We start from the raw sequence: 57,671 nt of genomic DNA, 5'->3' as shown, positions 1-57,671 counted from the left end.
GGCGACGTGGCACGGATCGGGGCCGGTCTGCGCGCGGGCCTCGCCCCGCTCGAGGGGGCGCCCGGGGTGCGGGAGGTGCGGGTGCTCGGCGCGATCGGGGTGGTGGAGCTGGAGGCCCCCGTGCGGGTGCGCGAGGCCACGCGCGCCGCGCTGGAGGCGGGGGTGTGGCTCCGGCCCTTCCGCGAGCTCGTGTACGCCATGCCCCCCTACACCTGTACCGCCGGGGACGTGGCCGTGGTCGCCGCGGGGATGGTCGCCGCCGCGGAGGCCTCCGCGGCCGCCGCCGACGGCGGGGCGTGAGCGGGGGCCGGGGCGCCCCTCACCGGTGCGCGTCCCAGGGGCCGTGCTTGGGCTCCCCCTCTCGGGGAAGAGTGCGGGTTCAGGATGATCGGGGACGGGAGGACGGGTGAGGAGTCGCGTGGGCCGTGACGGGGAGAGAGCGTGGTGCCGGTGACCGTCCTGATGGTGACAGGAACCGGGACCGAGGTCGGCAAGACCGTGGTCACGGCCGCCGTGGCCGCTCTGGCGCGGGCCGCCGGGCGCCGGGTGGCGGTGCTCAAGCCCGCCCAGACCGGGGTGGGACCGGCCGAGCGGGGTGACGTGGACGTGGTCGCCGGGCTCGTGCCCGGGGTGACCGCCGTCGAGCTGGCCCGCTACCCCGACCCCCTGGCGCCCGCCACGGCCGCCGCGCGCTGCGGGGCGCCCGCGGTCCGGGCCGAACACGTGGCGGACGCGGTGTGGGAGCTGCTCGGTGACCACGAACTGGTGCTGGTGGAGGGGGCCGGCGGGCTCCTGGTCCGGTTGAACGCCGAGGGACAGACCCTCGCCGACGCGGCCGTGCTGCTGTCCGCGCCCGTGCTCGTGGTCGCCCGGCCGGACCTGGGAACGCTGAACGAGACCGCGCTGACCGGCGAGGCGCTGCGCACACGGGGGCTGCATCCGGCGGGCGTCGTGGTGGGGTCCTGGCCGGAGCGGCCGGATCTGGCGATGCGCTGCAACCTCACCGACCTGCCCGGGATGGGGGCGGGGCCGCTGGAGGGGGCGGTGCCGGAGAGCACCGGCGGCCTGGACCCGGCCGGGTTCGCCGAGGTGGCGAGCCGCTCCCTGGCGCCCGGGCTGGGCGGGACCTGGACGGTGGAGGGGGTGCGCTGACCGCGCCGGACCGGCCCGCCGCTGGCTCTCGGCGATCCGTACGGCGCGGGCCGTCAGGCCGGGGCGGGGACCGGGGAGGCGAGCGTGAACGCGTGCGGACGCGGACCGTGCTCGCGCAGGTGCTCCGCGCGGGCCGCGGCCTCCTCCGGGGTCACCGAGGCGCCGTCCGCCGCCCACCACAGCACGCGTCCGACCCGGGGGAAGGCGCCGGTCAGCGCACGGAAGTCCAGGAGGTCGCCGTGGGACGCCTCCACGAACTCCCGCAGGTCCGTCGGTGAGCGCCACAGCGCGATGACGTGTATGCGGTCCCCTTCGTCGGAGAAGTGGACCTCTTCCGGGGCTCCGCCTCCCCCGGCGGCCCGCTTCCGCAGTGCGGCGGCGAGCGGGGCGAGGTACCGGCGGTCGCCCCGGACCGTGCGGGACTCGGCCAGGAGCGGCCGTCCCTCCCGGGAGCCCTGTGCCGTCGGGGTTCGGTGCGGTGTGCGCGGGTGGTCGGCGACGGTGCGGGGGTGCTGGGCGAGGAGGTTCACGACGACTCCGATCGAGAAGTGGACCTCGATGAAGCGGTCCACTTTGGCTCTGGTGGTGCTCTGTTCTCCAATGCCATTATGGAAGCCCCGGGGGCCTCCCCACAGATCCAATGGAGCGGAAAATGGACTCTTCGCGGAAGCCCGCCGACCTCGCCGACGTCCTCGGCGCCTGGTCCCGGGGGGAGGGCCCCCTCTACCGGCGCCTGGCTGACTCCCTGCGCGATCTCGTGGCCCAGGGCACCCTGGTGCCGAACGAGCGCCTTCCCTCGGAGCGGGTACTCGCCGCCTCGCTCAGGGTCAGCCGCACGACGGTGGTCTCCGCCTACGACTCCCTGCGCTCGGAGGGCCTGCTCGAGAGCAGGCAGGGCAGCGGCACCCGGATCAGCGGCAGGGTCGCGCCCGTGCGCCCGGACGGCTGGAGCCGCACCGGCAGCGTCAACGCCATGTACCGCAACCTCTTCCAGAACGACGAGGGGCTCATCTCGGCCGCCTGCCTCCACACCCCCGCCCTGGGCGGGGTGGAGGAGGCCATCCGCCGGGTCGTCGCCGAGGACCTGCCGTCGCTCATGGCCGAGAGCACGTACCACCCGCGCGGGCTGCCCGCGCTGCGCCGGGCCATCGCCGACCACTACTGCCGGCTGGACCTGCCGACGACCCCGGACCAGATCGTGGTCACCACCGGTGCCCACCAGGCGGTCAACCTGGTCTCGCAGCTCTACCTCCGCGAGGGGTCGCCCGTGGTGGTGGAGGACCCCGGCTTCGCGGGCTGTCTGGACCTGATGGCGGACCGGGGCGCCGAGTTCCTGCCGGTGCCCCTGGACGACCAGGGCATCGACGGGGTGGGCGTGCGCCGGGCCGTGGCCGAGCACGCGCCCCACCTGGTCTACGTCATGCCCTCGTACCACAACCCCACGGGCACGATGATGTCCGCGGCGCGCCGCCGGGAGCTGGGCGAGCTGTCCGCCCGCCACGGTGTGCCGATCCTGGAGGACGCCGCCTACACCGGACTGCGCTCCCCCGACGAGCCCGCCCCCCTGGCCGCGTACGCTCCGCGGGGGGCCGAGATCATCAGCGTCGACTCCCTGTCCAAGGTCTCCTGGGCGGGGCTCCGGGTGGGGTGGCTGCGCGCCCCGGCCGAGATGGCGCTGCGGCTCAGCCGCCGCAAGGTCCTCGCCGACCTCGCCGGCCCCCTCCTGGACCAGGCGGTGACCGTGCGCCTGCTGGAGGACTACGCCGGTCTCGCCCACGAGCGCTCGGAGATGATGCGCGGGGCCCTCGACCACATGGAGGGGCTGCTCCGCGAGGCCCTGCCCGACTGGGAGTGGAGGCGTCCGGACGGGGGCGCCGCCCTGTGGGTGCGCATGCCCGGAGCGGACTCCCGCGCCTACGCCCAGGTCGCGCTCTGCCACGACGTGGAGCTGGTGCCGGGCCCCACCATGTCGGCCTCCCCCGACGGCCGGCACGCGGAGTACTTCCGGCTGCCCGTGGCCTTCGACGCCGCGACCCGGGAGGAGCTGGTCTGGCGGCTCTCCCGGGCCTGGCGGGAGTTCCGCCGGCACGGCCCGGTGGCGAAGGACCCCGTGCGGCTCGTGGTCTGACCGCGGCGCGGCCCGGACGCACGCGGGGGCGGCACCGCCGGTGCGGTGCCGCCCCTCGCACTGCCCGGACCGCGCCGCGGAGGGCGGTCCGGGGCGTCTTCCGCGGATGCCTTCGGCGGGACCCGGCGCTCGCGCCGATCACCGGCCCGGAACGGTCCGCGGAGGACGGTCTAGCCCAGCCGGACCTTGCGGGCGGCGTCGAAGCGCTCCTGGACGTCGGCCCAGTTGACCACGTTCCAGAACGCCTTGACGTACTCCGCCTTCACGTTCTTGTACTGGAGGTAGAAGGCGTGCTCCCACATGTCCAGCATCAGCAGCGGCTGGGTGGTGACCGGGCTGTTCGCCTGCTGGTCGTACAGCTGCTCGACGATCAGCCGCTGGCCCAGGGTGTCCCAGGCCAGGATCGCCCAGCCCGAGCCCTGGAGGCCGGAGGCCGCGGCGCCGAAGTGCGCGCGGAAGGCGTCGAACGAACCGAACTGATCGGCGATGGCCGCGCCCAGCTCGCCCTCGGGCTTGTCGCCGCCGTCGGCGGACAGGTTCTTCCAGAAGATGCTGTGGTTGACGTGGCCGCCCAGGTGGAACGCCAGGTTCTTCTCGTGCAGGTTCACGGTGGCGTAGTCACCGGACTCGCGAACCTCCGCCAGCTTCTCCAGAGCGGTGTTGGCACCGGTGACGTAGGCAGCGTGGTGCTTGTCGTGGTGCAGCTCCATGATCTGGCCGGAGATCCACGGCTCCAGGGCCGCGTAGTCGTAGGGCAGTTCGGGAAGCGTGTATGGCGCAGACATCTCTGACGCACCTTTCCAGGAACGGGGCTCGTCGTGTTCAGCAGCGATGGGATCGCCTAGGCAGCAAGCTATCAGCCGGACGGCGGGACACCGGGTGTCAGGCTCTTTACACCCCGGTCGGGGAATAAACCGTGCTCCGCGCCCCCGGCGCGACGCCGCCGCGCCGCGGCCCGCCGGCGCTGCCCGCGGCGGACCCCCCACCGCCCTTCCCCGCGCGGCTCGCCCGCAATCATCGCCTTCATGGTGGAAACGCCCGCCTGGTCCGACGCGGCCGACGGAGAGGGGATTTCTCCTAGAGTTCCGGGCATACGGCCGGGAGCCGCCACGAGTGTCGGTGGACCGTTGGCCGCGCGTTCTCCGGCCATTCACCGGAGGGGTGTCGAAATCGGCGATGATTCAGCGCCGAATTCGAGGGACCGAACCCGCTCCGCGCCCCGTTCGGTGAAAACCTTCCTATTCTTCGAGGCCGTTCACCACTCATGTCCGTCTCAGCGGCTGGGGCCTCCGCGCCCGCCACCACGAACACACTCTCCCGCGAGCCGTCGGGCACGCGGAAGGGCGGAGGATTCCGCCCCGAGATCGAGGGACTGCGCGCCGTCGCGGTACTCCTCGTGGCCTTCTACCACGTCTGGTTCGGCCGGGTCTCCGGCGGTGTGGACGTGTTCCTGCTCCTCACGGGCTTCCTCGTCACGGGGTCGCTGGTCAGGGCGCTGGAACGCGACGGCCGCATCGGGCTCGCCGCCTTCTGGACCAAACTGGCCCGCAGACTCACCCCGGCGGCGGCCGTCGTGCTCGCCGCGACCCTCGCCGCCACCTGCCTGTGGCTGCCGAGCTCGCGGTGGGCCGACGTGATCGCGCAGGTCAGAGCAGCCGCGCTCTACCACGAGAACTGGGCCCTGGCGCGGGCCGCGGTGGACTACCTCGCCCGGGAGGCCGCGGCCAGCCCGGTCCAGCACTTCTGGTCGCTGTCGATCCAGGGCCAGTTCTACCTGCTCTGGCCGCTCCTGCTGGGACTGACCGCCCTGGTCGCGGCCCGGCTCCGCGTACGGTCGGACCTGGCCTTCCCCGCGGTCGTGGGCCTGGTGTTCGCCGCGTCCCTGGCCTACTCCGTGTGGATCACCGGGACCAACCAGGCCTGGGCGTACTTCGACACCGGCGCCCGCCTGTGGGAGCCCGCGCTGGGCGGGCTGCTCGCCCTCGTCGTCCACCGGATCGACCTGCCCCTGCGCCTGCGGGTCGTCCTGGGGTGGGCGGGCCTGCTCGCGCTGGTCTCCTGCGGGATCCTCCTCCAGGTCTCCACGCTCTTCCCCGGCTACGTCGCCCTGTGGCCGACCGGCGCCGCGGTCATGGTGGTCCTGGCCGGTTCCGGGACCCGGTTCGGCGCCGACCGGCTGCTCACCTGGAAGCCGCTCATGGCCCTGGGCGCGCTCTCCTACCCCTTCTACCTCTGGCACTGGCCGGTCCTGGTCTGCTACCTGGCCGTGACCGACCGCTCCCTGGCGTCCCCCCTCGGAGGGGTGTTCGTGCTCGCGCTGTCCCTGCTCCTGGCCCTGGTCACCTCCAAGGCCGTCGAGGGCGGGGTCGAACGCCTGACCAGGGCGCCCGGGCGGCGCTCCCCGGCCTGGTCGCTGGGGGTGGCCGCGGCCCTGCTCGCCCCCGTGCTGGCCGCGACGGCACTGTGGTCGGGCCGGATCGAGGAGGAGCAGCAGGCCCGCGCGGAGGAGGTGCGCACGCCCGCCTACTACCCCGGGGCGCGGCTGGCGGTCGACCCGTCCCTGCTGCTCCAGGAGATGCCGGTGCGCCCCGACCCCGCGGACGCGAGCCAGGACCTGTCCCCCCACCACGCCCGGGGCTGCCACGTGCCGCTCACGCAGAGCGAGGTCACGGTGTGCGACGCCGGGCCGGCCGACGCCGAGCACACCCTGGCCCTGGTGGGCGCGTCCCGGGTCGCGCACTGGTACCCGTCGGTCCTGGAGGCGGCCGAGGACAACGGGTGGAGGCTGCTGTCCTTCACCAAGAGCGGCTGCCAGTTCGGCACGGGCCCCCACACCCGGGGCGGGGAGCCCTTTCCCGAGTGCGAGGCGTGGAACGCCGAGGCCATGGAGATCCTGGAACGGGAGCGGCCCGACGCCGTGTTCACCTCCTCCACCCGGGCCAGCCCGGCCGGGGAGCGGGTCCACGAGGGTTTCGTGGAGCGCTGGCGGCAGCTGGACGCGCTGGGCATCGACGTCATCGGCATGCGCGACCTGCCCCGCCGCGACACCGCGGGGGCCGAGTGCGTGGAGAGCCGCCCCCTGGAGGAGTGCGTGTCCCCGGCCGGCTACAGCCAGGCCGCCGCCGACCCGGCCGCGGCCGCGGACCTGCCCGGCAACGTCACGACCGTGGACCTCACCGAGTACGTGTGCCCGGAAGGGCGGTGTGAGGCCGTCATCGGGAACGTCCTGGTGTTCTGGGACCACTCCCACATGACCGCCACCTACTCCGCGACCCTCGCCCCGGTGATGGACGAGGCCCTGCGCGGCGCCACGGGATGGTGACCGCCCTTCCGGTGAGAAGGGTGCAGATACGCAGAAATGAGTAAATGGTGATGGAAGGGTGAACAGAAGGAGAATTGAGCGTCCTGCGGGTTTCGATTCGACTCACGCGCATCTCGCCGTCGACGTGAAGGGCTAGTCTCGAAAACGCTTGATCCGTTTGTCGCTCCTCCTCCCGGAACAGCGTTCGGAACCGGCCGTTCCGTGCGGAGAAAGCCGATCGTCCCCCTCTGTGTCCCCCTCGGTTCACCCTTGCGGTGCCGGGCCGCCAACTCCCGTGGAGGTACCCGCCCATGCGGTCGCTTCGCAGACGTCTCCGTCCGATCCTGGCCGTCGGCGCGGTCGGCGGTGCCGCCGTCCTCGCCGTCCCCGTGGTCCTGGGGTTCCTCGGCCTGATCCGGTGGGTGGACGCGGCCGTCCTCGTGCTCCTCGGCGCGCTCGGCGGCGCGGTCGCGCTCACGGCCCTGCTCCTCCTCCTGCTGCGCCGCACCGTCAAGGGCCTGTCCGGTTCCGTGTCCACGGCGATGGACACCCACAGCCGCAGGGTCGCGGAGGCGCTGGGCCGCGACCGGCTGGAGGCCGCGCACTCGATGGACGGGGTCAAGGAGCGGCTCACGCACCTGCGAGACCACTCCCTCCCCAAGCTGGCGCGCGAGGTCACCCACGCGGTCACCGTGCAGGGGCGCAACGACTACGAGCAGCAGGTCGCCTGGACCGAGCTGCGCGAACACCTCGACACCCCGACGTTCATGCCGCCCCTGCGCGGCTGGGCGGCCTCGCCCGACGTCATGCGGCTCCTCGTCCGCGACATCGACCGGCGCCGTCCCGGACTCGTGGTCGAGTGCGGCAGCGGATCGTCCAGCGTGTGGATCGGGTACGCGCTGCGGCGCGCGGGCGCGGGCCGCCTCGTGGCCATCGAGCACGACGCCCGCTACGCGGAGCTCAGCCGCGCCCTCGTGGCCTCGCACGGCCTGGAGGACGTGGTGGAGATCCGCACCGCCCCGCTCACCGGGTTCGGTCCCGGTGACGGGGAGGCCGGAGAGGGCCCGGACGGCGGCGCCCGCCTGTGGTACGACACCTCCGTCCTCGCCGACCTGGAGGACATCGGCCTGCTGTTCGTCGACGGACCGCCGGAGGCCACGGGCTCCCAGGCCCGCTACCCGGCCGTTCCCGTCCTGCTGCCGCGCTGCGCCGAGGACGCCGTGATCGTCCTGGACGACGCCTCCCGCCCCGACGAGCGGGCGCTGGGCGACCGCTGGCTCGCGGAGAACCCCGGCCTGCGCCGCACCGAGGAGGCGGCGGAGAAGGGCGCCCACGTGTTCACCCGCGCCTGAGCCCCGCCCCGGCACCAGACCCACGTCCCCCGAACCGAGGTCGCCAGATGATCACCACCGCCCTCCGCGAGGCCCTGCGTGCCCGCGGGGACGAAACCGCCGTGCTGTGCCACACGGGCGCCGGCGCCCGGGCCGGGCTGGCCGGCCTGCCCACGCGCCCCTCCGACCTCGTCCTCGACCTGGACGCCCACCCCCTGGGCGCGCCGGTGGACCTTCCGGGCGGGGAGCGGCCGGAGGCCGGCCTGGTCGCGGTCGTCGCGGCCACCACCACGGACCTGCGCCGCGCGCTGACCACGGCCGTGCACCTGCCCCGGGCCGCCCACGTCCTCGTGGCGCTCGTCGCGGTCCCCGGACACCAGGACCCGCCGCTGCCCGCCTCCCCGGGCATGGGGCAGTGGCGGGACCTGGAGGAGGTCCGGGTGCGCAGGGCCGACCGGCAGGGCTGGCTGTGCGAGCTGTTCTTCCCCAACGGGGTGGACACCGCCGAGGTCCTCGACGCGGTCCTGCACGGGACCCGGGGACGCCGCCGCGGCCCCGCGGTCGCCCCCCTGGCCGCGCTCTCCGGACCGGAGGGGGCCCTGTGGAGGCCGGGCGACACCGCCGCCACCGGGGTCCCCGCGACCGGGCCGGTCCCGCTGCGCCGCGTCACCCCCGTCGCCGACCTCGCCCTGCGGGTGGCCGCCCGAGGCGGGCGCGCCGCCTGGGAGGACGCGGCCGTGCCCGCCCTGGACCGCGCCACCACCGGCGCGGACGCCTGGGCGGGCCTGGCGGGAGAGGACGGCCACGCCCGCCTGCGCGCGGCGCGCTCGGCGGCCGGTCCGGACCCCGTGTCCGCGATCGCCCCCGTGGACGAGCTGTCCGTCAACCCCGTCGGCTTCACCAAGGCGGAGAAGGGCCCCCTCGGGGACCTCACCGCCCACGGCGACCGCGCGGTCGTCCGCGCCGGGGACAAGGTCCTGGTCGAGGTCGCGCCGGACGGCACCGTCACCGACGTCGACCTGGCCCGCCTGCGCCACCTGCGCGGGGTCCGGGTGGACTGGTCCGGGCACACCGGCCCCTCGGCGGCCGTGCGGGCCGTCGCCTCGCTGGCGGCCGGAGGGGTCCCCCTGCTCAGCGGGCCCGTGCCCGCGTGGGCGGCCGGGCTGGGCCGACCGCTCGGCGACCTCCTGGAGGGAGCCGCCGACGCCGACCTCACCGACCGGCTCCGGCGGGAGGAGCACAGCGTCCGGCTGCGCCGCGCCGCACTGCGCGCCCACGGCCTGCGCACACGCTGGAGGTCGCTGGCGGCCGAGGCGGGGGTGCCCGTCCCGCCCGCCCCCCGGATCTCGGTCATCCTGTGCACCCGCAGGCCCGAGATGGTCGGCTTCGCCCTCGCCCAGATCGCCCGGCAGCGCGGTGTGGACCTGGAGGTGGTCCTGACCCTGCACGGCTTCCCCGCCGACCTGCCGGGGGTGGCCGCCGCCGTCGCCGGGGCCGCCGCGACCGGCCTGCGGATCGTGGTGCACGAGGCCGCCGCCGACCAGGTGTTCGGCTCGGTGCTCAACGACTCCGCCGCGCGCGCCTCGGGCGACCTGCTCGCCAAGTGGGACGACGACGACTGGTACGGACCCGACCACCTGGCCGACCTGGCCCTGGCCCGCGCCTACTCCGGCGCGGAACTGGTCGGGACCGGCCAGGACTTCGTCTACCTCCAGGAGGTGGACGTCACCGTGTGGCGCAGCCGCGAGTCGGAGACGGCGACCAGGTTCATCGCCGGGGGCACCATCCTCACCGACCGGGTGGTGCTGGAGGAGACGGGCGGCTTCCGACCGCTGCCCCGGGCGATCGACACCCAGCTCCTCCTCGCCGTCACCCGGGGCGGCGGCCGCATCCACCGCACCCACGGACTGGGCTACGTGCTGCGCCGCACGGGCGGCGGACACACCTGGTCCGAGGACATGGCCTACTTCCTGCACAACTACGCCCGGCAGTGGGCCGGATGGCGGCCCAGCTCCCTTCTGGAGGGCGAGCCCGCGGAGTTCGGCCGGTCCATCACCGAGAACACAGGGGGACAGCGTTGACCACCACAGAGACCGGACACGAACCCGCGGCCGCGGACACCCGCGTGCCACCGCGGTGGGAGGCCGACTTCACGCGGCAGCCCCGGGTCCTGCGCAACGACCACGGCGTCCTCGTGCCGCCGGTTCTGGGGGGGTGGGAGCCGACGCTGTCGGTGTCGGTGGTGGTTCCGGCGCACGGTCATCCGGAGAAGTTGGCGATGGTGCTGGCGTCGTTGTCGGCGCAGAGTTATCCGTCGCGTCTGATGGAGGTGGTGGTGGTGGACGACGGTTCTCCGGAGCCGTTGGAGCTGCCGCGGGTGCGTCCGGAGAACACGCGGCTGCTGGTGTCGGCTCCGGGGGGGTGGGGGTCGGGGCACGCCTTCAACACCGGCGTCGCCGCCTCGTCCGGCCAGGTGATCCTCAGACTCGACGCCGACATGCTGGTGTACCGCGAGCACGTCGAGTCGCAGATGCGGTGGCACCACCTCCTCGACTACGGGGTCGCGATGGGCCACAAGCTGTTCGTGGACTTCGACCCGGAGGCGCTGAGCCCGGAGTACGTGGCCGAGCAGGTGCGGGCGGGGCGGGCGGCCGATCTGTTCGACCGGGAGACCGCCGACACGCACTGGGTCGAGCGCCTGATCAACAAGCACGACCGGCTGCGCACCGCCGACCGCCTCTCGTACAAGGTGTTCATCGGGGCCACGGGTTCGCTGCACCGCACCCTCTTCGAGGCGGCGGGCGGGATGGACGCCGACCTGATCCTGGGCGGAGACAGCGAGTTCGCCTACCGGGTGTCGCAGCAGGGCGCCGTGTTCGTCCCCGACCTGGACACCAGCAGCTGGCACCTGGGCCGCTCCCAGATGCAGACCCGCCGCGACGCGGGCACCCGCTACCGCATGCCCTTCGTGGCCAACCGGGTCCCGGACTTCCACCTGCGTCGCAAGCGGCCGGACCGGCAGTGGGAGGTGCCCTTCGCGGACGTCCTCCTGGACGTCGGGGCGCACACGCTGGAGGACGTCGACACCACCGTCTCGGCCCTGCTCGACGGCACGACGCCGGACGTGCGGCTGTGGCTGCGCGGTCCGTGGGGCGTGTTGGACGAGGGGCGGAGGTCCCCGCTGGACGACGAGCGGTTGGACCTGAGGCTGGTGCGGGAGACCTTCCGGGGCGATCCCCGGGTGCGTTTCACCGAGGGGGACCCGGAGGAGGACCCGCGGGTGCCCTTCCGCCTCCACGTCCCCGTGGGCGCCGCCCCCACGCCCACGATGGTGGCGGACCTGGTGCGGACCGTGAACGACAAGAAGGCCGGCCTGCTCTGCGCGCCCCTGCCGGGCGCCACGCGGGCGGGGGACGGGGTGCTGCGCCTGGAGCGCACGTCCGCGTTCGCCCGCGCCCGCCACCTGGAGCCCGGAGCGACCGGCGGCGACCTCGACCGGGTGGTCGAGGAGGTCCACACCACCCACTGGATGCCGGGGGAGCCGTTCGTCGTACGGGAGGCGGAGGAGGAGGCCGGGGCGTCCGACGCCGGGGCCGACGCGCTGCGCCGCAAGCTCGCGGAGGCCCGTGCCGAGGTCGAGCGCCAGACGGCCCGGGCCAAGCGCGCGGAGCGCAGGCTCCGCTGGTCGAAGCCGGGGACGGTGGAGAGGGTGCTGCGCAGGTTCGCGCGCTGACGCCGGGGCGGCCCGCGGGGCCGGGAGCCAATCAGTGACGACACGCAGTCATGTTTGCACCCAGAGTGATCATATTGGTTAGTCTGGGACGCAGTGACCGACACGCGTCCGACGGGCTCCCGCCCCGCGCACCCAACTCACCGAGGTCGTCCGATGATCACCTCCGCCATCAGCCAGGCCCTGCGCACACGCGGCGACGAGCGCGCCGTACTGTGCCGGATCGGAGCCGGGGGCGGTGTCCTCGACGAACTCGCCTCCCTGCGGTTGCGACCCGACGACCTCCTCCTCGACCTGGGGACCCACCCGGTGGGGGAGCCGGTGCTCCCCGGCGGAGGGACCGGCGGGGACGGGGGCCGGCCCGCGGTCGGCCTGGTCGCCGTCGTCGCCGCCAGCCTCACCGACCTGCGCAGGGCCGTGACCCTCGCCGCACACCTGCCCCGGGCCGTCCACCTCCTCGTGGCCGTGGCGCACATCCCCGGCCACCACGGGGGCCTGGCCCCCTCACCGCCCGGCATCGAGGAGTGGAACGACCTCCACGAGCTGCGGGTGCGCAGGGCGGAGAAGGGCGGATGGGTGTGCGAGCTCTTCTTCCCCAGCGGGACCGACGTCGCGCCGGCGCTCGCGGCGGTCTTCCACGGCGGGCGGGGACGCCGGAGAGGCCCCGGGAGCGGGATCCGGGCCGGGCTCCACGGACCGCAGGCGCACCTGTGGAGCCCGGGCGACCCGGAGGCCACGCCGGTCGGCCCGGCGGGGCCGGTTCCGCTGATCCGGGTCACACCCGCCGCCGACCTGGTCCTGCGCACGGAGGAGGGCTCCTCCCTGCCGCTGTGGGAGGATGTGGCCGTCCCCGCGCTGGACCGCTCCACCACCGGGGCGGACTCGTGGGAGTCCAGGGTCGACACCGACGGCCCGGCCGCGGCGCTCAGGGTCCGGGGCCCCGACCCGGTGAGCGCCGTCGCCCCGATCGACGAGCGCCTCGTCAACCCCATGGGTTTCAACAAGAGGACCAAGGGCCCCGTCGCGGACCTGACCGTCGACGGGTCGCGTGCCGTCATCCGCACCGACGGGGACGTCCTGGTGACCGTGCCCGCCGACGGCGGCCTCACCGACGTCGACCTGGACCGGATCCGCGACCTGCGCGTCGTCCGGGTGGACTGGTCCGGGCACACCGGGCCGGCGGCGGCGGTGAGGGCGGTCGCCTCCCTCGCCGCGGGCGGGGTCCCGCTGGTGAGCGGCCCCGTGCCCGCGTGGGCCGCCGGACTCGGACAGCCCCTCACCGACCTCCTCACCTCCGTGGAGGAGGAGGACATGCTCGACGGCCTGGCGCGGGAGGAGCACAGCATCCGGCTGCGCCGCGCCGCGCTGCGCGCCCACGGGCGGCGGACCAGGTGGCGCGCCCTGGCCGAGGAGGCGGGCATCCCCGTCGTCCCGGACCCGCTGGTCTCCGTGGTCCTGTGCACCCGGCGCCCCGACCTGGTGGGGTTCGCCCTCGCCCAGGTGGCCCGGCAGCGCCACGTCAGGTTCGAGGTGGTCCTCGCCCTGCACGGGTTCTCGGCCTCGCTGCCCCCGGTGGAGGAGGCCGTACGCGGGTTCTCCGCCCTCGGCCACGCCATCACCGTGCACGAGGCGGACGGGGACAAGGTCTTCGGCGCGGTGATGAACGAGGCGGTGGACCGGGCCTCCGGCACGGTCATCGCCAAGTGGGACGACGACGACTGGTACGGCCCCGAACACCTCTCCGACCTGATGCTGTCCAGGTCCTACTCCGGGGCCGACGTCGTGGGCATCAGCCAGAACTTCGCCTACCTCCAGGAGCTCGACCTGACCGTGTGGCGCAGCTACCGGTCGGAGTTCCCCAACGCCCAGGTGGTCGGCAGCACGATCCTCACCGACCGCGTGGTGCTGGAGGACGTCGGGGGCTTCCGCCCGCTGCCCCGGGCGATCGACAGCCAGTTCCTGCTCGCCGTACGGCAGGCCGGCGGCCGCATCTACCGCACCCACGGTCTCGGATACCTCCTGCGCAGGGCGGGAGCCGGGCACACGTGGGAGGTGGACCTGGGCTACTTCCTGCGCAACCACACCAAGCAGTGGTCGGGCTGGCGGCCCAACTCCCTCATGGAGGGGGAAGCGGAGCCGCTCGGCCGGGCCGCCCCGCACACCGAGCACTCGGGGGGACACAGTTGACCACCTCAGACAGCGCCTCCAGCAAGGAGGTACCCGCCGGGCGCGGCGCCGGCGGGCCGGAGGGCCAGGGGTCGGCGCCGACCGACCCGGCGCCCGCGGCGCAGCCCAGGCTGTACCGCAACGACTACTCACCGCTCGTGCCGCCGGTTCTGGGGGGGTGGGAGCCGACGCTGTCGGTGTCGGTGGTGGTTCCGGCGCACGGTCATCCGGAGAAGTTGGCGATGGTGCTGGCGTCGTTGTCGGCGCAGAGTTATCCGTCGCGTCTGATGGAGGTGGTGGTGGTGGACGACGGTTCTCCGGAGCCGTTGGAGCTGCCGCGGGTGCGTCCGGAGAACACGCGGCTGCTGGTGTCGGCTCCGGGGGGGTGGGGGTCGGGGCACGCCTTCAACACCGGCGCCGCGGCGTCCGAGGGCGCGGTCGTGCTGCGCCTGGACTCGGACATGCTGGTGTACCGGGAGCACGTCGAGTCGCAGATGCGGTGGCACCACCTCCTCGACTACGCCGTGGTCCTGGGGCACAAGCTGTTCGTGGACTTCGACCCGGAGGCACTGGATCCGGAGTACGCGGCCGAGCAGGTGCGGGCGGGGCGGGCGGCCGACCTGTTCGACCGGGAGACCGCCGACACGCACTGGATCGAGGAGGTCGTCGAGCGCACCGACGGCCTGCGCACGGCGCACCACGGGGCCTTCAAGGTGTTCGTCGGGGCCACGGGTTCGCTGCACCGCACCCTGTTCGAGGCGGCGGGCGGGATGGACGCCGACCTGATCCTGGGCAGCGACAGCGAGCTGGGGCACCGCCTGGCCCAGCGGGGCGCCGTGTTCGTCCCCGACCTGGACACCAGCAGCTGGCACCTGGGCCGCTCCCAGATGCAGCAGGAGAAGGAGAGGGGCACGCGGTACCGGGGGCCCTACGTCTCCAACCGGGTCCCGGACTTCCACCTGCGCAACAAGCGCCCCGACCGGCAGTGGGAGGTGCCCCGGGTCGACATCGTCCTCGACGTGGCCGAGGCCACCCTGGAGGAGGCGGACACCACCGCCTCCGGCCTGTTGCGGGGCACGACGCCGGACGTGCGGCTGTGGCTGCGCGGTCCGTGGGGCGTGTTGGACGAGGGGCGGAGGTCCCCGCTGGACGACGAGCGGCTGGACCTGAGGCTGGTGCGGGAGACCTTCCGGGGCGATCCCCGGGTGCGTTTCACCGAGGGCGACCCGGAGGAGGACCCGCGGGTGCCCTTCCGCCTCCACGTCCCCGCCGGGGCGGAACCGCGCGACAACGCCGTCGCGAACCTGGTGGCTCTGCTGGACCGGCGGGGCGACGGCCTGTTCTGCGCGCCCCTGCCGGGAGCCACGCGGGCGGGGGACGGGGTGCTGCGCCTGGAGCGCACGTCCGCGTTCGCCCGCGCCCGCCACCTGGAGCCCGAGGCGGGGCCGAAGGAGCTGGACCAGCTGGTCGAGGAGCTCTTCGGCGTCCAGTGGGCGTCCGCGCAGGCCTTCGTGGTGGCGGACGGGACCGGGCCCGCGGACGAGGACCGGGCCGAGGACTCCGCCGAGGCGCTCCGCCACCAGCTGAACCAGGCGCGTGCCGAGGCGCAGAGGCTCCGCAGGCGCGCGGAGCGGGCCGAGCGCAAGCTGCGCTGGTTCACCCCCGGCCTGGGGCGCCGCCTCCTGCGCAGGATCGTCCGCTGAGGGCGGGCCGCCGCGCACCGCGCCGGACGCGCCCCGGGCACCGTGCCCCGGGGCGCGTCCGGTCCGGACCCCGGGGGTCCCGGGGTCCGCGCGGTCAGGGCACCCAGAGGCCGAGGGACTCGGCGACGAGCGCCGGGCGCTCGGAGCCCTCGATCTCCACGGTGTGCCGGGTGCAGACCAGGTAGCCCTTGGGCGTCTCCCTGACGGAGACGATCTCCACGCCGTCGCGGACGCGGGAGCCGGACGCGACGGGCTGGAGGAACCGCACCTTGTTCAGCCCGTAGTTGACGGACATGCTCGGCTTCTCGGTGACCGAGATGATCGACTGGGAGAAGTGGGCCAGCAACGACAGGGTCAGGAACCCGTGCGCGATGGTGGTGCCGAAGGGGCCGTCGGCCGCCCTCTCCCGGTCGACGTGGATCCACTGGTGGTCCTCGGTCGCGTCGGCGAAGAGGGAGATCCGGTCCTGGCCGATGGTCACCCAGTCGGTGTGGCCCAGGTGCTCGCCCTCGGCTGAGAGCACCTCGTTGATGTCGGCGAATACGCGCACCGCGCCTCCACTGTCACGTCGGGTCCGGGGGTCGGGGCCGGACGGTGCCGCAACTCTACCTAACGGTGTTCGGTTATAGGTGGGCGCCCTCCGCCGCAGCGCCCCGCCGCGTGCGCAGCGGCGCTGCGGGAACCGCGGGCACGCCCGCCGGGCGCGGGGTCAGCGGCGTCGGCCGCGGGCCTCGCGCCCGCGCTCGGCGCGGACCTCGCGAGGCCCGTCCGCGTCCACCACCAGAGACCGCGCGGTCCGGTCGGCCACCGCGGCCCGGTCCACCCCGTGTCCCAGTCCGCTCTCCGCCAAGGGGATCGGCACCACACCGTCATGGGCGCGCACCGGCGGTACCACCAGGTCGCGGCTGCGGTTCCCGGCGCCGGGCATCTCCACCGGGAGGGCCGCCCCGGTCAGGGACGCCAGCGCGACCACGGCCGCACGGCCGATCCCGGTCGTCGCCGACGAGCCGCACCACACCTGCCAGCCCGCGTCCACGGCGCGGTCCACCGCGCGCCGGGCGGAGGTCAGCCCGCCCAGCCGGGTCGGGTCCACGTTGACGGCTCCGCCCGCCTCGGCGCGGATCGCGTCGTCCAGGTCCTCCACCGACGACAGCGACCGGCCCAGGGCGACAGGGGTGCGCAGCTCCGAGGCCAGGCGCGCGTGGGCGGCCAGGTCGCCCGGCGCGAAGGGGTCCTCGACGGCCAGGAGGCCCAGCCCGTCCATGGCGCGCAGCGAGTCCAGGTCGGCGGGCGACTCCGTGTAGCGGCCGCCGCAGTCCACCTGGAGGACCAGGAACGGGAAACTGGTCTGCACGGCCCGGACCACGTCGGCGTCCCACCCCGGCTCCACCTCCAGCCTGATGCGCCGGAAACCCGAACCGACCTGCCGGTTCACCTCCGTGACCACCGACTCCAGGGTGACCTGGCGGGCCAGGGTCACCCCCGCGGTGAGCGCGGTGCGCTCACCGCCGAGGGCGTGCGACAGCGGCGTCCCGCGCTGCCGGCTCCACAGGTCCCAGCAGGCGGTGTCCAGGGCGTTCGCCACAGCGGGGTCCCGTGGGAGGTCGGCCCAGGCGTCGCCCGCCTCGGTGGGGCGCCTCCACGTGTGCCGGAGCAGGGCCGGGGCGAACTCGGCGGTCAGGGCCTCCCACTGGGCCCCGGTGGCGGCGGGGAGCTCGCCCCAGCCGCCGACCCCCTCGCCGTCGGCCACTCTGACGAGGACGGGACCGTCGGTGTCGGCGCCCCGCCCGCCGGGCGCGGGCCGCAGTCGGATCAGCTCGAGTTCGACGATCCGTGTCGCGGTCGCCGAGCCGGTGTGTGCCACGCTGTCCCCACCTCGGTGTTCGTCCTCCCGCAGGTCGTCCGTCCCAGGCGGGCGGACGCGGGCCTTCCTCCCGACCGTACCCGCGCCCGACCTGCCCGACCACCCCGAACCGCGTGGTCCTTCCCATCGGGCGGGCCCGGCCGGAGGCCCGCCCCGGTCCCCGGAACGCGGTGCGCGTCCGCTCCGTCCACAGGCGGACGGACGGCCTGGCGCCGCGGCGGATTTCCGGGTTTCCTTGGATACAGGGGGTCCCCGGGGGCCGCCGACACCGGTGTGCCCCCCCGCGGCGGCGCCCGGGGACGGGCGCCTGCCGGTCCCGCGCTCGCCCGCGGTCCCGCCTCCGCGCTCGCTCCCGCTTCCCCCGCGTACGGATCCGCCCCCGTGGCCTGCCCCCGTGTACGGGTCCGCCCCAGCGCACGGGCCCGGTCCGCCCCCGCGTCCGCCCCCGCGCACGGGTCCGGTCCACCCCCGCGTCCGCCCCCGCGCACGGGTCCGGGCCGCCCCCGGCCGGACGGGCTCGGACGGGGACGGCCCGGAAGGGCGCGGGGAGGGGCGAGAGCGCTCAGCCGGCGGCGAGGACCTCGTCCAGCCTCCGGTGCTTGAGGCCGTGCGCCTCCGCGACCGGCGCGTACACCACCTCGCCGCCGAAGGTGTTGAGCCCCCCGGCGAGCGCGTCGTCCTCGCGCAGGGCCCGGCGCCAGCCCTTGTCCGCCAGCGCCGCCGCGTACCGCAGGGTGTCCTTGGTCAGCGCGTGGGTGGAGGTGTTGGGCACCGCGCCCGGCATGTTCGCCACGCAGTAGAACACCGTGTCGTGCACCCGGAACGTCGGGTCGTCGTGCGTGGTCGGCCGGGAGTCCTCGAAGCAGCCGCCCTGGTCGATCGCGATGTCCACCAGCACCGCCCCGGGCCGCATCCGCGACACCAGTTCGTTGGACACCAGCTTGGGCGCCCGGGCGCCCGGCACCAGCACCGCGCCGATCACCATGTCGGACTCCAGGACGGAGTGCTCCAGCTCGAACGCGTTCGAGACCACGGTCCTGATCCGGCCCCGGTACAGCGCGTCCACGTGGCGCAGCCGGTTCACGTTCAGGTCCAGCACGGTGACGTCGGCGCCCATGCCCACCGCGATCTGCGCCGCGTTGAGGCCGGAGACGCCCCCGCCGATCACGGTCACCCGCGCCGGTCGCACGCCCGGGACCCCGCCCATCAGGACCCCGCGGCCGCCGTTGGGCCGCTGGAGCGTCACCGCCCCCATCTGGGGCGCCAGCCGCCCCGCCACCTCGGACATCGGGGCCAGCAGCGGCAGGGCCCCGTCCGGCAGCTGCACGGTCTCGTACGCGATGCCCGTCACCCCCCGCTCCAGAAGGGCCTCGGTGCACTCCCGGGACGCGGCCAGGTGGAGGTAGGTGAAGAGGACCTGCCCCTCGCGCATCCGGTGGTACTCCTCCCGGACCGGCTCCTTGACCTTCAGGACGAGGTCGCCCGCCGCCCACACCTCGTCGGCGGTGTCCAGGATGCGGGCCCCCGCCGCGGAGTACTCCTCGTCGGAGATGGAGGAGCCCAGGCCGGCGCCGCGTTCGACGACCACCTCGTGGCCCCGGCCGGCCAGCTCGTGGACTCCCGCGGGAGTGATGGCCACCCGGTACTCGTGGTTCTTGATCTCACGGGGCACGCCGATGCGCACGGTTCCTCCACTGGTATCTCCGTTGATAGCCCCACTGTGAACTGCGAAGGCGTTCCGGCGCTATCGCCAACATGCATGTCTCTCGGCGTTCTTGTTGACACCGTGTAAGGGCGGTGTGTGGGGTGTGACACGAGTGTGCGCCGGTGCCGTCCAGGACCCGCGGCGGCCTCCCCGGGGGAGGGCTACCGGTCGTCCCCGGTCGCCGCCTCGCGTCCCGACACCCACACCCGCCCTACCCGGCCGGTCAGCTCCCTACCCGCGTACGGGCTCGGATCGGCCGGGGGGACCGCCACCCCGCGGGAGTGGTCGAAGGCGACCAGGTCCGCGTCGAACCCCACCGCGATCCGGCCCTTGCCGTCCAGCCCCAGCAGTTCCGCCGGGGCCCGCGACGTCCAGCGGGCCAGGTCCGCCAGGCCCAGCCCGCGCCGGTGCGCCGCCGTCCACAGCGCCGACAGGCTCCACTCCAGCGTGTACAGGCCGTGGGAGGGCAGGTGCCCCGAACCGATCGTGGAGATCGCCGAGCCCTGCGAGAGCAGGGCGCTCCACAGCGCCCTGCGGTTGGCGTCGGAGCGCAGCGGTGGGCGGCAGCCGTGCGCGGGCGAGGACGGGGCCAGCCCCTCCGAGGGCAGGCAGAGGTAGTGCGGGCAGGTGTGCGCCGTCATCGCCACGCCGATCGACTCCGCCGCCGCCAGCAGGGCCGCGCAGTCCGCCGCCGTGAACGGGCACACGTGCGTGCGCGCCCCCACCACGCGCGCCGCCGCGATCACCCGCTCCATCCCCCGGCGCTCCGCCCGCGGCGGCCGCTGCTCCGCGGACACCGGCGGTGAACCCAGCTCGCGGGCGTCCTCGGTGTGCACGAGCAGCACCGCGTCCGACGCGGTGAGCTCGGCCATCGTCTTGCGCAGCAGGGCGTCGCTCATCGCCGCCATGTCCGGGGACCCCCCGTCGGACAGGGAGCAGTGGAACGCCACCGCGCCCGCCGCCTGGAGGTCGGCCAGGTCCAGCGGACTGGTGCCGCTCGTCACCCCGCCCAGGAAGCGCACGGACACAGCGGAGCCCGCGGCCGCCAGCTGGTGGGCGTGCAGCGCCTCGGCGCACGTGATCGCCGGGCGCGCGGGCGCCGGTGCGGCGACCACACAGGTCACGCCGCCCCGCAGCGCCGCCTGCCCCACCAGGCGGTAGGACTCGGCCAGCCCCCGGCCCGGCACGTGTACGCCGGTGCCGATGTCCACGGCTCCGGGCAGCAGGGCCACGTCACCGAGATCGGCCACCTGACGCGCGCGCAGGCGCGCGCCGTGGTCCGCGACGGCCTCGATGCGGCCGTCGCGGACGGCGACGGAGGCGGGCACGACCCCCTCGGGGGTGACCACCCGCCTGGAGCGGACCACACTGTCGAACTCGGTCATCGCCGTCTCCTTCGTACGCTCGCGACGAGAGAGTGCTGCTGGGACACGGGATCCGCGGGGGGATCGTGGGAGCGGGGGACGAACGCGAGGAGGAGTGAGACCGTCGTCACGACTGGTTCACGAGCGTAGCGCGAAGAGCCCGGCCGGAAGGGGAGAACCCGACAACAGGGGCCCGGGCGCAGCGGGGGCCGGCCCGGGGGCGGCGCCCCGCGGCGCGGGAGGGCCGCGCGGTCGCGGGGACCGTCCGGGCGAACCCCAGTCCGACGCCTTGTAGTAGACCGTTTAACCTTGGGCGAGGTGCTCCTCCGCGCACAGCCCCTGCCGGAGCCGACCGTGCGGCGGCGAGGCGGCCACAGCCGAGGGCTCCGACCAGCCAACCGAACGACATCGACGACGGAGTGCCGCGTGGCTCCACTCGCACACAATGCGACATCCTCCTCCCCGGAGCACCATGACGACGCTCCGGGCACAGGGCGGGCGCCCCTGTTCGCCGTGGCCGCCGCGGTCCTGGGACTCACGGGGCTGAGCCTCACCCTGGTCCTCGGCGGCGCCGCCTTCCCCGAGGTCATCCCGGGCCTCCCCGACGCGGGCGAGGCCGTGCGGTGGGGCATGCCGCTGGCCAAGGTCGCCATGGACGGCTCGGCCGTGGTCGCGATCGGGCTCCTCCTGCTCGCCGCGGTCCTGCTGCCCTCGCGCCAGGGCAGGCTCACCCCGCAAGCGGCCTCCTACGTGCGCGGAGCCACCTGGGCGGCCCTCGTCTGGGCCGTCGCGGCCGTGGCCACCCTCTACTTCCAGGCCTCCGAGTTCCTGGCCAGGACCATCGGCGAGGTCAGCGTCGACGAGGTCACCGCGTACGCCGGGGCGGTCTCGGGCGGCATCGCGCTCATGTTCGTCATCCTTCTGACGACCGGCATCGCCCTCTTCGGCCGCACGGCGACCACGGCGACCGGGGGCCTGTGGCTTCTGGTCCTCGCCCTGGTCGCCACCACGCCGCCCGCCCTGACCGGCCACTCCGCCTCCTCCGGCGCCCATGAACTCGCCGTGACCGGGCTCGCCATGCACGTCGTCGCCATCAGCGTGTGGGTGGGCGGACTGGCGGCCGTCACCTACCACGCGGTGCGCCGGGACGCCCAGGAGCCGGCGGTCGCCGCCCACCGGTTCAGCCGCCTGGCCCTGTGGGCCTACATCGGTGTCGCCGTCAGCGGCGCGGCCAGCGCCCTGGCCCGGCTCTCCTCGCCGGCCGAACTCGTCACCACCGAGTACGGGCTGATCATCCTGGTGAAGATCATCCTGTTCGGCGTCCTGGGGGCGTTCGGGTACATGCACCGCGAGTTCGCCCTCAAGGGGGTCGACGGCCCGGAGTTCCGGCGCGGCTCGTTCCTGCGCATCGCCCTGGTCGAGGTGCTCGTCATGGCCACCGTCATCGGCGTCTCCGTCGGCCTGGGGCGCACCGCCCCGCCCCCGCCGCTGGAGGGCACCGTCGACCCCGCCGCCGCCATCCTCGGCTTCCCCGTCCCGCCGCCCATGAGCGTGCAGACGCTGCTCACCCTGTGGCGTCCGGACCTGTTCTTCATCATGCTCGTGGTCATCGCCGGAGGACTGTACGCGGCGGGGGTGACCCGGCTGCTGCGCCGCGGCGACACCTGGCCCGTCGGGCGCACGGTCGCGTTCGGGGCGGGCCTGCTGTCGATCGTCGTCATCCAGCTCAGCGGTTTCGCGACCTACGCGATGGTGCTGTTCTCGACGCACATGATCCAGCACATGACCCTGTCGATGCTCACGCCGATCCTGCTGGTGCTGGGAGCGCCCGTCACGCTCGCGCTGCGTGCGCTCAAGCCCGCCCGGCAGCGCGGGGACCGGGGGCCGCGCGAGTGGCTGAACCTGTTCCTGAACAGCCGCTTCTCCAAGGCGGTGACGCACCCCGCGGTGGCGGCGCCGCTGTTCGTGTTCAGCCCCTACGCCCTGTACTTCACCCCGCTCTTCCCGACCCTGATGAACGACCACCTCGGTCACCTGTTCATGGGCGCGCACTTCCTCATCACCGGTTTCCTCTTCTACTGGGTCATCGTGGGCGTCGACCCGGCGCCGAGGAAGATGCCCTACCTGCTGCGCATCCTGCTCCTGCTGCTCGCGATGGGCTTCCACGCCTTCTTCGGCATCTCGATCATGATGCAGTCGGCCCCGATGGCCATGGACTTCTACAGCCAGTTCGACGTGCCGTGGCTGGACGGCCTGGCCGAGGACCAGTACGCGGGCGGCGGGGTCGCCTGGGCGCTCGGTGAGATCCCCACGCTCCTGGTGATGCTCACGCTCGTGGTCCAGTGGTCCCGCGACGACGAGAAGCAGGAGCGCCGCAGGGAGCGCCACAGCCGCCGCGGGGGCTCGGACGACGCCGACATGGACGACTACAACGCCTACCTGGCCGAACTGGACCGCCGCTCGCGCGGCACGGCCGCCCCGGGGACCGGGACGGCGCCCGCCGACGAGCCGGACGCCGCCGGACCCGAGGACACCGCCGACCGGGCGGAGCGGGGCGGACGGGACGGGAAGGACGAGCGGGGGGCGCAGGAGTCCGCCGGAGAAGGCACCGCGGACGACGACCCGGCCGCCGCGAACGGCCGCTGACCCGACCGGAGGCGGGGGCGCACCGGGTGGTGCGCCCCCGCCTCCGTGTCCGGGGAGTGACGGGCCGGGGCCGCGGTCGGCCCGGGGAGCCCCGTCGCGGGGCCGGCCCCGCACGACGAGTGCCCCGCGCCGACGGGCGCGGGGCACGGGGTGCGCGGGGGCGGGGCTCAGACGACGAGGGCGGCCACGGCCGCGCCCAGCAGTCCCAGCGCCAGGCAGATCAGGAGGCCGGCGGCCAGGACCGGCGGCGACGGCCGCAGCGACGCGAGGGCGGTCTCGCCCGTGGCCGCGGCCCGGCGGCGCGCCACCACCGGCAGCATCGCCACGTTCACCGCGTACACGACGGCCACCACACAGGTGGCCGTGGCGAACGCCACCCAGAAACCGGAGCCCGAGGACAGAGTGTTGGCGGCGGTGAGCGTCGGCAGCGCCACCAGCAGCACCACGGAGGCGACCCCGAACGCCACCCGTACCCGGGGCGAGGCCCCGCGAGCGCTCCCCGAGACCACGAGGAGCAGACCGATGAGGGCCGCCATCATGATGGCGCCCACGATTCCGAACACAGCGATGTCCACCAGCGAATTCACGCTGGTCATTGTCGCACCGCCGCGCGGGTGCGCCGACCCGGGGTGGGTGCGGGGCCACGTCCCCGCCGACGGGCGCGCGCGGGCGGAGCGTCCCGGCCGCCGGAGCGGGCGTCCTCCGCCCGGGGGCGGAGCCGGGGCCGCCCCCCGGACGGGAAGCGGCCCCGGACGCCCGGTCAGCCGGTGTGTTCCACCCGCGAGCCGGAGGGCCCCTTGACCACCTTCAACCGGGTGGTGACCCGGTGCTTGAGGTCGGCGACGTGGCTGACCACGCCCACGGCCCGCCCGCCGTCCCTCAGGCGGTCCAGCACGTCCAGCACCTCCTCCAGGGTGTCCTCGTCGAGGGTGCCGAAGCCCTCGTCCACGAACAGGGTGTCGATGTCGGCGCCGCCCGCCTCGGCGGCGGCCACGTCGCCCAGCCCCAGCGCCAGGGCCAGTGAGCTGAAGAAGGTCTCGCCGCCCGACAGGGTGGCCGGGTCGCGCTCCACCCCCGTCCACGCGTCGACCACCCGCATGCCCAGGCCGCCCGCCGACCGCGCACGGCCGTCCCCAGCGGCCTTGTCCACCGTGTAGCGGAGTTCGTACCGGCCGTCCGACATCGTCAGCAGCCGGCCGTTGGCCGCCGCCACCACCTGCTCCAGGCGGGCGGCCAGCACGTACGCGGACAGGCGGACGTTGTCGGTGTTGTCCCCGGAGGTGCCCGCGGCCAGGCCGCGGAGGCTCTCGGCCACCGCGTAGCGGCGCAGGACCGGTTCGCTGCCCTCCATCCGGCTCCGCAGCTCCCGGCGGAGGGCGGACAGGCGCCGGGCCCGCTCCTCCAGCATGCTCCGCCAGGCGACCGCGCGGTCGGCCGCGGCGGAGGCCCGCTCGGCCCCGGCGTCCAGCGCGGCGATGTCGGGGGCCGGGCCGTCGGCGGCGAGGAGCTCCGGATCGGCCAGCGCGGCCCGGGCCGCGGCCAGCTCGTCGTCGAAGGCGCGGGCGCGCTCGCGCAGGGCGCGCCGCTGCGGCTCGTCCACGGCCGCCTCCCACACCCCGGCCTCGTCGGCGAAGCGGGCCTCGGCCCGGTACCGCTCGGCCTCGGCGACGGCGGACCGGTACTCCTCGGCGGCGGCGTCGCGGGTGTTCGCGGCCTCGGAGGCGGCGCGCAGCAGGTCGGCCTCCCCGGACAGCCTGGTGATCCGCTCCTCCAGCCCCGGATCGTCCCCGCGTGCCGCGTCGAGCAGGGCCGTCAGCCTCCCGTGCTCCCGGACCGCGCTCTCCAGCCCGGTCTTCGCCTCCGCCTCCAGCCGGGTCAGCTCCGCCTCCCGGGTGCGGATCCGCTCCACCTCGGCCTCGAGCTGTTCGAGCGACTCCTCCACCCGGCGGACCTCGCCGGCGGCGGCACGGGCGTCGGCCAGCGCCCTCGCGCGCTCCCCGACCTCGTCCCGGGCGGACTCCGGGGTGAGGCCCTCGGCACGTTCGAGCGCCGCGGCCCGGCGCTCGCCGAGCGCCACCGCGTCGCTCTCCGCCGCGGTGCGGCGGGAGGCGGCGTCGTCCGCCGCGGCCTGCGCCGCACGCTCCTCCTCCGCGGAGACCAGGTCCCCGCCCGACGGGAGGGCCGGGTGCGGGTGCTCCGCCGACCCGCACACCGGGCACGGGGCCTCCTCGACCAGGCCCGACGCCAGTTCGGCGGCCATGTGGGTGATCCGCCGCTCGCGCAGGGCGAGGGCATGCTCGCGTGCGGCCTGCGCGGCGTCCACGGCGCGGCGGCGCCGGGCCTCGGCCTCCTCCAGCTCGCGGCCGAGCCTTTCGTACGCGGCGGCCGCCTCCCGGCGGCGCTCCGCGGCGGCCAGGGCGGTCCCGGCGGACTCCACCTGCCCGGCCAGGTCGCGGACCCGGCGCAGTTCGCCCGTCAGGGACTCGATCCGGGGCGGCAGGGAGAGGGCCCGCTCGCGCAGGCGCGCCGACTCCTCGCGGGCGCGGTCCAGGCGCGCGGTGAGCTCGTCGACGGAGCGGCCCAGGGCGCGGCGCCGCCCGGCGTCCCCGCGGAGGTGCTCGAGGCGGGCCAGTTCGGCGCGGCGCTCCTGCTCGGCGGCGCGCAGCGCCTCCTGGGGCCGGAGCGGTCCCGGGCCGGGGGCGTCCGTGCCGGCGGCCCCCGTCCCGGACGGCGGTGGGGCCGCGGCCGGGCCGATCCCGGGGAGCCCGGCGACCAGGGACAGGTGGTCGGCGACGGCCAGTTCGGCCTTGTCCAGGTCGGTGCGCCGGCTGTCGCGGGAGCGGAGGAAGGGCAGCACCGACTCGGCGCGCTCGGCGGCGTCGAGCCGGACGTCGAGCCCGGCCCGCCGGTCGGCGTGCCCGGCGAGCCGGGCGGCCCGGTCCCGGGCGGCGGCCAACCGCTCCTGGCGGGCGCGGAGCTCCCGTCCGTCGGCCAGGGCGCGCAGGGCGGCGTCGCGCGCGGCGGTGAACTCCGCGGCCACGGGGACGGCGTCCAGCGCGGTGGCGCCGGTGACGGCGGCCAGTTCGGCGGCCCACGCCGTCAGCTCCTCGGGCAGTTCGGGCGCGGTGGACCGGCCGACCTCGGCGATCCGCCCCGCGACCGAGCGCACCTCGTCGTCGGCGGACTCCACCTCGTGGCGCAGCTTGTTGGCGTGCCCCTTGAACCACTCCTCGACGTCGCGGAACACGCGGGTGTTGAAGATCCGCTCCAGGGAGTCGCGCCGCTCGTCCGACTTGGCGCGCAGGAACCGCGCGAAGTCGCCCTGGGGGAGCATGGCGACCTGGCAGAACTGGTCGAGGGTGAGCCCGACCAGGTCGCCGACGAACTGGCCCGCCTCGTCGGGACGGGTGGTGACGTCCGTCCAGCGGCCGCCGGAGTGCTCCAGGACCACGACCTTGGCGTTCTCGACCCTGGTGCCGGTGCCGCGCTTCTTGGGCCGTTCCCAGCGGGGGCTGCGCTCGATGCGGACGCGGCGCCCCCCGACGGTGAACTCCAGGGTGACCAGGGGGCGCCGGTCCGGCGGGGCGTGGTCGCTCCGGGGGGAGCGGTCCCTGCCCCGGGCGCCGGGGACGCTGCCGTACAGGGCGAAGCACACCGCGTCCAGCACGGAGGTCTTGCCCGCGCCGGTGGGGCCGTGGACGAGGAAGAGGCCGCCCGCGCCGAGCCGGTCGAAGTCCACCTCCTCGGTGCCCGCGAACGGGCCGAACGCCTGGAGGGTGAGGGTGTGCAGGCGCATCAGCGCATCCCCTCCTGGAGACGGACCTGCTCGACGGCGGTGTTCACGAGGGCCTCCTCCTCGGGGGTGACGGGGGTGCCCCGGGCCCACTCCACGAAGTCGGCGACCACCTCGCGCTCGCTGCGGTCGGCGACGGAGGCGGCGACCGGGCGCGTGTCGGGGGCGCCGCCCTCGGGGGCGAACTCCAGGACCAGGGTGTGGGGGAAGCGCTCGCGCAGCCGGTCCATCGGGTGGGCCGGACGGCGCGGGTCGGTGAGGGTGACCTGGAGCCAGTGGCCGGTGTACTCCTCCCATTCGGGCCGGGTGAGCAGGTCCTCGATCCTGCCCCGGATCCGGGCCAGCGGCCGGGGGACGGGCGCCTCCGCGAACTCGGCGCTCGCCAGGCCGCCGGCGTCCAGGTCCACCACCCAGTAGCCCTTGACGTGGTGCTCCTCGGAGAAGGAGTAGGCGAGGGGGCTGCCCGGATAGCGCACCGAGGGGGTGATGGTCTGCCTTCCGTGCAGGTGGCCGAGCGCGACGTAGTCCACCCCCGAGTAGACCGGCGCCGGGACGTTGGAGGCGCCCCCGACGGAGATGTCGCGCTCGCTGTCGGAGGGCTCGCCGCCGGTGACGAAGGCGTGCGAGAGCACCACCGAGCGGGTCCCGGGGCGCTCCGCGAGGTCGGCCCGGACGAGGTCCATGGCGTGTCCCACGGCCGCCGCGTGCCCGCGCTCGGGCAGGTCCCAGTGGTGGCGGGCGACCTCCGGCTCCAGGTAGGGGATGCCGTAGAAGGCGACGGGTCCGTGCTCGTCCTCGATCAGGACGGGGGTCCCCACACCGTCCAGGGAACTGCGCAGGTGGACGCCGGAGGCGTCGATGAGGCCGGTGGCGAACGACATCCGCGCGAGGGAGTCGTGGTTGCCGCTGATGAGGACGGCGCGGGCGCCGGTGGCGCGGATGCGGCCGAGCGCCCGGTCGAAGAGGCGGACGGCGTCGACCGGCGGCAGCGCGCGGTCGTAGAGGTCGCCGGCCACGACCACCACGTCGATCCCGCGTTCGCGGATGGTGCCGACGAGGTGGTCGAGGAAGGCGGACTGGGCGTCGATGAGGTTCTCCCGGTGGAAGGAGCGGCCCAGGTGCCAGTCCGATGTGTGCAGCAGGCGCATGGGACTGGACATTACCGAAGGCGCGCGCGATCCGTCGGGGCCCCGCCGCCCGCGGGGGCGGCGGGGGCGTGTCAGTTCCTGCGCGCGAGCGTGAGCCCGTCCCCGACGGGCAGCAGCACCTGGGTGACGCGGTCGTCGGCGACCAGGCGGTCGTTGAAGTCGCGGATGCCCTGGACGTGGGCGGACGTGTCGTCGTGGTCCACGACGCGTCCGTGGGAGAGCGTGTTGTCGGCCAGGACCAGGCCGCCCGGACGCAGCCGGGGGACCAGTTCCTCCCAGTAGGCGACGTAGCCCTCCTTGTCGGCGTCCAGGAAGGCCAGGTCGAAGAGGGGCTCGCGGGGGAGGACGCGCAGGGAGTCCAGCGCGGGTCCGAGCGTGAGCGTGATCCTGTCGGCGACCCCGGCGCGCTCCCAGTAGCGGCGGGCCACGGACGTCCACTCGTCGCTGATGTCGAGGGCCAGCAGGGTGCCGCCGTCGGGCAGGCCGCGGGCGAGGCAGATCGAGGAGTAGCCGGTGAAGGTGCCGACCTCCACGACGTCCCGCGCCCCGCAGATCCGGGTGAGGAGTGTGGTGAACGCCCCCTGCTCGGGGCCGATCTGCATGCCCTTGTACGAGGGGAAGAGCTCCGCCGTCTCCTCGGCGAGGTCGGCGAGGACCTCGTCGACGGGCTCGCTGTGGGCGACGACGTAGGCGTGGAGTTCCGGGCCGAGACCCTCTGTGGTTCGTGTCACGGAGGCCAGCCTAGGCCAGGGGGGCCGTGCGGCCCAGTACCCGCCCGCGCCTGTGGACGACGCCCCCGCGTCCGGCGGGCGGGGCCCGGGGAGGGCCGCGACCGTCCGGCGGGCGGGGCCGGGCCCGCCCGCCGGCGGAGGTCACCCCGGTCGGCGGACCTCGCGGAGCTCGCCGGTCACGACGTCGTACACGAAGCCCCGCACCCGGTCGGTGCGGGGGATGAACGGATCGACCTCGATGCGCCGGACCGACTGGAGCACGTCGGTGTCCAGGTCGGTGAAGGCCTCGGCGGCCCGGTCCGGCCTGATGCCCACCTCGTCCTGGATCTGCTGCTTGAAGTCGTCGTCGGTGAAGCCCGCCATGCCGCAGTCGGTGTGGTGGACGAGCACGATCTCCCGCGTGCCGAGGAGCCGTTGGCTGATCGCCAGGCTCCGGCGCACGTCGGAGGTCACGGCCCCGCCCCCGTTGCGGATCACGTGGGCGTCCCCCTCGGACAGGCCGAGGACCCTGTAGACGTCGAGCCGGGCGTCCATGCAGGCGACGACGGCGAGGCCCAGCGCGGGGGGCGAGGCGTGGTCGCCCTGGGGGAGGCCCCGGACGCGGGTGCGGGCGTTGGCGAGCAGTTGGTCGGTGGCCCTCATGGCAGGCCTTCCGGGTCCGGGCACCGGCGCGGCGCCGAGGAGGACACGCAGCGTGTCGGTCAGGAGTACAATCCGTGAGCGGTCGCCGGGGCCGGAGAACGGGAAAACCCGTCCCGGGGGCGATCGCCCCCGGGACGGGTCCGTGCCGGGGCGCCGGGGCGGACCCGGCGCCCCCGCCTAGTACTCGGGGAGGATGGCGGGCCAGTCGAAGAGGTAGACCGAGCCCACGATGACGCCCACCGTCAGCAGCGGGGTCACCACCTTCTGCTCGACGGGGCCGTCGGTGACGAACCCCTTGCCCTGGCCGATGCGCTTCTTCCACAGGGGCCAGAAGATCGGCACGCCCATCTTGGTGACCATGTCGCCGAAGAAGTGCAGGATCACGCCGAACGCCACGGCCAGGCCCAGCCAGGTGTAGTTGACGCCCGCGGTGAACAGGGCCAGGGTGATCCCCGCCGTCGCCAGGGCGTTGATGACTCCGGACGCGACCCGGTTCTTGTCCAGGCCGAAACCCAGTCCCTGGAGCGCGATACCGATGAGCAGGAACACGAAGACCTGGACGGCCATCTCGGACCACAGCGCCAGCAGCTGGACGATCACGCCCATGAGGATCGCGAAGAAGAACGAGTGCGTCCCCATGCGGTGGCCGCCGAAGAGGTACCCGAGCATGCCGCCCAGGACCTCGGTGACCTTGCCGTAGGTCTTGGTCACCGTGGCGCTCTTGTGGTCGAGGTCGGGCAGCAGGGCCGCCCCCGCGCACACGAGAGAACCGGCGATGATCTCTCCCGGGCCGAGTTCGAAACTGAGCCCGAGGAATTCTGCGCCTTGGACCAGCGGAACGACCGCCATCCAGCCGACCACGCCACTCAGTGCGTGCGAGTGCCCCATCATGGCGGGAACCGTAGCGGAGTATCACAAGCACCGCGAATCAGGAGTAATTGCGGTCCGGCCCATTCTTCACCCGGCGCACCTGAAACCCCGCCGCGCCGGAGCTCGGCCGCGAATGTATTTCGATGTCACGGCGCTCCTCGGAGGTCATTGACGTTAATCCACGTCCGTTGGTAGACAACCAACAACCCCCGGGTGGCGTGACACCGACCCGGCACCGTCGACCTCCCCGCGCCACCGACCCCACGAACCCGACAGGGGCAGACATGCACTCCCATCGCCCTCCCCCCACCCCCTCCCCGCGCCTCCCGTTGCGAGTGACGACCACGGGTGCGGCACTGCTCCTCGTCGGGGCCGCCGCGGTCGCCCCGGCCGCCGCGGAGCCGGCCGACGAGGCGAACACGCTCACCGTCGCCATCTCCCAGCAGGTCGACTCCTTCAACCCCTTCACCGCCCAGCTGGCCGTCACCACCAACATCCTCGACCACGTCTACGACTCCCTGGTCACGGTCGACGCCGTGACCAACGAGCCCGCGCCGGCCCTGGCCGAGGAGTGGGAGACCAGCGAGGACGGCCTCACCTGGACCTTCCACCTGCGCGACGGCGTCACCTTCAGCGACGGCGAACCCCTCACCGCCGACGACGTCGCGTGGACCTTCACCACCATCATGGAGAACGAGTCCGCGGCGATCGCCAACGGCAACTACGTGTCGGGCTTCGACACGGTCACGGCCGAGGACGACCACACGGTGGTGATCGAGCTGGAGGAGCCCCAGGCGACGATGACCTCCCTCAACGTGCCGATCGTGCCGCGCCACGTCTGGGAGCCCGTCCTGGAGGAGCAGGGCGAGGACTTCGCCGACTACACCGGCGAGGACCTGCCCGCCGTCGGCAGCGGCCCCTTCGTCCTCACCGAGCACCAGCGCGGCGAGCACATCGCCCTGGAGGCCAACCCCGACCACTGGCGCGGGGCCCCGGGGTTCTCCGACCTGGTCTTCCGGTACTACTCCGAGAAGGACGCCGCCGTCGAGGCCCTGCGCAGCGGCGAGGTCTCCCTCGTCTACGAGCTGACCGAGGCCCAGGCCAACGCCCTGGACGGCGCCGACGACATCGCCGTCAACTTCGCCGCCGGCAAGCGGTTCCAGGCATTCACCGTCAACCCCGGCGCCCGCACCCAGGACGGGGAGGAGTTCGGCGACGGGCACCCCGCGCTGGCCGACGCCACCCTGCGCCGGGCCATCGTCAGAGCCATCGACAACGAGGAGATCGTCGAGAAGGCGCACGGCGGCCGCGCCACCGCCGCCGGGGGCTACATCCCGGCCCGCTACGACGACTACCACTGGTCGCCCGAGGGCGACGAGGACACGCTCTCCTTCGACCCCGAGGCCGCCAACGCGATGCTCGACGAGGCGGGCTACGAGAGGGGCGAGGACGGGGTGCGCGTCTCGCCCGACGGCGACCGCCTCGAACTGCGCATGCACGTCCACCAGGACCGGCCGGACAACGTCAACGCCGGACTGGTCATCGTCGAGCGCCTCGCCGACATCGGCATCGAGGTCGAGAACCTCACGGTCGACCCGGGCGTCCTCAGCGACGCCCTCTTCGCGGCCGAGTACGACCTCATCTTCACCGGGTGGACGGTCAACCCCGACCCCGACTACGTGTTCAGCATCCACACCTGCGACGCGCTCCCCGAGGAGCCGGGCAGCATGCAGGGCGACGCCTACTTCTGCGACGAGGAGTACGACGAGCTCTACCGGGCCCAGCTCGCCGAGTACGACCGCACCGCCCGCGCGGAGATCATCCACGACCTCCAGCGGGTGCTCTACGAGGAGGCCGTCGTGAACGTGCTGGCCTACCCGGACATCCGGGAGGCGTACCGCACCGACCAGATCACCGGCATGCAGATCCAGCCGGACCCCGGGGGCAACATCTGGGGCCAGGACGGCTACTGGGCCTTCTGGTCCGCCCAGCCGGTCGCCTCGGACGAGGACGGCCCCTCCGGGCCCTCGGCCGGGGTCTGGATCGGCATCGGGGCGGCCGTGCTGGTGCTCCTGGCCGCGGGAGGGTTCGTCCTGTTCCGCCGACGCGCCACCGTGGAGGACCGCGAGTGACCAGCGACCCCGTCACCCCGGGAGCCCCGGCCGGGGCGGAGGCGCCCGGCGCCCCCGCCCCGGCGGGCCCCGCCGGGCCAGGCCGCGCGGGCAGGATCGCGCGCTACGTCGCCGGACGCCTGGCGACCGCCGCGTTCTCGCTCCTGGCCGTGGTCGTGGCCGGGTTCTTCCTCTTCCGCATCCTGCCCGGCGACCCGGTCCGCGCCATGACCGAGGGCCGCGAGGTCACCGCGGAGCAGCGCGAGGAGCTCCGCCGCCAGTTCGGGCTCGACCAGCCCCTCTGGCAGCAGTTCCTCGACTACCTGACGGGCCTGCTCCGCCTCGACCTCGGCACGTCCTTCCAGTTCCGCGAGCCGGTCACCGAGCTCATCCTCGAACGCCTCGGGCCCACGGTCCTGCTCGCGGGGACCGGCACGGTCATCGCCGCGCTCCTGGGCCTCCTCCTCGGCGTCCGGGCCGGGTGGAGGCCCGGCGGCCGGTCCGACCGGGCCAACAGCGCCGTCGCCCTGTTCTTCTGGTCGGTGCCCACGTTCTGGCTCGGACTGCTGCTCATCGTGGCGCTCGCCTCGGGGCGCGGGTTCATGCCCGGCCTGTTCCCCACCGGCGGCATGGTGGACCCCGCGGCGACGGGCCCCGTGGAGACCGCTCTGAGCACGGCCTGGCACATGGTGCTGCCCATCACCACCATGGTCGCCGTGATCTACGCCCAGTACCTCATGATCATGCGCTCCTCCCTCATGGACGAGAGGGGCGCCGACTACCTCACCACGGCGCGGGCCAAGGGACTGCGGGACGCCCTCGTACGCCGCAGGCACGCGGTCCCCAACGCCCTCCTGCCCACGGTGACCCTGATCTTCCTCAACCTCGGCCAGGTCGTGTCCGGAGTGATCCTCGTGGAGACGGTGTTCTCCTGGCCCGGACTCGGCCAGCTCTTCTACTCCGGCCTGCGCGTCCCCGACCTCGGCCTCGTCCAGGGCCTTTTCGTGGTCTTCGCGGCCTCGGTGATCCTCATGAACCTCCTCGCCGACCTGGTCTACCCGCTGCTCGACCCCAGGGTGCGCCCATGAGCGCGGACACCGAGGAACACGGCGCCGAAGCACCGGGCGGAGACGCCGGCGGGGCGAACGGCGCGGGCGGCGCACCCGTGTCGCCCCGGGCCCTGGCACGCCGCCGCCGAGCGGAGGCCCTGCGCCGGTTCGCCCGCGAGTACACCCGCAACCGCGCCGGACTGGTGGGCCTCGCCGCCCTCTCGGCCATCGTCCTCCTGGCGCTGTTCGCGCCCCTGCTGGTGGACCAGGCCGAGCTGACGGTCACCGGCGCCCCCGGAGCCGCCTACGAACCGCCCAGCGCCGAGTTCCCCCTGGGCACCGACAACTTCGGCCGGTCCGTCCTCGACCTCATCGTCTGGGGCTCCCGGGTCTCCCTCACGGTGGGCTTCCTGGCCACCGTCGTCTCCGTGGTCCTGGGCACGCTGGTCGGGGTGACCGCCGGGCACTTCGGCGCGTCCGGGGGCCCGGCCGGACGGGTCGTGTCGTCCGTGCTCATGCGGGTCACCGACTGGTTCCTGGTGCTGCCCACCCTGGTCCTGGCCGTGGCGCTGGCCGCGGTGCTGCCGCGCGGCACCGGAACCATCATCATCGCCATCGGCCTCACCGTCTGGCCCGCGACGGCCCGCCTGGTGCGGGCGCAGACCCTGGCGGTGGAGGCGCGCCCCTACGTGGAGCGCGCCCGCGCCCTGGGAGGGGGGCACACCCACGTCATGGCCTGGCACGTGCTGCCCAACGTGATGCCGGTGGTGCTCGCCCAGACCACCCTCCTCGTGGCCACGTCGATCATCGCCGAGTCCACGCTGGCGTTCCTGGGGGTGGGGGACCCCACCACCATCTCGTGGGGCGGCATCCTGGAGGCCGCCCGCACCGCGGGGGCCATCAGCTCCGGGATCTGGTGGTACATGATCCCTCCGGGCCTGGCCATCGCGGCCGTCGCCCTCTCCTTCACCCTGTGCGGACGCGCTCTGGAGTCCGTCATCAACCCCCGACTCCGGGAGCAGCGTTGACCTCCCTCCTCGACGTCCGAGAACTGCACGTCACCTACCGCGCCGGGCACGGCGAGGTCCCGGCCGTCCGGGGCGTCGACCTGTCCCTCGACCCCGGGGGCACCCTGGGGCTGGCGGGGGAGTCGGGGAGCGGCAAGTCGACCGTCGCCCTGGCCCTGCTGCGCCTGCTGCCCGAGAGCGCCCGCGTCGGGGGGGAGGTCCTGCTGGAGGGGGAGAACGTCCTCGACATGCGGTGGGGCCGCCTGCGCGCGGTCCGCTGGGTGGGCGCGGCGATCGTCTTCCAGGGCGCCATGCACTCCCTCAACCCGGTCAAGCGGATCGGTGACCAGATCGCGGAGCCCATGGCGATCCACGGCACCGTGCCGGCGAACCGGATCCCCGGGCGCGTGGCCGAGCTCCTGGGACAGGTGGGCCTTCCGGCCTCCCGCACCCGCGACTACCCCCACCAGCTCTCCGGCGGACAGCGCCAGCGGGTCATGATCGCGATGGCCCTGGCCTGCGAGCCCCGCCTGGTCATCGCGGACGAGGCCACCACCGCCCTGGACGTGATGATCCAGGCGCAGATCCTCGCCCTGCTCAAGCGCCTGGTCGCCGAACAGGGCATCGGCATGCTGATGATCAGCCACGACCTGTCCGTCCTGGCGGCCACCTGCGACCGGGTCGCGGTGATGTACGCGGGCCGCGTCGTGGAGCAGGGACCCGCCCGCGAGGTCGTGCACGAACCCGCCCATCCCTACGCGAGCGCCCTCAGCGCGGCCTTCCCCCGCATCGGCGACCCGGCCTCGCGCCTGGCGCCCCGGGGCCTGCCGGGGGACCCGCCGGACCCGGCCGACCCCCCGCCCGGCTGCGTCTTCCGACCCCGCTGCGCGGTGGCCGAGACGGTCTGCGCCACGGTCGACCCGCCCCTGTGGCCGGTGGACCCCGACCCCGCCGGGAACTCCGCGCGCCATGCGGCGTGCGTGCACGTGGGCCCCGCGAGACCCCTGACGACCGCCCGGGACGGGGGCACCCCGTGATCCCGACCGCCGCCCCCACCGAGGAGACGCGCCCTTGAGCACCACCGAGACCGACCCCCGCGACGCCCCCCGCGCCTCCGGGGACGGGGAGGCGCCCGAGCCGATCCTGAGCGCCAGGGGCGTGGAGGTCGCCTTCGCCGCCGGGTTCGCCCCCGGCGGGGGCAAGGGCACGGCGCGCGCCGTCGACGGCGTCAACCTCGACGTGTCGGCGGGCGAGATCGTGGCGCTGGTGGGGGAGTCGGGCTGCGGCAAGACCACCCTGGCCCGGGTGCTGCTGGGCCTGGAGCGGCCCACGGGGGGCGTCGTGGTGTTCGAGGGCAGGCCGATGCGGTACGGCTCCCGCGACCTGCGCGCCTACCGGCGCCGGGTCCAGCTCGTGCAGCAGGACCCCACCGGCTCGCTCAACCCGCGCCGCACCGTCTACGAGTCCGTGGCCGAGGGGCTGCGCATCCACGAGGGCACCACGGCGGACGAGGCCGAACGGGTCGCCGGAGCGCTCTCCAGGGCCGGCCTGCGCCCGCCGGAGCGCTTCCTCGCCCGCTATCCGCACGAGCTGTCCGGCGGGCAGCGCCAGCGCGTGGTGATCGCCGGGGCCCTGGTCCTGGACCCCGAGGTGCTGGTGGCGGACGAGCCGGTCGCGTCCCTGGACGCGTCGGTGCGCGGCGAGATCCTCCGCCTGCTCCTGGACCTGCGGGACGAGCTGGGGCTGTCCGCCCTGGTGGCCACGCACGACCTGGGACTGGCGTGGAACATCGCGGACCGCGTCGCCGTGATGTACCTCGGGCGCGTGGTGGAGCTGGGCACCGTGGAGGAGGTCCTGGCCGCCCCCGCCCACCCGTACACCCGCGCGCTGCTGTCGGTGCTGCCCGACGCGGGCGGGGGCGAGCCGGTGGTCCTGGCGGGCGAGCCGCCGGACCCCAAGCAGGTGCCGCCGGGGTGCCGGTTCCACCCGCGCTGTCCGGTGCTCGCCTCGGGCGAGGCCGAACGGGCGGGCGTCGCCGACCTGTGCCGCACCGTGGACCCCGCGGTCCTGGGGGGCGGGGCCGAGCGCCGCGTGGCCTGCCACTGGGCGGCCGCCGACGGGACCGGCCGGGTCCGCGCGGAGGCGGGAGGCGCGGGCTGAGGGCGCCGTGCGCGGGGGCGCCGCCTCCCCCCGCGGCGTGCTCCGGCCCCGGGGCGCCCCGGGGCCTTCCGGCGGCCGTCGCCGCACCCCCGGCGGGGGCGCGACGGGGTCCGGGGCCGGGCCGGCGCGCGGGCGGCCGACTCCTGCCCGCCCCCGGAGCGGGAGGGCGGCGCCCGGCGGCCCGGGAACGTGTGCCGGGGCCCCGCCGAGGAATGGCCGCGCCCGCCCGGCGGTTGGCCGGGGCATGGCAGACGACACCTCCCGCGACCGTGCCGGGGTGCCCCCGGCGCCCCGCCCCGCGCGCCTCTTCACCGACCGGGACCTCTGGCACGGGGGCGAGGTCGACCTGGACGCCTATCGGGCCCGGGTGGGCCTGGAGGGCGCCCTGCCGCCCACCCGTGACACGCTGCGGGCCGTGCAGCGGGCCCACCTGGCCGCCATCCCCTTCGAGAACCTCCGGCCGCTCACGGGGGAGCCGGTGCGGCTGGACGTGCCCGCCCTCGTGGACGGGATGGTCCGCGCCCGGCGGGGCGGCTACTGCTACGAGCAGAACCTGCTCCTGGCCGCCGTGCTGGACCGGCTCGGGTTCGCCGTCACCGGGCTCGCGGCCCGGGTGCCGTCCGGTCGGCCGGGGCGCCCCCGCCCGTCCACGCACTGCCTGCTGCGGGTGGACCTGGAGGGGCGCCCGTGGCTGGTGGACGTCGGCTTCGGCGGGGGAGGGCCGCTGGAGCCCCTGCCGCTGGCCGACGGCCACCAGGAGGTCCAGGGCGGCTGGGGCCTGCGCCTGGACCGGGTCTCGGAGCTCGGCGGCGACGAGTGGCTGCTGCGCTCGTTCGACGGCCGTGCCTGGCGTCCGCTGTACGTCCTCACGACCGCCGCGATGGCGCCCCAGGACTACGAGATCTTCAGCCACCACCTCTCCAGCCATCCCCGTTCGCCCTTCCTGACGCGGTTGACGGTGCAGCGGATCGGGCCGGGCGTCCAGCACGTGCTCACGGACACCACTCTCACGACCCTGTCCCCGCACGGGACGCGTGAGGAGCAGCGGGTGCCTGTGAGGGAGGTGGGGAGTGTGTTGCGCGAGGTGTTCGGTATCGAACTGCGCGCGAGGGAGCGGGAGGCGGTCGAGGCCCGGGTCGAGGAGCTCGCCGGAGTGTGACGGTGGTCACTTTTTTCGGGGTCGGTCCTCCTTCGCCCGCCCCCACCGTCGAATCCACCTGGCGTGTCGCCGGGGCGAACCGGGGCGAAGGGTGCTTGTGGCGACACGTCCTGTGATTTCTGGTCACCGCAGACGTTCGGCGCACCGGGCCCCTGGGCAGGACCCTGGGGTGTCACACCCCGGAGGGGTGTCGTTCCGAGGGAGCCTCGCATGGCGCACCACATGACCACGGAAGACGTTCACGAGTACATCAACGGTGTCTGTTTCAAGACCGGCCCGCCCGGCAAGGTCGGGACCGAGACCGAGTGGCTGGTCGCGGACCCCGCACACCCGACCGCACCCGTCGCCGTCGACCGCCTCGCGGCGCTGCTGGAGGCCGGCGGGCCCCCGCCCGCGGGAAGCGCGGTCACCTTCGAGCCCGGCGGGCAGATCGAGCTCAGCTCGCCCGTGCTGCCGGGCCCGGCCCGGGCGCACGAGGCCCTGGCCGCCGACCTGGACCACGTCTCCAAGGTCCTCGCGGGAGGCGGGCTCCACCTGGTCGAGACCGCGCTCGACCCACTCCGACCGCCCGTACGCCAGCTGCGGCTGCCCCGCTACACGGCCATGGAGCGGTTCTTCGCCGGCCGCCGCCAGCCCAGCGGCCACACCATGATGTGCAGCACCGCCTCCCTCCAGGTGTGCCTGGACACGGGGGCCGACCGCGCCGACAGCCGTGCCCGCTGGGAGCTCGTCCACCGGCTCGGGCCGGTCCTCGTCGCCGCGTTCGCCAACTCCGCCGTCTGGCGGGGCCGCCCCACCGGATGGAAGTCCACCCGGTGGGCGATCTGGGCGGCCACCGACGCCGGCCGCACGCGCCCCGTCCTGGACACCGGCAGCCACCCCGACCCGGCCACCGCGTGGACGGACTACGCCCTCGCCGCCGACGTCATGGCGGTCCCCGAGATCCCCGGGGGCGGCGGGACCTGGACCCCGGATCCCGGCATCACCCTGGCCGAGTGGGCCGGAGGCCGGGGACCCCGCCCCCTCACCCCCGCCGACGTGGAGTTCCACCTCAGCACCCTCTTCCCGCCCGTCCGCCCGCGCGGCTGGTGGGAACTGCGCATGATCGACGCGGTCCCCCGCCGCTGGTGGCCCGTCCCCATGGCGCTCTGCGCCGCCCTCGTCGACGACCCCCGCGCCCGCGCCGTGGCCGAGGAGGCCACGGAGAAGCTCTGCCGCGGCCCCTTCCCCGACCGCCGCCTGTGGATGCGCTCCGCCCGGCTCGGCCCCGGCGACCCCGCCGTCGCCGAGTGCGCCCGCTCCTGCTTCGACGCGGCCGTCGAAGCCCTGCCCCGCATGGGCGCCGCCGGACTCTCCTCCCTCGTCGACGACTACGCCGACCGCCACGTCCGGCGCGGGCTGTGCCCCGCCGACGCGCGGCCGAGCGTGCCCGCCCCGCGCCCGGGGCGCGTCGGTACCCGGGCCGGACGGACAGGGACCCACCGACACAGCGGAGGAGCACGGTGAACCACGAACAGGAACGCGCCAAGGAGCGCATCGCCACCGAACTCGAACGGAGCCGGCGGCGCAGCAACGGGCTCACGATCGACGCCCTCGACGACGAGGGCCTGCTCGCCCAGCACTCGCCCCTCATGTCGCCGCTCGTCTGGGATCTGGCGCACATCGGCAACTACGAGGAGCAGTGGCTGCTGCGGGCCGCCGGGGGACGCGAGGCGCTGCGTCCCGACATCGACGGCCTCTACGACGCCTTCGAGAACCCGCGCGCCGACCGCGTCACCCTGCCGCTCCTGCGGCCCGAGGAGGCACGCGAGTACAACGACCGGGTCCGCAAGGAGGTGCTCGACGCCCTCGACTCCGCCGACCTCGGGATCCCGGAGCAGCGCGGGGAGCCCGACGGGCGGCGGTCGCTGCTCGGCGCCGGGTTCGTCTTCCACATGGTGATCCAGCACGAGCACCAGCACGACGAGACCATGCTCGCCACCCACCAGCTCCGCGAGGGCGTCCCCGTCCTGCTGGAGGACACCGGCGCAGTCGCGGCCCTGCGCCCGCCCGTGGAGGAGGAGGCGTACGTCCCCGGCGGCCCGTTCACGATGGGCGCCGACGACGACCCCTGGGCCTACGACAACGAGCGCCCCTCCCGCGAGGTCGTCCTCGACCCCTACTGGATCGACACCCGGCCCGTCACCAACGCCGCCTACCAGCGGTTCATGGAGGACGGCGGCTACCGGGACCACCGCTGGTGGACCCTGGAGGGCTGGGAGTGGCGGGAGAGGACCGGCGCGGTCGCCCCCGCCTTCTGGAGCCCCGAGGGCGACGGGTGGTCCCGCCGCAGGTTCGGCCGCCAGGAGATGGTGCCGTCCGAGGAACCCGTGCAGCACGTCAACTTCCACGAGGCCTCCGCGTACGCCGCGTGGGCGGGCAAGCGCCTGCCCAGCGAGGCGGAGTGGGAGAAGGCCGCCAGGTTCGACCCCGAGACCGGCCTGTCCCGCCGGTACCCGTGGGGCGACGAGGAGCCCCGGCCCCGGCACGCCAACCTGGGCCAGCGCAAGCTGGGGCCCTCCCCGGCGGGGCGCCACCCCGACGGCGCGTCGCCGCTGGGGGTGCAGCAGCTGATCGGCGACGTGTGGGAGTGGACCTCCACCACCTTCACGGGCTACCCCGGGTTCCGCGCCTTCCCGTACCGCGAGTACTCGGAGGTGTTCTTCGACCAGGGCTACAAGGTGCTGCGGGGCGGCTCCTGGGCCACCCACCCCACGGCCGTCCGCTCCACCTTCCGCAACTGGGACCACGCGATCCGCCGGCAGATCTTCAGCGGCTTCCGCTGCGCACGGGACGGGGAACCCGCCTGATGTGCCGCCACCTCGCCTACCTGGGGCCGCCGCGTACGCTGCACGAGCTGCTGTACGCGGCGCCCCACTCGCTGCACGTCCAGTCGTGGGCGCCGCGCATGCAGCGGCACGGCACCGTCAACGCCGACGGCTTCGGCGTCGGCTGGTACCCGCCGCACGGGACGCCGGGGAGCGCCGCGCCCCCGGACCCGTCGGCGCCAGGCCTGCCGCCGGCCGGCCCCCCGGGGCCGCTGCGCTACCGCCGGGCCATGCCCATCTGGAGCGACTCGTCCTTCGCCGACGCGGCGCGCGCCATCACCTCCGGGTGCGTGGTGGCCGCGGTCCGCGACGCCACCGTCGGGTTCGGCTCCGAGGAGTCGGGCGCGCAGCCCTTCCGGGCCGACCGGCTGCTGTTCAGCCACAACGGCGCGGTCAAGGACGACGAGGCGCTCGCGGCGGCCTTCGTCCCGCCCCCGGGCGTGCTGGACGCGCGCTCCCCGGTGGACTCCGCCCCCCTGTTCGCCCACACCGTGCGGCTGTGGCGGGCCTCCGGCGACCTCGCCGGGGCGCTGGCGGGCGTGGTCCGCCACGCCCGCGAGCACTCCGACGGCCGCTACAACCTGCTGGCCGCCGACGGGGAGAGCATCGTCGCCACCGCCGCCGGGGACACCCTCTTCACCCTCAGGGAGCCCGGGGGAGGGGTCTTCCTGGCCTCGGAGCCCTTCGACGACGCGCGCGGCTGGCGCGAGGTGCCCGAGGGCTCCGTCGCCGTCGCGACGCGGGAGCGCACCGGGATCCACCCGATCGCCTGACGGCCGGGGCGCCGCCCCCGCGGCACCGGCACGCCCACGGGCACCCACCAAGGGACACAGGAGGCACCATGTTCCGGATCGACCGAAACCTGACCGCCGACGACCTCGACAAGGCCCTGCGCAGCGACGTCGCCGCAGGGCTCACCGCAGTGCCCAAGCAGCTCCCGCCCAAGTGGTTCTACGACGAACGCGGCAGCGCCCTGTTCGAGGAGATCACCGGGCTGCCCGAGTACTACCCCACCCGCGCGGAGCGGAGCATCCTCGAGGTCCGGTCCGACGAGATCGCCGCCGCGGCCGACGCGGAGACGCTGATCGAGCTCGGCTCCGGATCGGGGGTCAAGACCCGGCTCCTCCTCGACGCCATGCTCCGCCACGGCCGCCTCACCGGCTTCGTCCCCGTGGACGTCAGCGGCGACTTCCTCGCCGCCTCCGCGCGCGGCGTCGTCGACGACTACCCCGGGCTCGACGTCCACGGCGTCGTCGGCGACTTCGAGGAGCACCTCGGGCTCCTCCCGGTCGGCGAGAACGGCGGACGCCGGCTCCTGGCCGTCCTGGGCTCCACCATCGGCAACCAGGAGCCGGGGCCGCGCGCCGTCTTCCTCCGCGACATCCGCGCCGTGCTCGACGCCGGGGACTCGCTCCTGCTCGGCGTGGACCTGGTCAAGGACCCGGCCCGCCTGGTCGCGGCCTACGACGACGCCCGGGGGGTCACCGCCGAGTTCAACCGCAACGTCCTCGGCGTCGTCAACCGCAGGCTCGGCGCCGACTTCGACCCCGCGGCCTTCGACCACGTCGCCCGCTGGAACGCCGGGGAGGAGTGGATCGAGATGCGCCTGCGCGCCCGTTCCGCCCAGCACGTGCGGGTCGCCGACCTGGACCTGGAGGTCGGCTTCGCCCCGGGGGAGGAGATGCGCACCGAGGTCTCCGCCAAGTTTCGCCGCGAAGGGCTGGCCGCCGAACTCGGCGCCGCCGGGTTCGAGCCCTCCCACTGGTGGACCGACCCCGCCGGGGACTTCGCGCTCACCCTCGCCGCCGCGCGCTGACCGCGCCCGCCCGGGGAGGCCGACCGCGCGCCCGCTCCGCCGACGGCGGATCACCGCACGTCGGCCGCCTCCGGGCGGGCGGCGCCACACCGGGGCCGTCCGTGACTCCGGTACGCTCGTGGCGTGTTCAAGGTAGGAGTTTTCGGCGCCGATGGGCGTATGGGGTCAGAGGTCGTCCGCGCGGTTCAGGCCGCCGACGGCATGGAACTCGTGGCGGGCGTGGACAGCGCCGACGACCGGAGCGCGGTGCTGGGCGCCGACTGCGTCGTCGACTTCACCCACCCCGACGCGGTGATGGACAACCTGGAGTGGCTCATCGGCCACGGGATCCACGCCGTCGTCGGGACCAGCGGCTTCGACGAGGCCAGGCTGGACCGGGTGCGCGCCATGCAGGCCGCCTCGCCCGGGGCGAAGGTGCTGATCGCCCCGAACTTCGGCGTCGCCGCCGTGCTGATGATGCACTTCGCGCGCAAGGCCGCGCCGTACTTCGAGTCCACCGAGATCATCGAGCTGCACCACCCCAACAAGGCCGACGCCCCCAGCGGCACCGCCTACCGGACCGCGGAGCTCGTCGCCGAGGCGCGCCGGGAGGCCGGGGCCGCGCCGATGCCCGACGCCACGACGTCGGAGATCCCCGGAGCCCGCGGCGCCGACGTGGACGGGGTCCGCGTGCACGCCCTGCGCATCACCGGGCTCATCGCCCACCAGGAGGTCGTGTTCGGCACCGACGGGGAGACCCTGAAGATCCGGCACGACTCGATGAACCGCACCTCCTTCATGCCCGGGGTGCTCCTGGGAATCCGCGGTGTCGCCGGTCTCGCCGACCCGCTCACCGTGGGCCTGGACGCCCTCCTGGACCTCGACTAGACGCGGCCCGGCACGGGGGAGGCGCCCGCCCGGCGCCTCCCCCTCGTCGTGCCCGGGGCCCGGGAGGCGCCCGCCGCTCAGGCGCCCCGGCGGCAGGTGAGGAAGACCTGGGTCTCGGGGTGCGCGCCGGAGTCCTCCGGCTCGTAGGAGACGACCCGCTCGTCCTCGACGAGCAGACCCGCCTCCCGCACCACCCGGCGCAGCTCCTCGCGCGGATAGCCCGACACGCGGACGTCCGAGCCGAGGAAGGGGATCGGCGCGTCGTCCATGTCGGCCTCCACCATGGCCAGGCACAGCAGGCCCTCCGGGACCAGCGACGCCCGGATCCGGCTGAGCGCCTCGGGGATGCGCGACTTGGGCAGGCACAGCAGGGAGAAGAACGCCACGATGGCGTCGTAGGAGGACTCGACCGGCTTCAGGTCGAGGATGTCGGCCTGGACGAAGGTCGCCTGGGGCACGTTGCGGCGCGCGATCTCGATCATCCGCCCGGAGATCTCGTAGCCGGTGACACGGACGCCCGCGGAGGCGAACTGGCGGGCGGTCGGCAGCCCGGTGCCCGAGCCCAGGTCGAGCACGTGCGCTCCGGGCGGCAGCAGGTCCAGCAGCCGCCGGACCCGCTCCTCCTGCCCCTCCTTGCGCGGAAAGGCCTCGTCGTAGCGTTCTCCGATCGTGTCGAACGCGGCGGCCTGCTGGGCCGAGCGCTCCGCCCACGCTTCCGGGTCCGGAGCGAGGTCGAGGGGGTCGGGGGCGGTGTTCTCGCTGTGCACGGTGTCGTCTTCTCCCTACCGTGGCTGAACGCGTGTCTGGGGGACCGGCCCGCATACTAGCCCCACGGGGGCGCGCACCGGGGCCCGGACCGTGTCCTCGCAGGCCGGACGGAGTGTCCCGGCCACAGCCGGGCCCGAAGCCGGGGCCCCGCGCGGGCCGGACCGGGGAGGGCGCGACCCCCGCGAGGACCGCGTCCGGCCGCGGAACGGGCCGGGGCCGGCCGTCGACGGCGGGCACCGCCCGGGACGGCTCCCCCACAACACCTCTCGGACGGGGACCGCGGCCCCGCCCCCTAGGGCGTGGTCCGCGGACACTCGCCCTGCTGCGCGTCGCCCCGGCACGCCCCTCGCGGCGTTCTCATCTGTCGACAGGACCCCGCCCTGACTCCTTCTTCGGCCTTGCGATGAACGCACCGGATGCGCCGCTCGCGACGGACAGCATCCACGGAACACGCCCTAGCCCAGGGCGAGGGCGACCGAGAACAGGACGCCGAACGCCATCTGCAGCCTGCCCGTCTCGCCCAGGCCCAGGACCAGGTCGCGCCCCGCCTGTCCGCCCAGCACACGCCTCAGCGGCGGCACCGCCAGCGGCGCCGTCAGCAGCACGAGCGGGGTCCACCAGAACACCGGCGTCAGCACCAGCGCGACCGCGTAGGAGGCGCCGATCGCGCCCGCGAACAGCCGCCGCGTACCCGCGTCGCCGAGCCGGACCGCGAGGGTGACCTTCCCGGTCTCCCGGTCCGTCGGGATGTCCCGCAGGTTGTTGATGACCAGCACGGAGCAGGACAGCAGGCCGACCGGGACGGAGGCCACCCAGGCCTGCCACGGCGCCGAGCCCAGCTGCACGAACACCGTGCCCACCACGGCCACCACGCCGAAGAAGACGAACACCGACACCTCGCCTAGGCCCCGGTAGCCGTACGGCGCGCGGCCGCCGGTGTAGTACCAGGCCGCGGCGATCGCCAGGGCGCCCACGAGGAGCAGCCACCACGACGACGTCGCCACCAGCACCAGGCCGACGGCGCCCGCGAACGCGAAGCTCCCCAGGGCCGCGGCGAGCACGTGCCCCGGCTCCGCCAGGCCCGACGCCGTCAGGCGGGTCGGACCGGTGCGCTCCTCGGTGTCGGTGCCCTTCACGCCGTCGCTGTAGTCGTTGGCGAAGTTCACCCCGACCTGGAGGGACATGGACACCACCAGGGCCAGCAGGGCCTTCCACCAGACGAATCCGTCCAGGGCGAGGGCCAGCGCCGTGCCGACCGCCACCGGGACGACCGAATTCGGAAGCGTACGGGGACGCAGCCCCGAGACCCATTCACTGACCGTGGCCACGCGGCGGTCCTCCACCCTCGACGACACCGCGCCGCACCTGGTGCGCGACGCGGACAACCACCCAACGGTAGTCCCTGTCCGCGGCTGTCCCCAACCGGCCGCGGCCCCGGGCCCGAGGCGGGGCGCCCCTACGCGGAGATCGCCGCGTGCAGGCGCACCATCGGCAGCGGCGAACCCAGGTCGATCTCCCGGCGGGCGCCGTCCGCGCGCCAGCCCGACGCCTCGAAGAACGCGCGCAGCGCGTTGTCGGCCTCCGGCACCCACACGTGCACCGTGCCGAAGCCGTCGTCCACCAGGTGGTCCACGCAGGCGTTGACGAGGCGGCTGCCGTGCCCCTCCCGGGCCCGTTCCGGGTCCACGTGCAGCGCGAACACCTCCGCGTCCGTGGCCGGCCACAGGTCCGGGTCGCCCGCGGGGCCGAACGCGGCGAACCCCGTCACGGTCCGCACCCCCCCAACCTCGTCGGTGGCCACCACCAGCCGGTGCCGGGAGGTCGGCGGGGACTCCAGGGCGGCCGTCCACTGTTCGTGGAACTGCCCCCGGGCGTCGGCGCCGCCGATCTCGGCGACCACCGCGTCGGGCAGCAGAGCCCCGTACACCGCCCGCCACGAGGCCACCTGGACGTCCACGACGGTGTCCACGTCGGTGGCGCGGGCGGGGCGGACGAACTGGGCGCTGGACACGATGGGGCCTCCTGGGGAGCGTGCCGCGGCAAGATCACCTACGCCGGAGTTTCCGGACCTTGCCTCGGCATGGGAACATCTACAGTTGTGAGCCTCATTATCAGAGTTATCGTGAACGCGCTCGCCCTTTGGGCGGCTGTCTTCCTGATCGACGGGATCGACGTCACAGCCCAGACCACCGCTGGTCAGATCGGCGTCTACCTCGCCGTCGGCGCCATCTTCGGTGTGGTCAACGCGATCATCAAACCGATCGTCAAGGCTGTCGGGTGCCTGTTCTACGCGCTGACCCTCGGGCTGATCGGCCTGGTGGTGAACGCGCTGCTGCTCATGCTCACGAACTGGATCGCGAGCCTGTTCACCCTCCCGTTCCACATCGAGGGGTTCTGGCCCGCGTTCTGGGGTGCGATCGTCGTCACCGTCGTCAGCTGGCTTCTGAGCATGTTCCTTCCGGACGGACAGGACGACTGAGACCGGGGCGGACACCGCCCGACCAACCCCCTTCCGCGACCCTGACCTGCACGCGGATCCCGGGCCCGGCCGGATGGCACGGGTCCGGGACGGGTAGGTTCACATGAGCCGGTCCGTCAACCTCGACCCACGAGGACGGCGGCCGAGCAGGGCACGACCCCGCGCCCGACCCAAGACGGGGCACCACAGGAACTTTCCCGCGACCGGATCGCGTACCGCCGGTCGCGGTGGCGGACACGCAGCGCCGCACATCCGTGCACGCGTCATGTGCACGGGACACATCCAGCTGTCGACGCACACCGAGAGGAGGAGGGGCACCTTCGGACCCACCGCCCAGCGGCGGCGGTCCGGAGACCTTTCACACACGATGACGGACACCAAGAACCGCCCGTTCGGCAAGATGCTGACCGCGATGGTCACGCCCATGCTCGACGACGGCGAGCTCGACTACGAGGGCGCGGCCAGACTGGCCACGTACCTCGTCGACGAGCAGAACAACGACGGCCTCATCATCAGCGGCACCACGGGTGAGTCGCCGACCACCAGCGACGACGAGAAGGACCGCCTGCTCAGGGCGGTCCTGGAGGCGGTCGGCGACCGCGCCAGGGTCATCGCCGGGGTCGGGACCAACGACACCCGCCACAGCGTGAGGCTCGCCAAGGCCGCGGAGAAGGCGGGCGCGCACGGTCTGCTGACCGTGACGCCCTACTACAACAAGCCGCCTCAGGAAGGCCTGATCAGGCACTTCACCGAGATCGCGGACACCACCGAGCTGCCGGTCATGCTCTACGACATCCCGCACCGCACCGGCACGCCGATCGCCTCGGAGACCCTCGTCCGCCTGGCCGAGCACCCCCGCATCGTCGCGAACAAGGACGCCAAGGACAACATCGGCGCCAGTTCCTGGGTGATGGAGCGGACCGACCTGGCCTTCTACTGCGGCACCGACATCCTCAACCTGCCGCTGCTGTCCGTCGGCGCGGCCGGTTTCGTCAGCGTGGTCGGCCACATCGTCGGCGCCGACCTGCGCGAGATGATCGACGCCTTCGAGAAGGGCGAGGTCGGCCAGGCTCTGGCCATCCACCGCCGCCTCACCCCGGTCTACACCGGAATGTTCCGCACCCAGGGCGTCATCACGACCAAGGCCATCCTGAACCAGTTCGGGCTGCCCTCCGGTCCCGTGCGCACCCCGCTCACCGACGCGTCGGTCGAGCTCCAGGCACTGCTGCGCGAAGACCTTGCCGCCGCCGGCGTCAAGGGCCCCATCGGACTGGCCCCGCACCAGGCCGTCCCCGCCAGCGCCGTGCGCGTCGAGCGCCTCACGGAGGGATCTGTATGAGCCACCCGCACCCCGAACTGACCTCGCCCCCGCCCCTGGGCAAGGGCGCGCTGCGCGTCGTCGCCCTGGGCGGCCTCGGCGAGATCGGCCGCAACATGACGGTCTTCGAGTACGACGGCCGCCTGCTCGTCGTCGACTGCGGCGTGCTCTTCCCCGAGGAGGAGCAGCCCGGCGTCGACCTGATCCTGCCGGACTTCGACTACATCCGGGACCGGCTCGACGACATCGAGGCGGTCGTGCTCACCCACGGGCACGAGGACCACATCGGCGGCATCCCGTTCCTGCTGCGCGAGCGGGCCGACATCCCGATCGTCGGCTCCCGCCTGACCCTGGCGCTGATCACCGCCAAGCTCGGCGAGCACCGCATCAAGCCGGAGACCCTCCAGGTGGAGGAGGGCGAGCGCCACGAGTTCGGCGCCTTCGACCTGGAGTTCTTCGCGGTCAACCACTCCATCCCGGACGCGCTGGCCGTCGGCATCCGCACCCCCGGCGGGTCGGTGCTGCACACCGGTGACTTCAAGATGGACCAGCTGCCGCTGGACGGCCGCCTCACCGACCTGGCCGGGTTCGCCCGGTTCGGCGACGAGGGCGTGGACCTGCTGCTGTCGGACTCCACCAACGCCGAGCAGCCCGGGTTCATCGTCAACGAGCGCAACCTGTCCGAGGCCATCGACAAGGTGTTCCGGCAGGCCGAGAAGCGCATCGTGGTGGCCTGCTTCGCCTCGCACGTGCACCGCGTCCAGCAGGTCATCGACGCCGCGTCCAAGCACGGCCGCAAGATCGCGTTCGTGGGACGCTCGATGGTCCGCAACATGAACATCGCGCGCGACCTGGGCTACCTGAGCATCCCCGGCGACACGATCATCGACGTCAAGCAGCTCGACCAGATGCGGCCGGACGAGGCCGTGCTGATCTGCACGGGCTCGCAGGGCGAGCCCATGTCGGCGCTGAGCCGGATGGCCAACCGCGACCACCAGATCCGGATCGAGCAGGACGACACCGTCCTGCTCGCCTCCTCGCTGATCCCCGGCAACGAGAACTCCGTCAACCGGGTGATCAACGGCCTGACCCGCTGGGGCGCCAAGGTCGTGCACAAGGGCAACGCCCTCGTGCACGTGTCCGGGCACGCGTCCGCCGGTGAGCTGCTGTACGTGCTCAACATGGTGCGTCCGCGCAACTTCATGCCGGTGCACGGCGAGTGGCGGCACATGCGCGCCCATGCCGACCTGGCCAAGCTCACGGGCGTGCCCTCGGACCGGATCATCATCGCCGAGGACGGCGTGGTGGTGGACCTGTACAAGAACCGGGCCAAGATCGTGGGCGCGGTCCAGGCCGGGTACGTGTACGTGGACGGCGCCTCGGTCGGCGACGTCACCGACGCCTCGCTCAAGGACCGCCGCATCCTCGGCGAGGAGGGGTTCATCTCCGTCGTCGTCGCGGTGGACTCCGGGACCGGCAAGATCCTCGGGGAGCCCGAGATCCACACCCGGGGCGCGGGCATCGGCGCCGCCGCCTTCGACGACGTCATCGACAAGATCCAGGACTCCCTGGACAAGGCGGCCCGGGACGGGGTCAACGACCCGCACCAGCTGCGGCAGCTCATCCGCCGCAACACGGGCCGCTGGGTCAACGACACGTACCGTCGTCGTCCCATGATCATCCCTGTCCTGGTCGAGGTCTGACCGACCGGTCCGGGGCGCCCCGGACCGGAGCACGGGAACGGCCCGAGGCACGCGCCTCGGGCCGTTACCGTGGGGCGGGCGGCCCCCGGGAGCGCCGCGGGCGGGGCGCCGCCGGCCGATTCGGGCGACACGCCGTGCCGGTACGGGCCAAGGGGGTGGACGCTTCAGTAGGCTGCCCGCCGTGACGGGCCGTTCTGCCCGGCCGTCCGACCGACCCCGTCCCCCGTGGAGGTGACCCCGATGGCCACGCGTGCCTCCTCCGGTGGTTCCGGACGCAAGAAGCCCGCCGCCCGCAAGCCCGCGCCGAAGAAGCGCATGCCCGACGGGCCCATCGCCTTCGCCTTCACCATGTTCGGCCAGTTCCTGCTCGTGCTGTGGAAGCTGGTCGCGCACACCGTGGGCGGCGCCGCGCGCGCCGTCGGCCGCAGCGCGCGCGACCTCGACCCCGACCTGCGCCGCGACGGCATCGGCCTGGTCCTGCTGGCCGCGGGCGTCCTCGTCGCCGCCGCCGTGTGGTGGCGGAGCGAGGGGCCGCTGCTGGAGTACACCCGCATGATCGTGGTCGGCGGCTTCGGCACGTTCTCGCCGATCCTGCCGCTGCTGTTCCTGCCGGTCTCGGTCAAGCTCATGCGCACCCCCGGTTCGGGCCGGGAGGGGGACGGCGGGCGGCTGTTCATCGGCACCGTCTCGATCATGCTGGGGCTGCTCGGGCTGATCCACATCGCCAACGGCCTCCCGGAGCCCTCCGACGGCCTGGAGGCCCTCCAAGAGTCGGGTGGGCTCATCGGCTTCGTCGCGGCGGGCCCCCTCAGCGCCGTCGTCACCCCGTGGCTGACCGGCGTCCTGCTCGCCCTCGTGCTGGTCTTCGGCGTCCTCGTGGTCACCGCCACCCCCATCCGGCGCGTCCCCGAACGCCTCCAGACGCTCTTCAACGCCCTCATGGAGCGGGACACCGGTCCCGACTCGGGCATCGGCATCCTCGGCGCGGACCCCGCGCCCAAGGCCGCCAGGCCCCGCAAGCGCAAGCCGAAGAAGGAGCCCGAGGCGGAGGCCGGGACGGTGGCGGGCGACCACGAGCGCCCCTACGACAGCCCGGTGGTGCCCGTGGAGCCCGTCGCCCCCGCCCTCACCGACGAGGAGGAGGCCGCCGCGGCGGCCGCGACCGCGGCCGGCAAGAAGAGGCCGGGCCGCAAGAAGGTCGACGTCCCCGACCCCACGCCGCCCCCCGCCGTGACCGAGCAGCTGACCATCCCCTCCCGGGTGGTCGAGGGCGACTACGAGCTGCCCGCGCCCGCGATGCTCAAGCCGGGCAGCCCGGTCAAGCCCCGCACCAAGGCCAACGACGACGTGGTCGCCGCGCTGTCGGGGGTGCTGACCCAGTTCGGCATCGACGCCGAGGTCACCGGGTTCACGCGCGGCCCCACCGTCACCCGCTACGAGATCGAGCTGGGCCCGGCCGTCAAGGTCGAGAAGGTCACCGCGCTGGCCAAGAACATCTCCCTGGCGGTCAAGAGCGCCGACGTGCGGATCCAGTCGCCCATCCCCGGCAAGTCCGCGATCGGCATCGAGATCCCCAACACCGACAAGGACATAGTCAGCCTCGGCGACGTCCTGGGCTCGACGGCCGCGACCTCCGACGACCACCCCATGCTGGTGGGCCTGGGCAAGGACGTCGAGGGCTCCAACGTGGTGGCCAACCTGGCCAAGATGCCGCACGTGCTGGTGGCCGGCGCGACCGGCGCCGGCAAGTCCACCTGCATCAACGGGCTGATCACCTCGCTGATGATGCGGGCGACCCCCGACGAGGTGCGGATGATCCTGGTCGATCCCAAGCGGGTCGAGCTGACCATGTACGAGGGCATCCCGCACCTGATCACGCCCATCATCACCAACCCCAAGCGGGCCGCGGAGGCCCTGCAGTGGGTGGTGGGGGAGATGGACCGCCGCTACGACGACCTGGCGGCCTCGGGGTACCGGCACGTGGACGACTTCAACGCCGCCGTGCGCGCCGGGCAGCTGACCGCCCCCCCGGGCAGCGAGCGGGTGTACGAGGCCTACCCGTACCTGCTGGTGATCGTGGACGAGCTGGCCGACCTGATGATGGTCGCCCCGCGCGACGTCGAGGACGCGGTCGTGCGCATCACGCAGCTGGCCCGTGCCGCCGGGATCCACCTGGTGCTCGCGACCCAGCGGCCCAGCGTCGACGTCGTCACCGGGCTGATCAAGGCCAACGTGCCCTCCCGGCTCGCCTTCGCCACCTCCAGCCTCGCCGACAGCCGCGTCATCCTCGACCAGCCGGGCGCCGAGAAGCTGGTGGGCAAGGGCGACGCCCTCTTCCTGCCGATGGGCGCGGGCAAGTCCATCCGCCTCCAGAACGCCTGGGTCAGCGAGAAGGAGATCCGGGCGATCGTCGAGCACTGCAAGAAGCAGTCCGAGCCCAGCTACCGCGAGGACGTCGCGGCCCCCGAGGGCAAGAAGAAGGAGATCGACGAGGACATCGGCGACGACCTCGACCTCCTCCTCCAGGCCGTCGAACTGGTGGTCACCACCCAGTTCGGGTCGACGTCCATGCTCCAGCGCAAACTGCGCGTCGGCTTCGCGAAGGCGGGCCGCCTGATGGACCTGATGGAGAGCCGCGACGTCGTGGGCCCCAGCGAGGGCTCCAAGGCGCGCGACGTCCTCGTCACGCCGGACGAGCTCCCGGGCGTCCTGACGGAGATCCGCGGGGGCTGAGCCGGCCCGCGGTCGGGTCGCCGGGCCTTCGCCGGAGCACGCTCCTGCCGCACGGAGGCGGCGACATTCTGTGCGCCGGTGCCCTCTTTGGCGTGTTCTTGAGAGCTTCATGGGGCGTGGTGAACTGCGTCGGCGACCCCCGGACGGCAGAGTGGAGACCATTCAGTCACGCACAGTCGCGGAAGGAGTGCGCATGGCGACGATCGGTCAGGCCCTGTCCGGCGCCCGAATCGCGGCGGGGTACACGGTCGCGGACCTCAGCGCCCGTACGCGCATACGGCAGTCGGTCCTCAAGGGCATCGAGGAGGAGGACTTCGTCCCCTGCGGCGGGGACTTCTACGCACGCGGCCACATCCGCGGCCTCAGCAGGGCGCTCGGCCTGGACCCGGCGCCGCTGCTGGCCGAGTACGACCGCGAGCACGCGTCGTCGGACGCCCCGGCCTTCGTCCCCCTGCCGCGCCACCCGGCGGCCTCGCCCGCCGCGGTCAGGGCGGCGGTGGCCGCCGAGCGGGGCGAGGCGTACGCGGCCGACGACGAGGAGCCGATGGCGGGGCCGATCCCGAGCTTCGGCGAGGACGACCCCGGTGCCGCCGCCGAGCGGTGGGGCCACTTCGAGCGGGACCAGCGCGTGCGCCCCGGCGTGCGCGGGGGCCGTTCCCGCGGGGAGGCGGGGGACGCCGGCGCCGGAGCGCAGGAGGCCGACACCCGGCGGGGCACCCGGGGCGTCCCCAGGCAGAGGGAGGACGCCGGCACCCGGCCCGGGGACACGAGGCCCGCGCCGCGCCCCGCGGTCACGGCCGCGCGCAGGCGGCGGGGCGCGGCGGTCCGCCGCCACTGGCCCTGGGCCGTGGTCGGCATCATCGTCCTCCTGGGGGTCGTCGTCGGCGTCCGCACCTGGCAGGACTGGGAAGGGGGCAACCCGCTGCGCACCGCGTTCGAGTCCAACGGGGGCGGCGAGACCGTGGACTCCGCGGTCCTCCCGGGGGAGGGGCGGGCGGGCGCGGACGACGCGGCCGTCGTGCCCGCGGCGGAACAGGCCCGGGAGCCCGCCGAGTTCACCCTCGGGCTGGCGTCCGCCGGACGCAGCTGGATCAAGGTCACCGCCCCCGACGGCAGCGACCTGTTCACCGGCTTCCTCCTGAAGGGCGAGCCGCAGGAGTACGCGACGGAGGAGGGCGTCAGCCTGTGGGTCGGCGACGCCGGCTCGGTCGAGGTCTCCGTCGACGGCGAGGTCCTCGGGCCCGCCGGGGAGATCGGTGAGGTCAAGGAGGTCGCCATCGGCCCCGACGGCTTCGACCGGTGACGTCACGGCCCGCTGCCTGGGGGAAGACGGGCCGGGGTACGGGCGGGTGAGCCGACCAAGGTAATGTGGGGGGCTGCGGGCGGCGCCCACCGGCGCCGTGCCGTGCGCGCGGTCCGAGCGGTCCGCCCCGGCCCCCGCATCACACTCGAAGCTCTCCCACACGCTTGGAAGCCATGTCATCGCGCCGTACTGTCTCTCTCGTCACCCTGGGGTGTGCGCGTAACGAGGTCGACTCCGAAGAGCTGGCCGGGCGTCTGTCCGCGGGCGGCTGGGACCTCGTCGACGGCGACACCAAGGCCGACGTCACCGTGGTCAACACCTGCGGGTTCATCGACGCGGCCAAACAGGACTCCATCGAGACCCTCCTCGAAGCGGCCGAGAACGGCGGCAAGGTCGTCGCCGCGGGGTGCATGGCAGAACGGTACGGCTCCGAGCTGGCCGACGCCCTCCCCGAGGCCCAGGTCATCGGGTTCGACGACTACTCCGCCATCACCGACCGGCTCGACGACGTCGTGGCCGGCCGCAAGCTCGTCCCGCACGACCCCCGCGACCGGCGCACGCTCCTGCCCATCAGCCCCGCCGACCGCGACGCCTCCCAGGTGCACGTCCCCGGCCACGCGGGCTTCGCCGAGGCGCCCGGGGCCGACGGCACCGAGCTGCCCTACCGCGCGGCGGTCCCGCGCCGCCGCCTCACCGGCGGGCCGGTCGCCAACCTCAAGATCGCCTCGGGCTGCGACCGCCGCTGCACCTTCTGCGCCATCCCGACCTTCCGCGGGGCCTACCTCTCCCGGCGCCCCGAGGAGATCGTGCGCGAGGCCGAGTGGCTGGCGAGCGAGGGCGTCCGCGAGGTCTTCCTGGTCAGCGAGAACTCCACGTCCTACGGCAAGGACCTGGGCGACGTGCGCGCCCTGGAGAAGCTGCTGCCCCGCCTCGCCGCCGTGGAGGGCCTGGAGCGCGTCCGCGTCAGCTACCTCCAGCCCGCCGAGGTCCGTCCCGGCCTGGTGGACGTCCTCACCGGCACCCCCGGCGTCGTCCCCTACTTCGACCTGTCCTTCCAGCACGCCAGCGGCACCCTGCTGCGCCGCATGCGCCGCTTCGGCGACCGCGAGCGCTTCCTGGAGCTCCTGGACACCGTGCGCAAGCGGACCCCCGAGGCCGGAGCGCGCTCGAACTTCATCGTGGGCTTCCCCGGTGAGACCGAGGCCGAGTTCGAGGACCTGGTCTCCTTCCTCTCCGAGGCCCGCCTCGACGCCATCGGCATCTTCGGCTACTCGGACGAGGACGGGACCGAGGCCCTCTCCCACGAGGGCAAGCTCCCGGCCGAGGTGGTCCAGGAGCGCGTGGACCGGCTCAACCGGCTCTCCGAGGAGCTGATGGTCCAGCGGGCGGAGGAGCGGATCGGCACCGAGGTGACCGTCCTGGTGGAGAGCGTCCTGGAGGACGGCGCCTACGAGGGCCGGGCCGACCACCAGGCCCCCGAGGTGGACGGCAGCACCATCCTGTACGGCGAGGGCCTCGCCGTCGGCGACCTCGTGCCCGCCACGGTCGTCCAGTCGGCCGGTGCCGACCTCGTCGCCGAGCAGGACGAGACCCGGCCGGGCGGGGAAGCCGGGGACAGATGAGCAGCCACGACGCGGCGACGCCCGCCCCCCACGTTCCGCTGTGGAACATCGCGAACATCCTCACCATGAGCCGCCTGGTCATGGTCCCGGTCTTCGTGTGGTTCATGTTCCTGGACGGCTCATGGTGGCGGTTCGCCGCCTTCGCCGTCTTCGTGATCGCCGCCATCACCGACCGCATCGACGGCGAGCTCGCCCGCCGCCACAACCTGGTCACCGACTTCGGCAAGATCGTCGACCCCATCGCGGACAAGGCGCTCACCGGGTCCGCGCTCGTCGTGCTGTCCCTCCAGGGCGACCTGTGGTGGTGGGTGACCATCGCGATCCTGGTCCGCGAGTGGGGCGTCACCGCCCTGCGCTTCGCGGTCCTGCGCTACGTCGTCATGCCGGCGAGCAGGGGCGGCAAGCTCAAGACCGTCCTCCAGATCGTGGCCATCAGCGTCTACCTGTTCCCGCTCCAGGTCCTGCCGTTCAGCGACCTCTTCGTGTGGTTCGCGCACATCGTGATGGGCGCGGCCCTGTTCGTGACCCTGTGGACCGGCGGGGCCTACGTGCTGGACGCCGTGCGCGCCGTGCGCGCGAGGAGGGACACCGGGGGATGAACCAGCAGGAGGACCGGGTGGGTCTGGGCTCCGAGGTCAGGGAGTTCCCCGTCGAGTCGCTGACGGCGGCCGGGGCCGTCCACCGCGCCCTGCTGGAGAGCGGTGGGACCTGCGCCACCGCCGAGTCCCTGACGGGCGGCCTGATCGGCGCCCACCTGACCGCCGTCCCCGGTTCCTCCCGCACCTACCGCGGCGGCGTGGTGACCTACGCCACCGATGCCAAGGCGGCCGTCCTGGGGGTCCCCGAGGACCTCCTGGCCGAGCACGGAGCCGTGCACCCCGACGTGGCCGCCCACATGGCCCGCGGCGCCAGGCGCCTGTTCGGGGCCGACCACGGGGTCGCGGTGACCGGTGTCGCCGGGCCCCAACCCCAGGACGGGCAGCCCGTCGGCACCGTCTATGCGGCCGTCGCCACCTGGGACGACCGCACGCTCGTCCGCCGGTTCAGTTTCACCGGGGATCGTGCGGGTATCCGATACCGCACGGTCGAGGGCGCGCTGTCGCTCCTTGACTCGGTTGTTCGCGGGAGCACGGCGGGAAACACCCGGATCTGAACCATTGGGGCAGTTCTCCCTCTCCCGGCACTCGGGAACAAAACCACCCCCGAGTGAGGTTCCCCCTCCAGCGAACAGGACGGCAAGAGGTGCCCGAATCGGGCGTGGGGCAGGTACGGTGTTGTATATGAAGGTCGCTACCGGTGGGAGGGAGCGCGAATGATGGTCCTGCTTCGTCACCTACTGGGTGACGTGCTCAGGCGGCTGCGGCAGCGCCAGGGCCGCACCCTCCGCGAGGTGTCGGCCGATGCGCGTGTATCCCTCGGATACCTGTCCGAGGTCGAGCGCGGGCAGAAGGAAGCCTCTTCCGAACTGCTCTCGTCGATCTGCGGGGCCCTGGGGGTCCCGCTTTCGCAGGTTCTGAGGGAGGTCTCCGACCAGCTCGCCCTCGCCGAGCTGCAGGAGGCCGCTCTGCTGGGTGACGCGGTCACGACCGACCCCGTCCCCGCCCAGGACCTCGGCATCGAGCCGGTACCGGATCGTGTTCCCCAGGTCGCCGACATGGTCGGGGTCTGACCCCGGCCGGGAACTGTCCGTACAGCCGCACCCTGACCACGTGAAGGAGCCGGCCACCCTCGGGTGGCCGGCTCCTTCACGCGTGGGACGGCGCGAGGACGCCCGCCGGTCAGCGGTGGGTGTGGTTCACCCAGGCCTCGGGGTCCTCCGCCAGCGTACGCACCGCCTCGGGCAGCTCGTTCGTCACGAGGTGCTGGAGGTTGACCCCCTCCAGGATGGCGCGCTCGCTGGCGCGCAGCGCGATCCACACCTGTTGCAGGCTGCGGGCCGCGCCGTCGTAGTCCACGTGCTCGGGGCGTTCCCCGCGCACGTTGGCGAGCGGCCCGTCGACCGCTCGGATGATGTCGGCGAGAGAGATCTCCGCCGCTGGTCGGGCCAGCCAGTAACCGCCGACGGGGCCGCGTTGGCTGCGCACCAGCCCGGCACGGCGTAGCTGGGTGAGGATGTTCTCTAGGAATTTTCCGGGGATGGCCTGAGCGCGTGCTAGCTGCTCGGCCGTCACCGGCCCGTCGCCGGCGACAGCGAGTTCCGCTGCCGCGCGAAGCGCGTAATCGACCCGGGCTGAAAGGCGCATGCTGTGATTATGCCGTGGTTAGAAGGGCGAATGGGGCACCGGGCGCCGGCAGGTGTGCCGACGGACCGGGATGCTACAGGCCAAGGGTACTTCTCCTACCGGGTTTCGGGGACACCGGCGGCGTCCCTCCCCGGCGCCCGCGCTCCGCGCCCCCGCGCGTCCGGCGGCGGGACGCGGCGGACCGCGTGAACG

Annotated in this window: 46 protein-coding genes (1 of these 46 cut by a window edge); 30 read left to right on the top strand and 16 right to left on the bottom strand. The window is 74.1% G+C overall.

Annotated features, from left to right (window positions below; translation table 11 throughout):
* Both ACQPYD_RS25585 and bioD read left to right on the top strand, forming a co-directional pair.
* On the top strand, positions 1-300 hold the 3' portion of the coding sequence (locus ACQPYD_RS25585; protein ID WP_433698040.1) for an adenosylmethionine--8-amino-7-oxononanoate transaminase. Its footprint begins 1,056 nt before the window's first position; the window shows 300 of its 1,356 coding nt (coding positions 1,057-1,356); its start codon lies beyond the left edge, outside the window; the stop codon is at positions 298-300.
* 150 nt (positions 301-450) lie between these two features.
* Positions 451-1,152, top strand: a complete 702-nt coding sequence (gene bioD, locus ACQPYD_RS25580) for a dethiobiotin synthase (RefSeq protein ID WP_433702132.1) — start codon at positions 451-453, stop codon at positions 1,150-1,152.
* Between the two features lie 53 nt (positions 1,153-1,205).
* Here the strand turns inward: bioD and ACQPYD_RS25575 are convergent, their stop codons facing one another.
* Complete coding sequence (locus ACQPYD_RS25575) at positions 1,206-1,724, bottom strand: DUF3291 domain-containing protein (protein ID WP_433698039.1); 519 nt, start codon at positions 1,722-1,724, stop codon at positions 1,206-1,208.
* An 80-nt stretch (positions 1,725-1,804) separates the two neighbouring features.
* Here ACQPYD_RS25575 and ACQPYD_RS25570 point away from each other — a divergent pair, with 80 nt between their 5' ends.
* A complete protein-coding gene (locus tag ACQPYD_RS25570) occupies positions 1,805-3,280 on the top strand; it encodes a PLP-dependent aminotransferase family protein (protein ID WP_433698038.1) in 1,476 nt (491 codons plus the stop codon).
* 170 nt (positions 3,281-3,450) lie between these two features.
* Here ACQPYD_RS25570 and ACQPYD_RS25565 read toward each other — a convergent pair whose 3' ends face one another.
* Positions 3,451-4,065 carry a superoxide dismutase gene (locus tag ACQPYD_RS25565; protein ID WP_267946068.1) on the bottom strand — a complete coding sequence of 205 codons (615 nt, stop codon included), beginning with the start codon at positions 4,063-4,065 and terminating at the stop codon, positions 3,451-3,453.
* Positions 4,066-4,544: 479 nt separating this feature from the next.
* On the opposite strand from ACQPYD_RS25565, the gene ACQPYD_RS25560 reads away from it, so the two are divergent.
* The 6 genes from ACQPYD_RS25560 (at position 4,545) to ACQPYD_RS25535 (ending at position 15,511) form a co-directional block, all read left to right on the top strand.
* Positions 4,545-6,602 carry an acyltransferase family protein gene (locus ACQPYD_RS25560; protein WP_433698037.1) on the top strand — a complete coding sequence of 686 codons (2,058 nt, stop codon included), beginning with the start codon at positions 4,545-4,547 and terminating at the stop codon, positions 6,600-6,602.
* Between the two features lie 290 nt (positions 6,603-6,892).
* Positions 6,893-7,933 (top strand): class I SAM-dependent methyltransferase, encoded by a 1,041-nt coding sequence (locus ACQPYD_RS25555; protein WP_433698036.1) that lies wholly within the window; start codon positions 6,893-6,895, stop codon positions 7,931-7,933.
* Between the two features lie 47 nt (positions 7,934-7,980).
* Entirely contained in the window at positions 7,981-9,993 is a 2,013-nt protein-coding gene (locus ACQPYD_RS25550) for a glycosyl transferase family 2 (RefSeq protein ID WP_433698035.1), read from the top strand.
* Positions 9,990-11,645: a glycosyltransferase gene (locus ACQPYD_RS25545; RefSeq protein WP_433698034.1), complete on the top strand. Its 1,656-nt coding sequence runs from the start codon at positions 9,990-9,992 to the stop codon at positions 11,643-11,645. The genes ACQPYD_RS25550 and ACQPYD_RS25545 overlap by 4 nt, the downstream gene beginning before the upstream one ends.
* Positions 11,646-11,798: 153 nt before the next feature.
* Positions 11,799-13,829 (top strand): glycosyltransferase, encoded by a 2,031-nt coding sequence (locus ACQPYD_RS25540; RefSeq protein ID WP_433698033.1) that lies wholly within the window; start codon positions 11,799-11,801, stop codon positions 13,827-13,829.
* The gene (locus ACQPYD_RS25535) at positions 13,826-15,511 is read left to right on the top strand and encodes a glycosyltransferase (RefSeq protein ID WP_433698032.1); all 1,686 of its coding nucleotides are present in this window, start codon (positions 13,826-13,828) and stop codon (positions 15,509-15,511) included. The genes ACQPYD_RS25540 and ACQPYD_RS25535 overlap by 4 nt, the downstream gene beginning before the upstream one ends.
* A 94-nt stretch (positions 15,512-15,605) precedes the next feature.
* On the opposite strand, the gene ACQPYD_RS25530 is transcribed toward ACQPYD_RS25535, so the two are convergent.
* The 4 genes from ACQPYD_RS25530 to ACQPYD_RS25515 all read right to left on the bottom strand — a co-directional run bounded on the left by ACQPYD_RS25530 (position 15,606) and on the right by ACQPYD_RS25515 (position 20,465).
* The gene (locus ACQPYD_RS25530; RefSeq protein WP_433698031.1) at positions 15,606-16,061 is read right to left on the bottom strand and encodes a MaoC family dehydratase; all 456 of its coding nucleotides are present in this window, start codon (positions 16,059-16,061) and stop codon (positions 15,606-15,608) included.
* A gap of 159 nt (positions 16,062-16,220) precedes the next feature.
* Positions 16,221-17,375 carry an enolase C-terminal domain-like protein gene (locus tag ACQPYD_RS25525; RefSeq protein WP_433698030.1) on the bottom strand — a complete coding sequence of 385 codons (1,155 nt, stop codon included), beginning with the start codon at positions 17,373-17,375 and terminating at the stop codon, positions 16,221-16,223.
* A 562-nt stretch (positions 17,376-17,937) separates the two neighbouring features.
* Positions 17,938-19,059, bottom strand: a complete 1,122-nt coding sequence (ald, locus tag ACQPYD_RS25520; RefSeq protein WP_433698029.1) for an alanine dehydrogenase — start codon at positions 19,057-19,059, stop codon at positions 17,938-17,940.
* 182 nt (positions 19,060-19,241) lie between these two features.
* On the bottom strand, positions 19,242-20,465 hold the full coding sequence (locus tag ACQPYD_RS25515; RefSeq protein ID WP_433698028.1) for an amidohydrolase family protein: 1,224 nt from the start codon (positions 20,463-20,465) through the stop codon (positions 19,242-19,244).
* Between the two features lie 405 nt (positions 20,466-20,870).
* Between ACQPYD_RS25515 and ACQPYD_RS25510 the strand changes: the two genes are divergently transcribed.
* Complete coding sequence (locus ACQPYD_RS25510) at positions 20,871-23,090, top strand: cytochrome c oxidase assembly protein (RefSeq protein ID WP_433698027.1); 2,220 nt, start codon at positions 20,871-20,873, stop codon at positions 23,088-23,090.
* A gap of 167 nt (positions 23,091-23,257) precedes the next feature.
* Here ACQPYD_RS25510 and ACQPYD_RS25505 read toward each other — a convergent pair whose 3' ends face one another.
* The 6 genes from ACQPYD_RS25505 to ACQPYD_RS25480 all read right to left on the bottom strand — a co-directional run bounded on the left by ACQPYD_RS25505 (position 23,258) and on the right by ACQPYD_RS25480 (position 30,295).
* The gene (locus ACQPYD_RS25505; RefSeq protein WP_433698026.1) at positions 23,258-23,686 is read right to left on the bottom strand and encodes a hypothetical protein; all 429 of its coding nucleotides are present in this window, start codon (positions 23,684-23,686) and stop codon (positions 23,258-23,260) included.
* A gap of 164 nt (positions 23,687-23,850) precedes the next feature.
* Positions 23,851-26,886, bottom strand: coding sequence for an AAA family ATPase (locus ACQPYD_RS25500; protein WP_433698025.1), 3,036 nt, complete (start codon positions 26,884-26,886; stop codon positions 23,851-23,853).
* Positions 26,886-28,043, bottom strand: coding sequence for an exonuclease SbcCD subunit D (locus tag ACQPYD_RS25495; protein ID WP_433698024.1), 1,158 nt, complete (start codon positions 28,041-28,043; stop codon positions 26,886-26,888). Before ACQPYD_RS25495 ends, ACQPYD_RS25500 begins: the two co-directional genes overlap by 1 nt.
* Positions 28,044-28,102: 59 nt before the next feature.
* A complete protein-coding gene (locus tag ACQPYD_RS25490; RefSeq protein ID WP_433698023.1) occupies positions 28,103-28,762 on the bottom strand; it encodes an O-methyltransferase in 660 nt (219 codons plus the stop codon).
* Positions 28,763-28,903: 141 nt separating this feature from the next.
* Complete coding sequence (locus ACQPYD_RS25485) at positions 28,904-29,404, bottom strand: beta-class carbonic anhydrase (protein ID WP_433698022.1); 501 nt, start codon at positions 29,402-29,404, stop codon at positions 28,904-28,906.
* 177 nt (positions 29,405-29,581) lie between these two features.
* A complete protein-coding gene (locus ACQPYD_RS25480) occupies positions 29,582-30,295 on the bottom strand; it encodes a metal-dependent hydrolase (RefSeq protein ID WP_433698021.1) in 714 nt (237 codons plus the stop codon).
* A 263-nt stretch (positions 30,296-30,558) separates the two neighbouring features.
* Here ACQPYD_RS25480 and ACQPYD_RS25475 point away from each other — a divergent pair, with 263 nt between their 5' ends.
* The 11 genes from ACQPYD_RS25475 (at position 30,559) to dapB (ending at position 43,310) form a co-directional block, all read left to right on the top strand.
* Positions 30,559-32,406, top strand: a complete 1,848-nt coding sequence (locus ACQPYD_RS25475; RefSeq protein WP_433698020.1) for an ABC transporter substrate-binding protein — start codon at positions 30,559-30,561, stop codon at positions 32,404-32,406.
* Positions 32,403-33,473, top strand: a complete 1,071-nt coding sequence (locus ACQPYD_RS25470; protein WP_267946051.1) for an ABC transporter permease — start codon at positions 32,403-32,405, stop codon at positions 33,471-33,473. Before ACQPYD_RS25475 ends, ACQPYD_RS25470 begins: the two co-directional genes overlap by 4 nt.
* The gene (locus ACQPYD_RS25465; RefSeq protein WP_433698019.1) at positions 33,470-34,462 is read left to right on the top strand and encodes an ABC transporter permease; all 993 of its coding nucleotides are present in this window, start codon (positions 33,470-33,472) and stop codon (positions 34,460-34,462) included. The genes ACQPYD_RS25470 and ACQPYD_RS25465 overlap by 4 nt, the downstream gene beginning before the upstream one ends.
* A complete protein-coding gene (locus ACQPYD_RS25460) occupies positions 34,459-35,478 on the top strand; it encodes an ABC transporter ATP-binding protein (RefSeq protein WP_433698018.1) in 1,020 nt (339 codons plus the stop codon). The genes ACQPYD_RS25465 and ACQPYD_RS25460 overlap by 4 nt, the downstream gene beginning before the upstream one ends.
* Positions 35,479-35,512: 34 nt before the next feature.
* Positions 35,513-36,601, top strand: a complete 1,089-nt coding sequence (locus ACQPYD_RS25455; protein WP_433698017.1) for an ABC transporter ATP-binding protein — start codon at positions 35,513-35,515, stop codon at positions 36,599-36,601.
* 244 nt (positions 36,602-36,845) lie between these two features.
* Positions 36,846-37,760: an arylamine N-acetyltransferase family protein gene (locus tag ACQPYD_RS25450; protein ID WP_433698016.1), complete on the top strand. Its 915-nt coding sequence runs from the start codon at positions 36,846-36,848 to the stop codon at positions 37,758-37,760.
* A gap of 210 nt (positions 37,761-37,970) precedes the next feature.
* Positions 37,971-39,266 (top strand): ergothioneine biosynthesis glutamate--cysteine ligase EgtA, encoded by a 1,296-nt coding sequence (egtA, locus tag ACQPYD_RS25445; protein ID WP_433698015.1) that lies wholly within the window; start codon positions 37,971-37,973, stop codon positions 39,264-39,266.
* On the top strand, positions 39,263-40,609 hold the full coding sequence (gene egtB, locus ACQPYD_RS25440) for an ergothioneine biosynthesis protein EgtB (RefSeq protein WP_433698014.1): 1,347 nt from the start codon (positions 39,263-39,265) through the stop codon (positions 40,607-40,609). The genes egtA and egtB overlap by 4 nt, the downstream gene beginning before the upstream one ends.
* Positions 40,609-41,400, top strand: a complete 792-nt coding sequence (locus tag ACQPYD_RS25435; RefSeq protein WP_433698013.1) for a class II glutamine amidotransferase — start codon at positions 40,609-40,611, stop codon at positions 41,398-41,400. The genes egtB and ACQPYD_RS25435 overlap by 1 nt, the downstream gene beginning before the upstream one ends.
* Positions 41,401-41,468: 68 nt before the next feature.
* Positions 41,469-42,443, top strand: coding sequence for an L-histidine N(alpha)-methyltransferase (gene egtD, locus ACQPYD_RS25430; RefSeq protein ID WP_433698012.1), 975 nt, complete (start codon positions 41,469-41,471; stop codon positions 42,441-42,443).
* A gap of 159 nt (positions 42,444-42,602) precedes the next feature.
* Complete coding sequence (gene dapB, locus ACQPYD_RS25425) at positions 42,603-43,310, top strand: 4-hydroxy-tetrahydrodipicolinate reductase (RefSeq protein WP_433698011.1); 708 nt, start codon at positions 42,603-42,605, stop codon at positions 43,308-43,310.
* 77 nt (positions 43,311-43,387) lie between these two features.
* Here the strand turns inward: dapB and ACQPYD_RS25420 are convergent, their stop codons facing one another.
* The 3 genes from ACQPYD_RS25420 to ACQPYD_RS25410 form a co-directional block, all read right to left on the bottom strand.
* Positions 43,388-44,077: a class I SAM-dependent DNA methyltransferase gene (locus tag ACQPYD_RS25420; RefSeq protein ID WP_433698010.1), complete on the bottom strand. Its 690-nt coding sequence runs from the start codon at positions 44,075-44,077 to the stop codon at positions 43,388-43,390.
* A 456-nt stretch (positions 44,078-44,533) separates the two neighbouring features.
* Positions 44,534-45,406 (bottom strand): 1,4-dihydroxy-2-naphthoate polyprenyltransferase, encoded by an 873-nt coding sequence (locus ACQPYD_RS25415; protein WP_433698009.1) that lies wholly within the window; start codon positions 45,404-45,406, stop codon positions 44,534-44,536.
* 128 nt (positions 45,407-45,534) lie between these two features.
* Positions 45,535-46,089: a GNAT family N-acetyltransferase gene (locus ACQPYD_RS25410; RefSeq protein WP_433698008.1), complete on the bottom strand. Its 555-nt coding sequence runs from the start codon at positions 46,087-46,089 to the stop codon at positions 45,535-45,537.
* A gap of 87 nt (positions 46,090-46,176) precedes the next feature.
* On the opposite strand from ACQPYD_RS25410, the gene ACQPYD_RS25405 reads away from it, so the two are divergent.
* The 9 genes from ACQPYD_RS25405 to ACQPYD_RS25365 all read left to right on the top strand — a co-directional run bounded on the left by ACQPYD_RS25405 (position 46,177) and on the right by ACQPYD_RS25365 (position 56,905).
* Positions 46,177-46,557 (top strand): phage holin family protein, encoded by a 381-nt coding sequence (locus tag ACQPYD_RS25405; protein WP_330162283.1) that lies wholly within the window; start codon positions 46,177-46,179, stop codon positions 46,555-46,557.
* A 367-nt stretch (positions 46,558-46,924) separates the two neighbouring features.
* Positions 46,925-47,896: a 4-hydroxy-tetrahydrodipicolinate synthase gene (gene dapA / locus ACQPYD_RS25400; protein WP_433698007.1), complete on the top strand. Its 972-nt coding sequence runs from the start codon at positions 46,925-46,927 to the stop codon at positions 47,894-47,896.
* Positions 47,893-49,578, top strand: a complete 1,686-nt coding sequence (locus ACQPYD_RS25395; protein WP_267946036.1) for a ribonuclease J — start codon at positions 47,893-47,895, stop codon at positions 49,576-49,578. Before dapA ends, ACQPYD_RS25395 begins: the two co-directional genes overlap by 4 nt.
* 240 nt (positions 49,579-49,818) lie before the next feature.
* On the top strand, positions 49,819-52,311 hold the full coding sequence (locus tag ACQPYD_RS25390) for a DNA translocase FtsK (protein ID WP_433698006.1): 2,493 nt from the start codon (positions 49,819-49,821) through the stop codon (positions 52,309-52,311).
* A 193-nt stretch (positions 52,312-52,504) separates the two neighbouring features.
* Positions 52,505-53,614 carry a helix-turn-helix domain-containing protein gene (locus ACQPYD_RS25385; protein ID WP_433698005.1) on the top strand — a complete coding sequence of 370 codons (1,110 nt, stop codon included), beginning with the start codon at positions 52,505-52,507 and terminating at the stop codon, positions 53,612-53,614.
* 173 nt (positions 53,615-53,787) lie between these two features.
* Positions 53,788-55,236: a 30S ribosomal protein S12 methylthiotransferase RimO gene (rimO, locus tag ACQPYD_RS25380; RefSeq protein WP_433698004.1), complete on the top strand. Its 1,449-nt coding sequence runs from the start codon at positions 53,788-53,790 to the stop codon at positions 55,234-55,236.
* Positions 55,233-55,835: a CDP-diacylglycerol--glycerol-3-phosphate 3-phosphatidyltransferase gene (gene pgsA, locus ACQPYD_RS25375; RefSeq protein WP_433698003.1), complete on the top strand. Its 603-nt coding sequence runs from the start codon at positions 55,233-55,235 to the stop codon at positions 55,833-55,835. The genes rimO and pgsA overlap by 4 nt, the downstream gene beginning before the upstream one ends.
* Positions 55,832-56,389 (top strand): CinA family protein, encoded by a 558-nt coding sequence (locus tag ACQPYD_RS25370; protein WP_433698002.1) that lies wholly within the window; start codon positions 55,832-55,834, stop codon positions 56,387-56,389. Before pgsA ends, ACQPYD_RS25370 begins: the two co-directional genes overlap by 4 nt.
* A gap of 159 nt (positions 56,390-56,548) precedes the next feature.
* Positions 56,549-56,905, top strand: coding sequence for a helix-turn-helix domain-containing protein (locus ACQPYD_RS25365; protein WP_330160277.1), 357 nt, complete (start codon positions 56,549-56,551; stop codon positions 56,903-56,905).
* Between the two features lie 109 nt (positions 56,906-57,014).
* On the opposite strand, the gene ACQPYD_RS25360 is transcribed toward ACQPYD_RS25365, so the two are convergent.
* The gene (locus ACQPYD_RS25360; protein WP_267946029.1) at positions 57,015-57,479 is read right to left on the bottom strand and encodes an RrF2 family transcriptional regulator; all 465 of its coding nucleotides are present in this window, start codon (positions 57,477-57,479) and stop codon (positions 57,015-57,017) included.
* Between the last annotated feature and the right edge of the window lie 192 nt (positions 57,480-57,671).

The organism is Nocardiopsis sp. CA-288880, from assembly GCF_050955985.1.
GTDB classification, from domain to species: domain Bacteria; phylum Actinomycetota; class Actinomycetes; order Streptosporangiales; family Streptosporangiaceae; genus Nocardiopsis; species Nocardiopsis tropica.
Note: the sequence above shows the minus strand (reverse complement) of the source record. Positions and strands in the feature narration are given on the sequence as shown.

Excerpts from the sequence above, each read along its gene's own strand:
- ACQPYD_RS25555 (WP_433698036.1), top strand. The coding sequence starts at position 6,893 with ATGCGGTCGCTTCGCAGACGTCTCCGTCCGATCCTGGCCGTCGGCGCG.
- ACQPYD_RS25550 (WP_433698035.1), top strand. The coding sequence starts at position 7,981 with ATGATCACCACCGCCCTCCGCGAGGCCCTGCGTGCCCGCGGGGACGAA.
- ACQPYD_RS25435 (WP_433698013.1), top strand. The coding sequence starts at position 40,609 with ATGTGCCGCCACCTCGCCTACCTGGGGCCGCCGCGTACGCTGCACGAG.
- ACQPYD_RS25495 (WP_433698024.1), bottom strand. The coding sequence starts at position 28,043 with ATGTCCAGTCCCATGCGCCTGCTGCACACATCGGACTGGCACCTGGGC.
- ACQPYD_RS25505 (WP_433698026.1), bottom strand. The coding sequence starts at position 23,686 with ATGACCAGCGTGAATTCGCTGGTGGACATCGCTGTGTTCGGAATCGTG.
- ACQPYD_RS25515 (WP_433698028.1), bottom strand. The coding sequence starts at position 20,465 with ATGACCGAGTTCGACAGTGTGGTCCGCTCCAGGCGGGTGGTCACCCCC.
- pgsA (WP_433698003.1), top strand. The coding sequence starts at position 55,233 with ATGAGCAGCCACGACGCGGCGACGCCCGCCCCCCACGTTCCGCTGTGG.
- ACQPYD_RS25395 (WP_267946036.1), top strand. The coding sequence starts at position 47,893 with ATGAGCCACCCGCACCCCGAACTGACCTCGCCCCCGCCCCTGGGCAAG.
- dapA (WP_433698007.1), top strand. The coding sequence starts at position 46,925 with ATGACGGACACCAAGAACCGCCCGTTCGGCAAGATGCTGACCGCGATG.
- ACQPYD_RS25565 (WP_267946068.1), bottom strand. The coding sequence starts at position 4,065 with ATGTCTGCGCCATACACGCTTCCCGAACTGCCCTACGACTACGCGGCC.
- ACQPYD_RS25365 (WP_330160277.1), top strand. The coding sequence starts at position 56,549 with ATGATGGTCCTGCTTCGTCACCTACTGGGTGACGTGCTCAGGCGGCTG.
- ACQPYD_RS25475 (WP_433698020.1), top strand. The coding sequence starts at position 30,559 with ATGCACTCCCATCGCCCTCCCCCCACCCCCTCCCCGCGCCTCCCGTTG.
- ACQPYD_RS25385 (WP_433698005.1), top strand. The coding sequence starts at position 52,505 with ATGGCGACGATCGGTCAGGCCCTGTCCGGCGCCCGAATCGCGGCGGGG.
- ACQPYD_RS25500 (WP_433698025.1), bottom strand. The coding sequence starts at position 26,886 with ATGCGCCTGCACACCCTCACCCTCCAGGCGTTCGGCCCGTTCGCGGGC.
- ACQPYD_RS25450 (WP_433698016.1), top strand. The coding sequence starts at position 36,846 with ATGGCAGACGACACCTCCCGCGACCGTGCCGGGGTGCCCCCGGCGCCC.
- ACQPYD_RS25465 (WP_433698019.1), top strand. The coding sequence starts at position 33,470 with ATGAGCGCGGACACCGAGGAACACGGCGCCGAAGCACCGGGCGGAGAC.
- ACQPYD_RS25480 (WP_433698021.1), bottom strand. The coding sequence starts at position 30,295 with ATGATGGGGCACTCGCACGCACTGAGTGGCGTGGTCGGCTGGATGGCG.
- ACQPYD_RS25360 (WP_267946029.1), bottom strand. The coding sequence starts at position 57,479 with ATGCGCCTTTCAGCCCGGGTCGATTACGCGCTTCGCGCGGCAGCGGAA.
- ACQPYD_RS25370 (WP_433698002.1), top strand. The coding sequence starts at position 55,832 with ATGAACCAGCAGGAGGACCGGGTGGGTCTGGGCTCCGAGGTCAGGGAG.
- rimO (WP_433698004.1), top strand. The coding sequence starts at position 53,788 with ATGTCATCGCGCCGTACTGTCTCTCTCGTCACCCTGGGGTGTGCGCGT.
- ACQPYD_RS25560 (WP_433698037.1), top strand. The coding sequence starts at position 4,545 with ATGTCCGTCTCAGCGGCTGGGGCCTCCGCGCCCGCCACCACGAACACA.
- egtA (WP_433698015.1), top strand. The coding sequence starts at position 37,971 with ATGGCGCACCACATGACCACGGAAGACGTTCACGAGTACATCAACGGT.
- ACQPYD_RS25540 (WP_433698033.1), top strand. The coding sequence starts at position 11,799 with ATGATCACCTCCGCCATCAGCCAGGCCCTGCGCACACGCGGCGACGAG.
- dapB (WP_433698011.1), top strand. The coding sequence starts at position 42,603 with ATGGGGTCAGAGGTCGTCCGCGCGGTTCAGGCCGCCGACGGCATGGAA.
- ACQPYD_RS25485 (WP_433698022.1), bottom strand. The coding sequence starts at position 29,404 with ATGAGGGCCACCGACCAACTGCTCGCCAACGCCCGCACCCGCGTCCGG.
- egtD (WP_433698012.1), top strand. The coding sequence starts at position 41,469 with ATGTTCCGGATCGACCGAAACCTGACCGCCGACGACCTCGACAAGGCC.
- ACQPYD_RS25570 (WP_433698038.1), top strand. The coding sequence starts at position 1,805 with ATGGACTCTTCGCGGAAGCCCGCCGACCTCGCCGACGTCCTCGGCGCC.
- ACQPYD_RS25390 (WP_433698006.1), top strand. The coding sequence starts at position 49,819 with ATGGCCACGCGTGCCTCCTCCGGTGGTTCCGGACGCAAGAAGCCCGCC.